Origin of the sequence: Streptomyces sp. NPDC007189, from assembly GCF_040703635.1 — a bacterium.
GTDB lineage: Bacteria > Actinomycetota > Actinomycetes > Streptomycetales > Streptomycetaceae > Streptomyces.
The window spans coordinates 159,877-212,127 of record NZ_JBEYEY010000010.1 but is presented as its reverse complement, the minus strand read 5'-3'; the positions used below and the strand labels follow the sequence as shown (position 1 = coordinate 212,127).

Genomic DNA, 52,251 nt, shown 5'->3' with positions numbered 1-52,251 from the left:
GACCCGAAGTGTCACAGCAGGCGGCGGACGCGACGCCCGTCCGACCCTGAACCCAGGGCCGATAGGGCGACCCGAAGTGTCACAGCAGGCGGCGGACGCGACGCCCGTCCGACCCTGAACCCAGGGCCGATAGGGCGACCCGAAGTGTCACAGCAGGCGGCGGATGTCGCCGCGGACGCGGTAGAAGCCGCCCGCCGCGGGGTGCAGGGCGTCCACGACGTAGCGGGCGCCCGGGTGCCGTATCGTGCGCGGGAACTGGACGTTCCAGGAGGTGTCGTAGCCCTCGGACACCACATGCACCCGGAGCCGGCCGCCCTCCTGCACGCACTCGACCACCACGGCTCCGGCGGGAGCCTGGGCGACCGTGGCCACCTCGGCGACGGCGGTGGCGGGGGCGTACGTGGGCAGGGCGGCGGCCAGCTTGACGTCCCGGGCCACCGGCACCGTGCCCTGCTGGGCGGCGGCGATGGCCGTCTCGCTCGCGTCGACGCACACCAGCGAGCCGTCGGTGGTGACCAGGTACAGCCGCTCGTCGCGGTACTGCATGGACAGCGCCGAGCCGCCGCCCGTGCCGAGCTTCCACAGGCGCGTGCCGTCCTGGTCGAAGCAGTAGACGGAGGAGGCGGCGTCGCCCGCGAACACGAACCTCCCGCGTGGGGACGTGGCACACGAGTACACGGCGCTGTCGCAGGCGTACGTGGCCTCGATGGCGCCCGTCGTCTTCGACAGCCGCTGGACCACGCGGTGCCCGGTGCCCGCGTAGACGGCGTCCTCCTCCTGCCAGCCGAACAGCACGCTGCCCTTGGTGGCGGTGTGCCACAACTCGCCGCCGCCGTCGGGGGCGTAGGCGGTGACGCCCCGTTGGTGGCCGTGGTAGACGGCGCGGTCGTCGGCGCGGACCATCCAGGCGTGCTCGCCCTGGCTGCGGCGGGACCACTGGTGTTCGTCCTCGTGGTCGATGACGGTGAGCCGGCCGGCGCGGTCCGAGACGTGCAGGATGCCCTCGTGGATGTCCAGCCAGAAGATGTCGACGTCGGCGGCGATGTCGTACGCGGCGAACGGGAGCTTGGAGGACAGGTCGTAGACCTTGCCGTCGTCGCAGCCCGCGTAGATCCAGAAGTCGTCGGCGACCAGGCACTTCACGCCGTCCGGCAGGCTGAACCGGGCGAGGACGGCGCCGTCGTGGCCGAGGGTGTAGACATCGCCCGCCTGGTTGCCCACCCAGCAGTGCTCGTCGTCGACATGGATGCCGAAGGCGGCGGAGCCGGTGCGGAAGCGCCACAGCACGGGCGCCACAGCGCGCGCGGTGGAGGGGGCGGAACTGACCTGACGCCGTGTCACCGGGCGTGGGGCGCGCTGCCCCTGGACGGCCGGGGCGTATCCCTTGCGGACCTTCTCGCCCACCTTCCTCGCGGCGGCCGCCCTGGCCTTCTCGGCGGTGGGAAAGGTCGTGGTCTGGGTCTGCCCTGCGGCGCCGATCCTGCCGTACCGCACCGTCACCACCGTGCCGTCGACGGTCACTTCGTAGAACTTGTGGGCGCCCCCACCCTCCTGCGACAGCTCCAGATACGTCGTCGACACCGCGGACGCCGTGGTCATGGCACACCCCTCCCCGGGACGGACCCGCGGCCGTTCCAGCAGGTCCTCACTGATCAAACCGTAGGGGCGAGCACTGACAACGGGCCCTGACCAGCGGCTTCAGCACACCGTGGCATCGACATGCGGGCACGGGAACGGGGCCGTCGTGCGAGCACGCAGCCGGTTTCCCGCACCGGCCGCTGCTCGCACGGTGGTCAGGGCAGCACCTTCACGCCGACCCCCGAGATCCGGCCGAGATCGTCGAAGTCGACCTCGGCCGCGCTGCCGTCGGGCAGTTCGGCGACGATCCGGCTGGGCTCGCTGTGCCAGGGCAGGCCGTGGTGGTCGCAGTAGCCGGCCACGACGTGCCGGGCCGAGCAGCCGATCAGGCCGGCTCCGGTGAGCAGGGTCCGGGGCAGCGTGACGGGGTCGACGCCGGAGCGCGGGACCTGGGCGTCGACGGGGAGGAAGTAGACCCGGGTGTCGCCTCCCGCCGGCACGCCGATGTAGCCCGGGGCACCGGCCACCCCCATGCCGGTGAAGGCGAGCATCTCCGCCGCTCTGCGGGCATCGGGGAAACCGGACAGGTGCAGGACCTCCTCGGTCAGCTCGGCGATGCCGGCGGCCCGTCCGTGGCGCTCGATCGCGCCGGTCGCGGCCACCACCTCGGTGCCTCGCAGACCGGGGTTGGCCCAGCCCCACATCCAGGACTGCTCGGCCGCGTCATAGGTGCCCAGCACCGCCACGCGCAGCGTCAACTCCCCTTGCCGGTAAAGGCAGGACGGCAGATCGGCGTTCCAGGGTCCGTCGGGCAGGAACGCGTTCAGGGCCTCCAACTGCGCGGCGCCCCACGCGGCGTGCCGCTCTGCCTCGAGCAGGAAGGCGTTGCTGAACTCACTCATCATGCGCCGACACTATGGGATGCCGGAGGTGTCCCATGGCCCGGCCCATGGTCCTCGGCACGGCACGACCGGCACACGGGTGCGGTGTCGTACCGCCCTTCACCGACCGAGGAGTTCGGCGAACCTGCGCGCATCGATGTTGCCCCCGGAGGCGATGATGCCGACGCGGGGCGGGAGGGGGTCGACGCGGCCGGCCAGGAGGGCGGCGAGGCCGGTGGCGCCGCTGGGCTCCAGGACGATCTTCAGCCGTTCGAAGGCGAAGCGCATGGCGGTGACGATCTCCGCGTCGCTGACGAGGGCGATGGCGTCGACCAGGCGCCGGTTGATCTCGAAGGTGATCTCACCGGGCGTGGGCACGGCCTGCCCGTCGGCGATGGTCCGGGGCACGGGTACGGTGACGCGGGCACCGCTCTCCAGAGAGCGCTTTGTGTCGTCCCCTTCCTCCGGCTCCACACCGATGACCCGGATACCGGGGTGCAGGGCCTTGGCCGCGGTGGCGCTGCCGGCGATCAGTCCGCCGCCTCCCACGGGGACGATCAGGGCGTCGAGCGGGCCGGTCCCGTCGAGGAGTTCGAGGGTCGCGGTGCCCTGTCCGGCGATGACGTGCGGGTGGTCGTAGGGCGGGATGAGGGCCAGGCCGCGGTCCTCGGCCAGTGCCGTACCGAGCGCGGTACGGTCCTCGGCGTAGCGGTCGTAGGTCACGATCTCGGCGCCGTATCCGGCGGTCGCCTCCCGTTTGAGCCGTGGGGCGTCCTCGGGCATCAGGATGACGGCGCTGGTGCCGAGTTCGCGGGCGGCCAGGGCGGTGGCCTGGGCGTGGTTGCCGGAGGAGTAGGCGGCGATGCCCTTGGCGAGGCGGTCCGGGGGGAGTTGGGCCGCCGCGTTGTAGGCGCCGCGGAACTTGAAGGCGCCGACGCGCTGGAAGTTCTCGCACTTGACGAACACCTCGGCGCCGACGAGGGCGTTCAGGGTGCGCGAGGTGACGACCGGGGTGCGGTGGACGACCCCTTCCAGGCGTGCGGCGGCCGCACGGACGTCGTCGAATGTTACGGGCAGAGCGGCGGCCATGACGGGCTCCTCTTCCCTTCCTGCGGTCCGTGTATCGAGCGTCGCAGACACGGCTTGGACGGATTTTCCAATCCTGGACAGGAACTCTATGAACAGCGGCGCCCGTCTGTCCAGGGAAGGTCACGCCCGTCTGTCCAGGAAAGGACAGACGGGCGCGGTTGATCCTTCGAGAGCGTGCGGCCTGCTCAGTGGCCGCTGATCCCCCTGGCCGTGTACGGCTCCTCGAGTTCCCCGGTCTCCTCCTCGGTGAGGTGGAGGTCGAGCGCGGCGAGCGCGTCCTCGATGTGATGGGGCTTGGTGGCGCCGACGATGGGCGCCGTGACGCCGGAGCGGGAGGCGACCCAGGCCAGGGCCACCTGGGCGCGCGGGACACCGCGGCGCTCGGCGATCGCGGCGACGGCGTCGACGATCCGCTTGTCGTCCGGCTGGTACAGGGTGCGGCCATAGGCGTCCGTCTCGCCGCGGACGCTGGTGGCGTCCCAGTCGCGGGTGAGCCGGCCCCGGGCGAGCGGGCTCCACGGGAGCACACCGACGCCCTGGTCGGCGCAGAGCGGCAGCATCTCCCGCTCCTCCTCGCGGTAGAGCAGGTTGTAGTGGTTCTGCATGGACACGAACTTGGTCCAGCCGTGCCGCTCGGCCGTGTGCTGCAGCTTGGCGAACTGCCAGGCGTACATCGAACTCGCCCCGATGTAGCGGGCCTTGCCGGCCCTGACGACGTCGTGCAGCGCCTCCATCGTCTCCTCGACCGGGGTGTGCGGGTCGAAGCGGTGGATCTGGTAGAGGTCGACGTAGTCGGTGCCGAGGCGGCGCAGGCTGTGGTCGATCTCCGTCATGATCGCCTTGCGGGACAGCCCCGACCGGTTGGGGCGGTCGCTGCGCGCCGCGCCGTCCGCCACCGCGAAGAAGACCTTCGTGGCGATCACGACGTCCTCGCGCCGGGCCATCTCCCCGAGCGCCCTGCCGACGATCTCCTCGCTGGTGCCGGCGGAGTAGCTGTTGGCGGTGTCGAAGAAGGTGATTCCCGCGTCCAGGGCCTGGCGGATGAGCGGGCGGGCGGCCTCCTCGTCCAGGGTCCACGGGTGCGGGCCCCGGTCGGGGACGCCGTAGCTCATGCAGCCCAGCGCCAGCCGGGAGACCTCCAGACCGCTCGTGCCGAGCTTGACGTAGTCCATGGTTCGGTTCCCCTCGTCTCGGTCAACGTGATCTTGATCGTACGGGAGCGGCACGGACGGATGCCCTCGGTCACCGGGCCTTGGCCAGGGCGACGAGGTCGGCGAACAGGCCACCCGCGTGCGCCCACGGCGGCCGAGCGTTCGACGCGGCGGAAGCGCGGGGCCCGGCTTCGTCCAAAAACGCATGCGTTCGAATCGCCCGCGTCTGCGCAGGGCTTCCGTGAGGGACGGCGGTGGCCGAAACGCCGGTGGTCGTGACGGCTGTGACCGGTGGGTTTCGCCTGCCGGCGCGGCCGTGAGCAGGTGAGCGCCCGGCTCGTGATCGGGTACGGCCCGAAGGGTGCCCTAGTCGGCCAGCTGCGGGTACAGGTCCGCCAGGTCTCCCGAGAGCTTTGCCTTCACGTCGCGGGTGAGGTCGTCCGCCAGCACCTCGTGCGCCCCGGCTTCCACCCCGTCCAGTGCCAGCACGGCGACGTCACGGGCGGCCGACTTGGGGGCGTCGATGCCGGAGACCATGTCGGTGTCGATGTAGCCGACGTGCAGTCCGGTGACGTCGATGCCGCGTGAACGCAGTTCGAGGCGCAGGGTGTTGGTCTGCGACCACAGCGCGGCCTTGGTGGCGCTGTAGGAACCGGCGACACCGATCCAGGAGAGCACGGAGTGGACGTTGAGGAGGTGTCCGCCGCCGTTGCGCGCCACGACCGGGGCGAAGGCACGGGTGACCAGCAGCGGGCCGAAGAAGTTGACCTCGAACTCACGCCGTACGTCGTCGAGGGGGGCTTCGAGGAACGAGTGCGCGCCGACGGAGACGCCGGCGTTGTTGATCACGATGGTGACGTCCTGGGCCTGCGCGGCCACGGCCTCGACCGACGCGGGATCGGTGACCTCCAGGGCGAGCGGCACCGCGTCGGGGTGGGTCACGGTGCGCGGATCACGGGCCGTGGCGTACACCTTCGCGGCGCCGCGCGCGTACAACTCCTCCACCAGCGCCTTGCCGAGGCCGCGGCTGCCGCCGGTGACCAGTGCGACGGAGTCCTTGATCGAGGTCATGTGCATCTCCAGACAGGCGGGAAACCGATCGGTTTCCAACGACTCCTCCGTACGGTAAACCGATCGGTTTCGCAGCGCAAGCTCGCTGGGAGCGCGGGCGCGAGATCCACCTGGGGGGGAGGGCCGGTCACCGTCGATCATCCGGCGCATGCCCAGTGAGAAGGCCGGGCCCGGCCTCACCGGGCGGGAAGGGCGGGAAGGGCGGGGAACGACCCGAGCGCATGGATTCACCGTTCCCCGCCCCCGGCGCGTCGGCCCGCCTCGTCACGGACACGGAGGGACGACCCGGCGACCGGTCGGACGAAGCATCGACTCACCGATCTTGTTCCGACCATCCGACGCCGACGGCGCGCAGTCCACCGGAGCCGGTCCGGCCGGGTGACGGAACGACGCCAGGCATGCCAGAACGGGCCGTTCGGGTGGCGCCCGGCCGGGCGTCGTCGCCCTCGCAAGGGCCCGGAACTCGTGACGCACACCCGGTAGTTGATATGGGAAGCTTTGGCCAACCGTCTGCGGGACCGAGGCCGTGACGGTCGTGGAGAGGAGTTCAGCGTGACTCAGGACGGCGGCCAGGCCGTGCACATCGACACCAGCAAGCCGCATCCCGCACGGATCTACGACTACCTCCTGGGCGGCAAGGACAACTACGAGGTGGACCAGGTGGCGGCCGACCAACTGGCCGCGGCGGCGCCCGAGGTGTGGATCTCCGTGCGGGCCAACCGCGCGTTCCTGCAGCGTGCGGTCCGGTACGTGATCGGCAGCGGTGTCCGTCAGGTCCTGGACGTCGGTACCGGGCTGCCCACCTCCCCGAACGTGCACGAGGTCGCCCAGGAGCTGGCGCCGGATGTGCGCGTCGCCTACGTCGACAACGACCCGATCGTGAAGGCGCACGGCGACGCGCTGCTCAACCGGGCCGGCACGACCAGCATCGTCCTGGCGGACCTGCGCGAGCCGCAGTCCATCGTCGACCACCCCGAGGTGCGCCGGGTCATCGACTTCGGCCGGCCGGTCGCCCTGTTCCTCGTCGCCGTCCTCCACTTCCTCCGCGACGCGGACGAGCCCGGGCGCGTCGTGGCCACCCTGCGCGACGCGCTTCCGCCCGGCAGCTTCCTGGTGCTCTCCCACGCCACCGGTGACTTCGCCGACGACCGCAGCGAGGCCGAGGCCGTCTACGACAACGCGTCCGCCAGCATGAACCTGCGCTCCCGCGACCAGGTCGAACGCTTCTTCGACGGCTTCGAGCTGGTGGAGCCGGGGCTGGTCCAGGTTCCGTTCTGGCGCCCGGACACCACGCCCCCGGCGGGTTCCGAGGAGATCGGCTTCTACGGCGCAGTGGGCCGCAAGACGGGCTGATCCGGCTCTCCGGCACAGGCCTCGGCGCGCGGGTTTTCACCGGCCCTCCACTCAATGTGCTCGGCGCTGCCGCCCCCGAGCCGGAGGGGCGCGCGGCCCGCGCCGACGCGGGCCGCGCCTGGTGGGGGTCGCGGGTTGGTGCGACGCTGGTGGGGAGGGCTGTGCCGAGGGGCATCCTGGAGGGCCCATGGGACGCGACGTCCCGGCGCTCGTCTTCACCCGCGAGGACCGCCGCCGGTACCGGATCAAGATGCAGGCGTGCCTGGACGCGCTGGCGCAGATGCTGCGCGAGTCACGGTTCGAGTCCGAGCGGCCGCAGGTCGGTCTGGAGATCGAGCTGAACCTGGTCGGCGCCGACGCCGAGCCGGCGATGCGCAACACCGAGGCGCTGAAGGCGATCTCCGACCCCGCCTGGTCCACGGAACTGGGCCGGTTCAACCTGGAGATCAACGTGCCGCCCAGGCGGCTGACGGCGGGCGGACCCGACGCGTGGGAGTCGGAGATCCGCGCCGCGCTCAACCACGCCGACGAGCGGGCCAGGTCGATCGGCACCCGGCTGATCATGATCGGTATCCTGCCCACCCTGCGCCAGGCGGACATCGGCGGGGAGACCCTGTCGGAGAACCCGCGCTACCAGCTCCTCAACGACCAGATCTTCGCGGCCCGCGGCGAGGACCTGCGCATCGAGGTGGACGGCGTGGACCGGCTGCGCACCTACGCGGACACCATCACCCCGGAGGCGGCCTGCACCAGCACCCAGTTCCATCTCCAGGTGTCCCCGGAGGAGTTCGCGCCCTACTGGAACGCGGCACAGGCCATCGCCGGCGTCCAGGTGGCGCTGGCGGCCAACGCGCCGTTCCTGTTCGGCAAGGAGCTGTGGCACGAGACCCGTATCCCGCTGTTCGAACAGGCCACGGACACCCGCCCCGAGGAGATCAAGGTGCAGGGCGTACGGCCCCGGGTGTGGTTCGGCGAGCGGTGGATCACCAGCGTCTTCGACCTGTTCGAGGAGAACCTGCGGTATTTCCCCGCCCTCCTGCCGCTGTGCGACGAGCAGGACCCGAGGGAGACGCTGGACCGCGGCGACATCCCCGAACTCGGTGAGCTGACGCTGCACAACGGCACGATCTACCGCTGGAACCGCCCGGTGTACGCCGTCTCGCACGACGTCCCGCACATCCGGGTGGAGAACCGGGTGCTGCCCGCCGGCCCGACCGTCGCCGACACCCTCGCCAACGGCGCGTTCTACTACGGCCTGACCCGGGCGCTGGTGGAGGAGGACCGGCCGGTGTGGTCGCGGATGTCGTTCGCGGCCGCCGAGGACAATCTGCACACCGCCGCCCGGCACGGCATCGACGCCCTGCTGTACTGGCCGGGGACGGGCGAGGTGCCCGCGTCCGAACTGGTCCTGCGCAGGCTGCTGCCGCTCGCGCACCGGGGTCTTGAGCGCTCCGGCATGGACGACGCGTGGCGGGAGCCGCTGCTCGGCATCATCGAGCAGCGCTGTGTGGCGGCACGCAACGGCGCCCTGTGGCAGAAGGAGATGTTCCACCGCCTCGACGCCACCACGCACGCCGGGCGCCACGAATCCCTGCGGCAGATGACCCAGTTGTACATCGACTACATGCACCTCAACGCGCCGGTCCACACCTGGCCGGTGGACTGACCCGGCTCGCCCGCGCCCGACTGGCGGTTCCCACGCGCGGCCGAAGACTCGCGGTTCCCGCCGAACTCTCCTCGCCCGGGTCCTACCCCTAAGACCCCGCCGCCCGCTCGCGCTCCGCGCCGGGACACGGCGGAGCGTCCGGAAGGTGGGCCTTCGCCCATGAGGCCAGTTCCCGCAGCGCCGGCTCCAGGGCTGCCCCCGCCTCGGTCAGCCGGTAGGACACGCGCAGCGGCGGCCCCTCGTCGACCTCGCGGAGCACGAGTCCGGCCGCGCCGAGTTCCGCGAGCCGGTCGGACAGCATGCGCTCACTGATGCCCGGAATGGCCCGGCGCAGGTCGGCGAAGTGTGCGGGCTGCTCCACCAGGACGGCCACGATCGGCCCGCTCCAGCGCTTCCCGAGCAGCTGGAAGACCCGGGTGATGCCCTCGTCCACCCGTTTGCACGCCGCCCCGTCGTGGGTCACGTCCGCCGTCATGTGAGCAGGGTACTACTTCGCCGTAGGGGGATGAAAAAAAGTAAGTCCCTGTGTTAAAGATAGTCGGGTACCAAACCTCAGCCATCCTTGGAGTCTCCATGGCAACCCTGCTGCACATCGACTCGTCCGTGTTCCCGGCCGAGGCCTCGGCCTCGCGTGCCGTGACGGAGGCCTTCCGCACGCACTGGCAGGAGCAGCACCCCGCGGGGACGGTCGTCTACCGCGATCTCGCGGCGCAGCCCGTCCCGCACATCACGGCCGCCGCACACACCGCCGGCTTCGCCGACCCCGCCTCGCACACGCCGGAGCAGGCCACGGCCTTCGCCGAGCGCGTCAAGCTGATAGAAGAGCTGGAGCAGGCCGACGCCGTGCTGATCGGCGCCCCGATGTACAACTTCTCGATCCCCTCGACCCTCAAGGCCTGGCTGGACAACGTGGTCCTCATCGGCCGCACCGCGGGCGAGACCCAGTCCGCCAAGGGCACCCCGGTGACCGTCGTCGCCAGCCGGGGCGGGGCGTACGGGCCGGGCACCCCGCGCGAGGGGTACGAGTACGTACAGACCTACCTCAAGGCCGTACTCGGCGACGCCCTCGCCCTGGACGTCGACTTCATCGTCCCGGAGCTGACCATGGCCCCGCAGAACCCGGCGATGGCCGAGCTGGTCCCGCTGTACCAGGCCTCCCGTGACCGCGCGTTCGAGGAGGCCGCCGAGAAGGCCAAGCAGCTCGCCGCGCGCCTCGCGGCCTGAGTCGACCCGTTCCGGCCCGGGCGCCGCCTCGGCGCGGTGCCCGGGCAGCGGCACGTCTGCGGGTGCCGGCCACGCCGGTCGGCGGGCATCCCGCGACGGTGCGCCTCAATACCGGTGTAGCACCGCCGAAGCCCTGCCCCGATGACCCGATGACCCGTCCATCGTTTGCGGATGTACCGTACAACGACCTGCGCGTCACCCCGAGCGCTCGGACACCGTGAGGAGAGGCACCCGTTGGCCGCCAGCTACTTCGAGCGCATAGACCGGCATCGCTACAAGCCCACCCCGCACGCGAGCGGCGCGTGGGACACCGACGAGATGCACTTCAGCCCGCTCGGCGGACTCGTGGTCCACGCGATCGACCAGTACCGCGCCGAGCGCCCGCCGAGCGGACTGCTGCTGTCCAGGATCAGCTTCGACATCCTCGGGCGGATCGCCCTGGACGAGTGCGAGATCCAGGTGGAGTCGATCCGGCCCGGCCGCACCATCGAGCTGCTCGAAGCGGTCGTACGCATCGCGGACCGGCCGGTGGTCCGGGCCCGGGCCTGGCTGCTCACCGCGGTGGACACCGGCGCCGTGGCCGGCGGCGCCGACGCGCGCCTCGCGCCGCCGGACGGGCTCGCCGGTCAGTCGCTGGGCGCCGTCTGGCCCGGCGGTCACTGCGCGTCCGTCGAGGTACGCCCGGTCACCCCCTCCCAGCCGGGCCGGGCCACGGTCTGGATCTCCACGGACCTCGACCTCGTCGCCGGCGAACCGAGCAGCTCCCTCGCCTCCTACGTCGCCCTCGTCGACACCGCCAACGGCATCGCCGTGCGCCGGTCGCCGACCGAGTGGATGTTCCCCAACGTCGACCTCACGATCCATCTGCACCGGCAGCCGCAGGGCCGCTGGCTCGGCCTGGACACCGCGGTCACCTTCGGCCCGACCGGGCAGGGCCTCACCAGCAGCGTGCTCCACGACGTCCACGGCCCGGTCGGCCAGGCCGAACAGCTCCTCACGGTGCGCCCACTGCCCGGCCGGTGACCTTCGCCGCGCATCGCCGGACGCCTGTCAGGGATCGATGTTCCATCGCTCGGGAAGGTCGGCGTCGCAGAACACGCAGACGAAATGGCCGTCCCGGACGATGTTGTGCTGCCCGCACGTGAGACACCGTCGGAAGATCACCTCATGGGTGAAGCGTCCGGGATGGCCGAGCCCGGCGCGGTCCAGGGCCCCGGCCACCGGCGGCCATGACCGACGTCCGGGCAGTAGCCCGTCGACTGGTTGCTCACCTCCCGCACTACCCAGCGCCCGGCGTCCTCGCGAAAGCTGATCTCTCCCGCACTCAGCACCGGCTCCCCGCCCGCGCAGGCGACGTGTTCGGACCGGCGCGGCGCCAGCCGCAGGACGCCGTCCACGCGGACGACGAAGGTGAACGGTTCGGCCAGCTCTTCGCGGGACCTGCCCGCGGCCCAGTCCGCGAACTCGCCCGCCGTACGGACGTCGGCGCCGCTGCCTCCCGGCCGGATCCCGGCCTTCACGTCCTCGGGACCGACATACCGATAACTCCGCCCGCTCCGCCCCGACGCGTTCATGCGAGTCACCGTGCGCCCCGCACTCGGTGATCACCGGCGTCCTGCGCCCCGGCGGCACCCTCACCGCGCGTCGCCCCGACCGAGGCCAGCCCCACCGCCGCAATCCCCGCCCACTGGGGCACCGCGAGGTGCTGGCCGAGGAAGAGCAGGCCTATGAGCGCGCCGATCGCCGGTTCCAGGCTCGTCAGCACGCCGAACACGCGCGGGGTGAGGCGGCGCAGTGCCTCCAGTTGGCAGGTGTACGGCACGACACTGGAGAGCACGGCGACCGCCGCGGCCACGGCAAGCGTGGCGGGATCCAGAAGTCGGGTGCCCGCCTGGGCGATGCCGTACGGAAGGCTGAGCAGCGCTCCCCAGGTCACGGCCAGCGCGAGGCCGCCGCCGTCCGGGCCGCGTTCGGCCAGTCGCTTGCCGGTCAGGATGTAGCCGCCCCAGCAGCATCCGGCGCCGGCGGCGCAGACGACGCCGGCCGCGTCCAGGGCCGTACCGGTGCCGCCGAGCAGGAGGACGCCGGTGGCGGCGAGGCCTGCCCACACCAGGTCGGGGGCGCGGCGGGAGCCGCACAGGGCGATGGCGAAGGGGCCGAGCAACTCCAGGGTGGTGGCGGCGCCCAAGGGCAGCCGGGCGACCGCCTCGTAGTACGCCAGATGGTGCGCGGCGAGCAGGGTTCCGGCGGCCGCGGCGATCCCGAGCGTGGTCCGGTCGCCGCGGATCCGGGGCCGCCACAGCGCGGTGAGGACGAGCGCGGCGACGGCCAGCCGCAGGGTCACCACGCCGGCCGGTCCCACCACAGGGTAGAGGCCGGTCGCCAGCGCGGCGCCGCCCTGCAGGCCGAGGATCCCGCCGAGGACGAGCCCGGGGGCCGGTACGGCGCCGAGTCCCCGGCCGACGGCGAGTGCGGCGCGGGCACGAGGGGTCAGGCACTGGCTGATGGTCATCGGCTCCCGGTACGACGTTCCTCGCACCCTAGGGCGACGGCCCGTCGGTGATCAACGGTGGGCGCATGGCCGGGCGCTCGGCGCCGCCCTGCACTGCGCCGGCCGCCTTGGAGGACTCGCGTTCAGGCGAGGACCAGCACCAGCGGCACCCCCCGGCACGGCACCAGGCGCATGCCGTCGTGTGTGCCGGGGCGGGCGGTGCTGAGGAGTTCGCCGAAGTCCGGGCCCCTGGTGAGGGAGCCGGCCAGGTGGGCGGGGTCGGCGGAGGCGGCGACCCGGCCGCGGGCGTTGACGAGGCGGGCGGGGCGGGGCAGGCGCCGCAGGAGAGGCAGGACGGCGGTCTCGAAGTGCCGCAGGTAGACGTCGGCGGCGGCCACTCCGGCGAACCGGCCCTGGATCAGGACGGGTTCGGACAGCGTGAGGCTGTACTCGTCGGAGCAGAGGTAGTCGACGTACGGTCCGGCCACCGCCCGGCGCCCGGTGTCGCGGGGCAGCGCGAACCAGTCCCAGTGCGTGTAGTCGGAGTACGCCGACTGGCCGGGATCGAGGTCGAGGAGGAGCGGGCGCACATCGCCGTCGGCGCCGGACTGCCACCACTCCAGCCAGGCGGGTACGTCGGTCAGCAGGCCGGGGGCCGCGACGAAGCCGACACCGGAGACGAGTTCCTCGCGGGTCAGGTGAACGTGCAGTCCGGGGCGGAGCGCGGCGAGGTCGGCGCTGGCCGGCCGCCGGCCCTCGGCGGACACCCGGCCGAGCAGGGCCTCGGTCCGGGCGCGGGTGGCGGCGACCGTGTCGAAGACGGCCTCCAGCGCACCGCCGACCTGTGCGGCCACCCACATCTCCGTGTCCGGGTCGACAGTGGCGAGCCCGGGGCTCCAGCCCATCGTGTCCTCCAGCGGACGGGGCACCTGACGCGGCGCGTTCAGAGGGTGAGCCGTACGGCGACGAGCCGCGCCGTCGACTCCCTGACGCACCGCTCGGCCAGCGTGCCGGCCGTTTCGTGGGCCCCATCTTGCACGGCGGAGATTACGGAGCGGTGACGCTCCGCAACTTCTTCACGATATGCGTCGTCGGCCAGGACCAGGCACAGCAGAGCGCCGATCTCGCTCTGCAGGGCGACCTGTTCGCGGGTGAGCCGGGCGGACTGGGCGGCCGCCGCGAGTTCCACGTGGAAGCGGCCGTACAGCCGGCTGCGTGTCGCCGCGTCCTCGGCCCGGCTCAACTCCCCTGCCGTCCGGCGGAGTTGGGAAAGGTCCTCGGGTTCGGTGCGCTGTGCGGCGAGCCGCGCGGCGGCGCCGGACAGGGCGGCCCAGTGATCGCCGAGGTCGCGCAGCTCCTCGGTGCTCCAGCCGCGCAGCCGTGCCTTGAGCCGGTCGTCGGCGGGGACTTCGGGCAGGGAGACGAAGCTGCCGCCGCCGCGGCCCCGGCGGGTGGTGACCAGGCCCTGTTGCCGCAGGGCCATGAGCGCCTCGCGCAGGGTGACGGTGGAGACGCCGAGCTGTCCGGCCAGCTCGGTCTCGCCGGGCAGCTGCTCGCCGTCGGCGAGGAGGCCCAGCTCGATGGCGTCGCCGATGCGGCGGACGACCGCGTCCACGCGGGCCCGGTTGTCCACCGGGCTGAAGACGGCCCGGCGGGCGCCGCCCTCGATCTCGTGCTGCCTCACGGCCATCACCTCGTGCATTGACTCAAGCTTTACCCTGGGGGCCCCTTGAGCTTAGAACTATGACTTCATATTTTTACCGTCAAGCGTTTCAACGCACAGCGCGCCAGAAAGGTTCCCCTATGCAGGGAATTGCGATCCGGCTGCAGGACCTGCGGAAGTCCTTCGGTGAGACGACCGCCGTGGCCGGAGTCGACCTGGAGATCCGGGACGGGGAGTTCTTCTCCATGCTCGGCCCGTCCGGGTCCGGCAAGACGACGGTCCTCCGGCTGGTCGCCGGGTTCGAGACACCGGACCAGGGCCGGATAGAACTCGCCGGCCAGGAGGTCACCGGCCTCGCCCCGTTCGAGCGGGACGTGCACACGGTGTTCCAGGACTACGCCCTGTTCCCGCACATGACGGTCGAGCAGAACGTCGCCTACGGGCTGAAGGTCCGCAGGGTGCCGAAGGCCGAGCGGCTCGTGCGCGCCCGCAAGGCCCTCGCCGAGGTCCGCCTCGAGGGCTACGGTCAGCGGCGCCCGGCCCAGCTCTCCGGCGGGCAGCGCCAGCGCGTCGCCCTCGCCCGCGCGCTCGTCGGCCGGCCCCGGGTGCTGCTGCTGGACGAGCCCCTCGGCGCCCTCGACCTGAAACTGCGTCAGCAGATGCAGGTAGAACTGAAGGCGATCCAGCGGGAGGTGGGCATCACCTTCGTCTTCGTCACCCACGACCAGGAGGAGGCCCTGACGATGAGCGACCGCATCGCCGTCTTCGACCAGGGCCGCATCGCCCAGGTCGGCACGCCCGCCGAGATCTACGAGCGTCCCGCGACGCCCTTCGTCGCCTCCTTCGTCGGCACCTCGAACCTGCTCGACGGCGAGGCGGCCCACCGGATCGTCGGTACCCCGGGCACCTACAACATCCGGCCGGAGAAGATCCGCGTCCTGAAGGAGTCCGCCGACGCGGACGAGCCGGAGCACACCAGCGCCGTCGGCACCGTCGCCGAAGTCGTCTACCTGGGCGACGCGACGCGCTTCCTGGTCGACCTCGACGGCGGCGGCCGGCTCACCGCGCTGCAGCAGAACCTGGAGACCTCCTCCGAGGACGTCGCCGCGCTGCGCGGCACCCGGGTGCGCCTGACCTGGCACCGCCGGCACGCCGTCCGGCTGCCCTCCTGACCTCTTTCCCGCCCCTACATCCCCTGGAGAACGCCGTGCGTCCCACCCGTACCCTGCGCGCCGCCGCCTGTGCCGCCGCGCTGCTGCTCGCCGCCGCCTGCGACTCCTCCGGGTCGGGCGGTTCGTCCGCCACCGGGCTCAACCCGCCCCACCTCAAGGCCCCCACGAAGCTGGGCAAGACGGAGGGCCAGGTCAATCTGATCGCCTGGGCCGGCTATGTGGAGGACGGCTCCAACGACCCCAAGACCGACTGGGTCCACCCCTTCGAGAAGCAGACCGGCTGCCAGGTCCACTCCAAGGTCGCCGCCAGCTCGGACGAGATGGTCAAGCTGATGAAGACCGGCGAGTACGACGCCGTCTCGGCCTCCGGCGACGCCTCCCTGCGCCTGATCGCCTCCGGCGACGCGGCCCCCGTCAACACCTCCCTGGTGCCCAACTACAAGGACATCTTCGCCGGGCTCAAGAACGGCCCCTGGAACTCCGTGAAGGGGCAGATGTACGGCATCCCGCACGGCCGGGGCGCCAACCTGCTGATGTACAACACCGAGAAGGTCAACCCCGCGCCCACCTCCTGGTCCGCCGTCTTCGGCGACGCCGCGCGGTACAAGGGGCACGTCACCGCGTACGACTCGCCGATCTACATCGCCGACGCGGCGCTCTACCTCAAGGCCACCAAGCCGGAGTTGAAGATCAAGGACCCGTACGCGCTCGACCAGAAGCAGTTCGACGCGGCGGTGGCGCTGCTCAAGCAGCAGAACAAGAACGTGGGCGAGTACTGGAGCGACTACCTGAAGGAGGTCTCCGCCTTCAAGAGCGGCGACTCGGTGGTCGGCACCACCTGGCAGGTCATCGCGAACCTCGCCTCCTCCGAGGGCGCGAAGGTGAAGGCGCTGGTGCCGAAGGAGGGCTCGACCGGCTGGTCCGACACGTGGATGGTGTACAGCAAGGCCAAGCACCCCAACTGCGCGTACCAGTGGCTGAACTGGATCGTCTCGCCCAAGGTCAACGCCCAGGTCGCCGAGTACTTCGGCGAGGCGCCGGCCAACTCCAAGGCCTGCGCCGAGACCAGCGACAAGAACTTCTGCACGGTCTACCACGCGGCCGACGAGAACTACTGGAAGAGGATCGCCTTCTGGAACACGCCCATCGAGCAGTGCCTGGACGGCCGCAAGGACGTGAAGTGCGTGCCGTACGCCAAGTGGGTGCAGGCCTGGACCGAGATCAAGGGCTGAACCGTGACGACCCACGCGACGACCGCCGCCGGCCGGGGAACCGTCCGGCGGCTCGCCGGAAGCCTGCACCGCAGGCCCCGGCTGCGGCTGACGCTGCTGCTCACCGCCCCGCTGCTGTGGCTGGCCGTGCTCTACCTCGGCTCTCTGACGGTCCTGTTCGTCTCCGCGTTCTGGACCACGAACTCCTTCACCTCCGAGGTGGTGAAGGTCTGGTCGACGGACAACTTCCGCGAGCTGTTCACCACGCCCGTCTTCCGCCAGGTGATCCTGCGCAGTGTCGGGGTGGCGCTCGCGGTGACCGTGCTGTGCGCGGTGATCGCCTTCCCGGTGGCCTTCTACACCGCGCGGGTGGCCCGGCCGCGGTGGCGCCCGCTGCTGGTGGTGGCCATCCTGACCCCGCTGTGGGCGAGTTACCTGGTCAAGGTGTACGCCTGGCGGCTGATCCTGTCCGAGGGCGGCCTCGCCGACTGGATGCTGGCGCCGTTCGGGCTGAGCGGCCCCGGCTTCGGCCTGCCGGCCACCGTGCTCACCCTGACGTACCTGTGGCTGCCGTACATGATCCTGCCGATCCACACGGCCCTGGAGCAGCTGCCGGCGAACCTGCTCGATGCCTCGGCCGATCTCGGGGCGCGGGCCGGGCGGACGTTCCGCTCGGTGGTCCTGCCGATGGTGCTGCCCTCGGTCGCGGCCGGCTCGGTGTTCACCTTCTCGCTGAGCCTCGGCGACTACATCACCGTGCAGATCGTCGGCGGCAAGACGCAGCTGATCGGCAATCTCGTGTACTCCAACATCGAGCTCAACCTGCCCATGGCCGCCGCGCTGGGCACCGTGCCCGTCGTCGTGATCGTCCTGTATCTGCTGGCGATCCGCCGCACCGGCGCCCTGAACAGCCTGTAGGACCTGGAGGAGAACAGCGCCATGCATCTCAGCCGCACCGCGCGCATCGCCCTGCGCATCGGCGCCGGGCTCGGCTTCGCGGTGATCTACGTCCCGCTGCTGCTGGTCCTCGTGAACTCGCTGAACCCCGACCGCAGCGCGAGCTGGCCGCCGCCCGGGCTGACCTGGCACTGGTGGTCGGTGGCCGCACACAACGCGGGGGCCCGGCAGGCGCTGTGGGTGTCGGTGAAGGCGGGGCTGGGGGCGACCGCGATCGCGCTGGTCCTCGGCACGCTCATCGCGTTCGCGGTGGCCCGGCACCGCTTCTTCGGCCGTGACACGGTGTCGTTCATCGTGGTCCTGCCGATCGCGCTGCCCGGCATCGTCACCGGCATCGCCCTCAACTCCGCCTTCGGCACCGTGCTGGAGCCGCTCGGCGTCGGGCTCGGGCTGTTCACGGTGATCGTCGGCCATGCCACGTTCTGCATCGTGATCGTCTTCAACAACGTGGTGGCCCGGCTGCGCCGTACGGCGGCCTCGTACGAGGAGGCGGCCATGGATCTCGGCGCGAGCACCTTCCGGGCCTTCGCGGACGTCACCTTCCCGCTGGTCCGCTCCGCACTGCTGGCCGGCGGCCTGCTCGCCTTCGCCCTGTCCTTCGACGAGATCGTGGTCACCACGTTCACCGCGGGTCCCGGCATCGAGACCCTCCCGATCTGGATCTTCGACAACATGACACGGCCCCAGCAGGCGCCAGTGGTGAACGTGGTGGCCGCGGTGCTGGTCCTGCTGTCGGTGATCCCGATCTACGTCGCCCAGCGGCTGTCCGCCGACACGGCGACCTCGAGCCGGGTCTGACACCCTGAACGGCGGAGGAAAGGGGGACGCGTGAACACAGGGGATGCCGCCTGCCCGGCGCGGGCGGTGCGCGCGGCGTACGAGGCGGCCTCGGCGGTCGTCGCCGCTCTGGGTGAGGAGGAGTCGTGGCTGCCGACCGGCTGCACCGGCTGGGCGGTGCGTGACCTCGTCTTCCACTGCGTGGCCGACGCCCAGCGCGCGCTGGTGGCCCTGCACACGCCCTCGCCGGAGCCGGTGGACCGGGACGCGGTGACCTACTGGCAGGACTGGGAGCCGAACACCACCGGGGCGGCGAACGGCCGGCGCTGGGTGCGGGTGAACGGGAGCATGTTCCTCGACTTCCGTCAGCTCCAGGGCCTGTACCTGGAGACGGTGGCGGCGGCCGCGCACGCGGCGCAGACGGCCGATCCCGCGCAGCACGTCGGCACGCAGGGGCACGTACTGACGGCCGGGGACCTGATGACGACCCTCGCGGTGGAGGCGACGGTCCACCATCTGGACCTGACCGTCCGGCTGCCGCACGCCCCGGGACCGGCTCCCGAGGGGCTGGCCGCCGTCCGCGCCACCCTGGACGGTCTGCTCGGCCGGCCGGCGCTTCCGGAGTGGAGCGACGAGCACTACGCGCGCGTGGGCACCGGCAGGGCGCGGCTCACCGACGCCGAACGCGCGGCGCTGGGCCCGGCGGCGGACCGCTTCCCGCTGTTCGGCTGAGCCCCGCCCGGCGCCGCTCGACACACCCAACACGGGGACACGGGCGGGCGACTCCTGCGCGGTGCGGGGCCCGGCGCCCGGGTTTTTGCGACCCTGCGCCCCATGCACACCCCACCGAGCATCAACAGTTACGTCGACCGCGTCACAGCCGGGCCCGGCGGAGCGATGACCGACGAGGTCGGCGTCATCACCGGCGACCTGACCGTCGCGACCATCCTGCTGTCCGACGGCCACAGCGTGCGCGTCGCCATCCAGCACACCGGTGGCGACACCTGGTACACCCTCGCCGGCAGCCCCGCGCCCGTGCCCGCCGGGCAACTCGCCGCCTACCACCGGGACCTGCTGGGCCGTATCCGCCGGGGAGGCGGCACCCGCGCCACCTGAGCGGCCACTTCGGAGGGCAGGGCCGACCAGGAGGCGGCCTGGTCACGACCCGGACCGCCTCCGGACCCTGCCCTCAACTCCCTTACCGCGTGCGCCGCTTGGCTCCCCATGAACGGGCAAAAGGCTGCTCCCGCACCTTGACCCCGGTTTGGTCCAGACCAATCATGGCCTAGCCCCATCGCCCCGGCCGGGCCGCCCTGCGTCGTTCGCAACCCGGGAGTACCCGATGACACGTCCGAGACCCGTACGCGCCCTGCTCGCGGGCATGGCCACCCTGGCCGCCTCCGCGGGGCTCGCCCTCGGAGCAGGGGGCACCGCGCACGCGGCGACCCCGCTGCCCGCGCACGTCTTCGCGCCCTACTTCGAGGCCTACAACGGCGACAGCCCCGCCGCGCTCTCCCAGGCCTCCGGCGCCAAGTACCTGACCATGGCCTTCCTCCAGGCCGACAAGAAGGGCTCCTGCACCCCGTACTGGAACGGCGACACCGGCACCCCCGTCAGCTCCTCCGTCTTCGGCGCCGACTTCGGCACCATCCGCTCGCGCGGCGGTGACGTCATCCCCTCCCTCGGCGGCTACGCGGCCGACAACGGCGGCACCGAGATCGCCGACAGCTGCACGAACGTCGACTCCATCGCCGCCGCCTACGAGAAGATCATCACCACCTACGACGTCTCCCGGCTCGACATGGACGTCGAGGACAACTCCCTCACGAACACCGCCGGCATCGACCGCCGCAACCAGGCCATCAAGAAGGTCGAGGACTGGGCCGCCGCCAACGGCCGCTCGGTGCAGTTCTCCTACACCCTGCCGACCACGACGACCGGGCTCGCCGACAGCGGCCTCGCCGTGCTGCGCAGCGCGAAGAACGCGGGCGCGAGGATCGACGTCGTCAACATCATGACGTTCGACTACTACGACGGCGCCACCCACCACATGGCAACGGACACCGAGACCGCCGCCAGTGGACTGCACGACCAACTGGCGGGTCTTTACCCCAACCTGTCGGACAGTCAGCTGTGGAACACGATCGGCGTGACCGAGATGCCCGGCGTGGACGACTACGGCCCGGCGGAGACCTTCACCACCGCCGACGCCACAAGCGTGTACGACTGGGCGGTCGCCAAGGGCATCAACACCCTCTCCTTCTGGGCCCTGCAGCGCGACAACGGCGGCTGCCCCGGCGGCAGCGCCTCCGACACCTGCTCCGGCATCGCCCAGGACACCTGGTACTTCACGCACACCTTCGCGCCGTTCAGCGGCGGTACGACGACCCCGCCCGCGAACGACTTCTCCGTGTCCCTCTCTCCCGCCACCGCCTCGGTCGACCCCGGCGGCAGCGCGTCCGCGACGGTGAAGACCTCGGTGACCTCCGGCAGCGCCCAGACGGTCGCGCTGACGGTGAGCGGCGCGCCGAGCGGGGTCACAGCCTCCCTCAGCCCGGCCTCGGTGACCGCGGGCGGCACCTCCACGCTCACCGTGAAGACGGCCGCCGGCACCGCACCCGGCACCTACACCCTCACCGTGACCGGCACGGCGGGCTCCGCCCGGCACAGCGCCGCGCTCACCCTGACCGTCAAGGGGTCCGGCGGTACGGCCGTCCTCACCAACGGCGACTTCGAGACGGGCTCGCTCACCGGGTGGACCTGTGACAGCGGGGCCACGGTGGTCTCCTCCTCCGTGCACGGCGGCTCCCACGCGCTGAAGACCGCGCCCTCCGCCGCGCAGACGGGCCAGTGCGCGCAGACCCTGACCCTGAAGGCCAACACCTCGTACACCCTGAGCGGCTGGGTGCAGGGGCCGTACGCCTATCTCGGCGTGAGCGGAGGCGCGACGGCCAGCACCTGGACCTCGTCCTCGTCGTGGTCGAAGCTGACGGTCCCCTTCACGACCGGCGCCTCGGGCACGGTCACGGTGTACGTCCACGGCTGGTACGGCCAGGGCGCGGTCTACGCCGACGACCTGACCCTGAGCTGATCCACCGGCCGGCACCGGCGCCCCGCTCGATGATCAACGGGCGGGGCGCCGCTGCCGTCCGAAAACACGTCGTCCCCCACGGCGCCGCCGGCTCTTCTTCGCCCGCACGACGGAATGATCAGCGCCCGGCCGGTCTCCTGCCCCGGGCCGCACCCGGCACACGGGCGTCCCCTTCCGTAGGCTGAGAAGTCCCGAACCTCCTCCTGGAGGCCTCCGGCGCAGGCAGGAGACGGTCGTGATCGAACTGGCCGCGGTGTTCGCCGTCGCGGGCGCGGCGAGCAACGCCGTGGGTACCGCCTTTCAGCGCAGGGCCGCCTCGACGAGCAGCCGCAGCGGGTTCCGGCTGCTCGCGGAGCTGGCGCGCCGGCCCTTCTGGATGATCGGTATGTGCGGTGTGATCTGCGCGGCGCTGTTCCAGAGCCTGGCCCTGGTCAACGGCCCGCTCGCGCTGGTCCAGCCGCTGTTCATCCTGGAGCTGCCGTTCGCGCTGCTCGTCGCCGCCCCGCTGATGCACAAGCGGTTGCCGCGCTCGGGCTGGTGGGGCGTCGGCGGCTGCGTGGCGGGCCTCGCGGTCCTGCTCATCGCCGCCGCCCCGCACGGCGCCGGCGCTCATGCCCCGCTCACCCGCTGGGTGCCGGCCCTGTGTCTGTGCCTCGGCGCGATGGCCGCGGCCGTACTCCTGGCAGGCCGGGGCGGCGCGCCTGCCCGGCGCGCCGCGCTGCTGGCAGCCGCCTCCGCCACGGGCAACGCACTGACCGCCGCCCTGCTGAAGTCGGCCAGCGGCACCTTCGCCGACCGCGGCTTCACGGCGTTCCTGGGCGCCTGGCAGACGTACGCCTTCGCGCTCACCGGTGTCGCCGCCGTGGTCCTGCTGGAGAACGCCCTCCAGGCCGGTCCGCTGGCCGCCGCGCAGCCGGCGCTGACCATCGGCGACGCGGTGGTGAGCCTGACACTCGGCATCGCCCTGTTCGGGGAGCACATCCGCACCGGCTGGTGGCTCGTACCGGAGGTGTGCGGCGGCCTGCTGATCGTCGTGGGCGTGCTGGTGCTCAGCCGGGCGGTCCAGCACATCGCCGTGGTACCGGCCGCGCCGAAACAGCGGCACGCCGAGACGTGAGCGGACGCGGCGAGCTCCCAGTGACCGTCACCGGGTAAGGGGCGCACGGCGCCTCGGTGGGCCGTACGGGTGGCGAAGCGGTCTTTGACACCCTTTTTGCGCGCCACACCGACCCCGACTAACCAGTTTGTATATTTATCGCCCCTATGGTGCGAGATGTCGGCAGGAACGTTGAGGGGGCGCACAACGCGTCGTGGCAGGGCGCGGGTTGGGATGGCGATGACGGGAATCAGCCGCCGGAGTGTGGCACGCCTCGGTCTCGGCGCGGGCATCGGCGTGGCCGCCGCCTCGCTCGCCGCGTGCGGAGGACAGGACGAGGACAACGGCTCACCCGGAAGCCCGCACCAGCAGGGCGCGCCCCGGGTGATCCGGCTCATCGGGGACGGCTCGACGGCGTACACCGGACGCCAGCCGCGCCAGCCGGCCTCGCCGCTGCCCCTGGAACCGGGTGAGACCCCGCCGCAGTTCGTGGTGTTCTCCTGGGACGGCGCCGGAGAGCTGGGCACCGGCCTGTTCCCGCGCTTCCTGCGACTCGCCCGCGACCACGGCGCGCACATGACCTTCTTCCTGTCGGGCCTGTACCTGCTGCCCGAGGAGAAGAAGCGGATCTACGACCCGCCGAACAACCCGGTCGGCGCCTCCGACATCGGCTACCTCACCGACGGCCACCTCAAGACGACGCTGACCTACGTCCGCCAGGCCTGGCTGGAGGGCCACGAGATCGGCACGCACTTCAACGGGCACTTCTGCAGCGGACCGGGATCGGTGGCCAACTGGACTCCGGCGCAGTGGCGTTCGGAGATCGAGCAGGCACGGGCCTTCGTCAAGACGTGGCGCACCAACACCGGCTGGCACGACGAACCGTCGCTGCCCTTCGACTACGACAAGGAACTCGTGGGCGGCCGCACCCCATGCCTGCTCGGGCAGGCGAACCTGCTGCCGGCCGCGCGGGAACTCGGCTGGCGCTACGACGCCTCGTCGCCGGGCGGACTGCAGCGCTGGCCCCGGAAACGGAACGGCATCTGGGACCTGCCACTGCAGAGCATCCCCTTTCCGGGGCACACCTTCGAGGTGCTGTCCATGGACTACAACATGCTGGCGAACCAGTCCAAGAACTCGACGCGGGCGCCCTCCTACAACTACCCCTACTGGCGGGCCCAGGCGACACAGTCGTATCTGGCCGGGTTCGAGCGGGCGTACCAGACCAACCGGGCTCCGCTGTTCATCGGCAACCACTTCGAGCAGTGGAACGGCGGCATCTACATGGACGCCGCCGAGGAGGCCCTGAAGCAGATCGCCGCCCGGAAGGACGTCCGGCTGGTCTCCTTCCGGCAGTTCGTCGACTGGCTCGACGCCCAGGACCCCGCGATCCTCGCGAAGCTGCGCACCCTCGAGGTCGGCCAGAAGCCGGACGGCGGCTGGAACGAGTTCCTGCGCCCGGCGAGACACGCCACCGCACAGTGATCGCCCGGTTCTCCATGTCCCGTGAGTCCGACCGTGCCGCGCCGGTTCAGCGGGCCTCCCGACGGGCGTCCACCTCGATCTCGATCTTCATGCGCGGGTCGGCGAGACCGCACTCCATCATGGTGGCGGCCGGGCGCACCTCGCCGAAGCAGCGGCGCAGCACCGGCCAGCAGGGCTCGAAGTCCGCGCGATCGGGGAGCAGATAGCGCACCCGCACCACATCGGCGAACGTGCACTTCGCCTCGGCCAGCGCCGCCCCGATGTTGCGCAGGCACTGCTCGGCCTGCTCCACCACGTCGTCCGAGATCGTCATGGTCGAGTAGTCGAACCCGGTGGTGCCGGACACATGCACCCACTCGCCCTGGACCACGGCACGGGCGTAACCGATCTGCTCCTCGAAGGTCGATCCGCTGAGGACCGCACGTCGCTCTGTCATGCGCCGAACGCTAGGTGACCCGTGCGGATACGTCTAACAAATGGACCGCCCCGACATGACCGGTGGCAGACGGTGTGCGCCCTGGTGGAGACAGGCTTGGGGGTGTCGGTGGCACCGGTGAGCATCCGCCGTATCCGGCTGAGGGGCGTGGCGTTCCACCGGATCGTCCCGGGCGGTGCGCGGACGCGGGTCGCGGTGGCATTGGGCAGGAACGACCTTGATCCGCTGGTGGCCCGGCTGCTGGAGACGATCGGCCAGGATCCGCGGCCCGGAGGGCGAGAAGGGCGTCCTTGGGGCCGCGCCGGAGGCGCCGCCGGGTCGGTCAGAGCGACGGCGTGATGAGTTCGTCGGTGACCCACTGCGCGACCTTGGCCGGGTACGGCGCCGGCAGTCCGAGGACGACGTGCCGGAAGCCGGCGTCGACCGCCTCGCGGATCGTGTGCCGGGTGTCGCCGGGCCGGTCGTAGAACACGGGCAGATGGATCGAGCGGGTGATGGCGGCGGGGTCGCGGCCGATCTCGGCGCAGTACCGGTCGAGCAGGGCGCTCCGGCTGACGAGGTCGTCGATGTCACCGCCGCCCGGGATGTTCCAGAGGTCGGCGTGTTCGGCGACGACGCGCAAGGTCGCGGAGGAACGGCCGCCGACGAGGATCGGTGGGTGGGGGCGCTGCACGGGTTTGGGGTTGCCGAAGGCTCCGGTCAGGTGGTGGTGGGTGCCGTGGAAGTCGAAGGGTTCGGTCGCCGTCCACAACCGCCGGATCACCGTGCAGGCTTCGGCGAGGCTCGCCACGGCGTGCGCGGAGTCGTGGAAGGGCAGGCCGTGCGCGTCGTACTCGCGCCGGGCCAGGGGATGGCCGGGGCGCGAGCCGACGCCGATGCCGAAGTCGAGCCGTCCGCCGGAGACGATGTCGACGGTCGCGGCGATCTTCGCGAGCAGGGCGGGCGGCCGGAACCGGTTACTGGTCACGAGCACGCCGAGGCGCAGTCGCCGGGTGTGCGCGGCGAGGGCGGAGAGCAGTGTCCAGCCTTCATACACCGGCCCGTCCGGCTCGCCGAAGATCGGCATGAGGTGGTCGAACAGCCACGCGTGCTCGATCTCCGGGATCGCGTCGGCCTCGCGCCAGACGCGCAGGAGGTCGTGGTAGCCCACCTGCGAGGGGGCGGTCATGATTCCGAACCGGGGCCGAGATGGGTGCGGCATGAGCTGGTGGTCCTTTCGGTGCGCGGACGTTGGTTCAGCCGATGGACTGCCGCTCCTACGGCGTGCGCCGGCGTCGCAGTGACGCGTCGAGCAGCGCGGGCGGGGTGTCGTGCTTCTCCTCGGGGGCCAGATCGACGCCGGGGGCCACGATCGCGTCGACGGCGTCGAGCACGTCGGCGGACAACACGGTGTCCGCGGCGGCGAGTTGGGAGTGCAGGTGGTCCAGTGTGCGCGGGCCGATGAGGGCGCTGGTCACCGCCGGGTGCGCGGTGACGAAGCCGAGCGCGAGCTGGATCATCGTCAGACCGGCCTCGTCGGCGACACGGGCCAGTTGCTCGACGGCTTCGAGTCGGGCCCGGTTGGCGGGGACGGTGAGGTCGAAGCGGTCCGGCAGGAGCGCCGAGCGGTGCGTGGTGATGTCCCGGCCGGCGCGGATCGCGCCGGACAGCCAGCCCGAGGCCAGCGGGCTCCACACGAGCACGCCGAGCCCGTACTCCTCGGTCACGGGCAGCACATGGCTCTCGACGCCGCGCTGGAGGATGGAGTAGCTGGGCTGTTCGGTGACGTACCGGCCCAGGTGGTGCTCGCGGGCGGCCCACTGCGCCTGGACGATGCGGTACGCCGGGAAGGTGGAGGAGCCGAAGTAGCGGATCTTTCCGGCCCGTTGCAGGTCGGTCAGCGCGGAGAGCGTCTCCTCGTCACTGGTGTCCGGGTCCCAGCGGTGGATCTGGTAGAGGTCGACGTGGTCGACGCCGAGGCGGCGCAGGCTGTCGTCCAGCGCGCTGACCAGCCAGCGCCGCGAACTGCCCCGGTGATTGCGCTCGTCGCCCATCGGCATGGCCGCCTTCGTCGCCAGGACGATGTCGTCGCGGCGGCCCGCGATGGCCTTGCCGACCATCTCCTCCGACTCGCCGTCCGCGTACATGTCGGCGGTGTCGATGAGGTTGATCCCGCCTTCGAGAGCGGTGTCGACGAGGGCGGTGGCCTCGTCCTGGGTGGTGCGTCCGATCCTGCCGAAGTTCATCGCGCCGAGCGCGAGAGTGCTGACCTGCACGCCGGTGCGGCCCAAGGTGCGGTACTGCATGACCGCTTCTCCTCACTGGAGACGGAGGGATATGGAGGGAGGTGGAGAGTGGAGGGCGTGGGACATGGGCGTGGCCCGCTTGGCCGCCCGGCCGCCGCTCTGACACCATGAGTAAGCGGAACGTCGTTCCGGTAGTGATTCGATTAACCGGAACATCGTTCCGCTAAAACGATACGGAACCCTGTTCCGTTTAGCAAGAGCGGCAGTGGGAGCATGCGGTGGACCAGCACGGCGATCGAGGAAGCGGCGCGGTGGACGACGGCGGCGAGAGGGCGGGGCGCGCGGCCCGAGCCAGGCGCAGCGATGCCCGGCGCAACAAGGAGACGCTGCTCGACGCGGCCGCAGCGGCCTTCGTCGCGTCGGGCGTGGAGGCACCGGTGCGTGACATCGCGGCCCGGGCCGGGGTCGGGGTCGGCACGATCTACCGCCACTTCCCGACGCGCGCGGACCTCATCATCGCGGTCTACCGGCACCAGGTGGAGAGCCTGGCCGAGGCCGGTCCCGACCTGCTGAAGACCGGCCCCAGCCCCTATGCCGCCCTCGGCCGGTGGATCGACCTGTTCGTCGATTTCCTGGTGACCAAGCACGGCCTGGCCGCCGCACTGAAGGCCGACAGCACCGGCTTCGACACGTTGCACGCCTACTTCCTCGACCGGCTGCTGCCCGTCTGCACCGAGCTGCTCGGCGCCGCTGCCGCCGCCGGCGAAATCCGCTCCGGCCTGGAGGCCGTCGAACTCCTGCACGGCGTCGGCAACCTCTGCATCGGCGCGGAGAGCGATCCCCGGTACGACGCACGACGGCTGGTGAAACTCCTGATCAGAGGACTGAGTGCCGAACACACCTCCGACGACTGACGCAGCGCTTGCCGGGCGAAGAGGGGGGCACGGGTGAGGGGGGCACGGGTGAGGGGGATCCCCTACGGCGACCCCGAGAGGGAAATGGGGGACGTCCCCCGATGTACGGGAGCCGACGACCCGTCAGGCTTGAGCCATGACGAATCACCTCCCGCGCGACGGTCGCAGGGCCAGCCGGCGACGAGCGCTCGCCGCCTGCGCCGTCTCCGCACTGTTAGGGCTGACCGCCGCTCTGCCCGCCGCCGCGGCCCCGAACGCCACCACAGCCTCCGCACCGACACCCTCGTCCGCTCGTCCCCTCTCCCTGCCTGCCCCGAGCGGCCGGTACCGGGTCGGGGAGGTGGACCTCCACCTCGTGGACCACGCACGACCCGATCCTTGGCACTCCGGACAGAGCCCGCGTGAGCTGATGGTCAGCGTGTACTACCCCGCGACACACACGGCCGCCCGGCCGGCGGCCCCGTACATGCTGCCCGCCGCGGCCGCCCACTTCGACGACGTCACAGCGAACGACTACCTCGGCCTGCACGTTCCGCCCGGCCGCGCGGACTGGGCCCGCACCGTCACCCATGTCACGCAGGGCGCCCCCGTGGCCGCCGGGCGCCCCGGGCGGCTTCCGGTGGTGCTCTACTCCCCAGGCCTGGGCGAACCCCGCACCTGGGGCACGACGCCGGCGGCCGACCTGGCCAGCCACGGCTACGCCGTCGTCACCGTCGACCACACCTATGAGTCGCCGGAGGTCCAGTTCCCGGACGGCTCGCTCGCCACCATGGTCTTGCCGTCCGATCCCGACGCCTTCCTGCGCAAGGCGCTGGCCGTCCGGGTCGCCGACACCGGCTTCGTCCTGGACCAGCTCAAGGCACTGAACGGCGGGCGCGACCCCGACGCCGAGAAGCGGCCGCTGCCGGACCGCCTGGCGGGCGCGCTGAATCTCCATGAGGTGGGCATGTTCGGCCATTCCATGGGCGGCACCGCGGCCGCGCTGTCGATGGACGCCGACCACCGGATCGCCGCGGGCCTCGACACGGACGGCAACCTGACCTATCTCGACGGCTCCCTCATGCCGGTGGCCCGGCACGGCCTCGACCGGCCCTTCCTGCTCCTGGGCAAGGACGGCGACACGGACACCGGCCCCGGCTGGCAGGCGTTCCGCGCCCACACGCCGGGGTGGAACCGCCAGCTGACCCTCCTCGGCTCGGAGCACGCCTCCTTCACCGACGCCGAGGCGCTGATACCGCAACTGGGTCTACGGCCCTCCGAACGGACCGACGACATCGGCACCATCGACCCGGCCACCGCGATACGCACGACCGAGGCCTATGTCTGCGCATACTTCGATCACTGGCTGCGAGGCCGCAGCGGGCGGCTGCTGGAGGGGCCGTCCGCGAAGTATCCGGACATGGTGTTCGTGAAGTGATCGCGGCGCCGTCGGGGAGAGCGCCGGAGCACCACACGGCTAACAGGAGGGAGCGGCGAAGCGCGTCAGCTGGTCCTTGACCCACGGATCGAACACGGCCAGGCGGTGCCGGGCCGCGGGGTCGAACGACGCCAGCTGCCCGGCGACCCACGGATCCATGCACGCGAGGCCGTGATGGCGGTGCGGGGTCGCGCCGGCGGGCGCCGTGGCGCCGATCGCGCCGTGTCCGGTCGCCCCGGGAGCTGCCGCCGCCGCGGGGCTGCCGGCGGCGAGAAGAGCACCCGTGACCATCGCGGCGGCGGCTCCGGCCGCACCCACGTTCCTTATCAGCTTCTTCATGGCCTTGTCCTTCCGGTGGAGCCCATGGCGGTTCCTTGGCAGGTACGGGCATCTACCCAGCAACTCACACCTCACTCCTCTCCCGATCCGGGGTCCGGGGAGGCGGTCGGGTCTCGCCGGGTGCCGGCGGAAGGACCAGGTCAACCCGGCTGCGCCGGGGCAGTCGGGACGATCACCGACCGCAGCCCACCGCTCACAGCCGGCGGGCCATCGCCCATGACCCACCGCGCACCCCCAGCGGCTCACGGCCCACCGCTTACAGTTCACCGCCCACCGCCCACCGCCCACCGCTCACCGCTCACCGCCCACCGCCCACCGCCCACCGCCCACCGCCGAATGTGACCGCCCTCCCGACCACCGCCGCGGAGCCGTCCGTATCCCCACGCCACTCCGCGACCTGACGGATCGACAGACTCAATCCCAGCCACATGAGTTGGCCGACTCGCCGTCCGCCCGATACCGCCGTGGCCGCTGTGCCGCCCGCGGTCACGGGCTTAAGGTGAGCCGTCACTTGCGTCCGCTCTGAGGGGAACTCATGGAGCCCGGGACCAGGATCGCGCGATACGCCGCCGTCTGCGCGGCAGCCCTACTGCTCTGCGCCGGCCTCACCACGGGGGCGTCGGCGTCCGCCGGGGACACCCCGGCCGACCCGAACCCGCTCGCCGACCGGCTCGACGACTACTGGACACCGGCCCGCATGGAGGCCGCGCTGCCGGCCGACGTCCTCAAGGGCACCGAGGCCGGGACCATGGCGTCCACCGTGTCTCCTGCGGTGGACGGCCCCCGGCCGGGCGAGTACATCCCGCCCAGCAGGAGCTTCGACGGCATCCCCCAGGCCGGCACGTTCTTCTGGACGGACGCCACGGGCACCGGCCGTACCTGCAGCGGCTCCGTCGTGCACAGCCCCGGTCGTGACCTGGTGCTGAGCGCCGGGCACTGTCTGAGGGGATACGCGGGCACCTCGCCCAAGCGGCACCTCGCCTTCGTCCCGCAGTACCACGACAGCCTCAAGCCGTTCGGGATCTTCCCGATCCGCACCAATGGCGTCTACGTCCCGCAGCAGTACTACGACCTGGGCGAACACGCGGGCGCCGCCTACGACTTCGCGTTCGCGGTCACCGAGCCCAACCAGGACGGAACCCGCCTGGAGGACGCGGTCGGCACAGGGGTGCGGCTGCTCACCGGGACCGGCTATTACCACGCGCCGGTGCGGATGATCGGCTACCCGGCGGGGGCGGAGCGGCCGCTGGAGTGCTGGAGCTGGACCACCAGATGGGAGAGCGACGACCCGGCCGACCCGGGCACGTTCCCGCGTATCGCCTGCGACGGCTTCGTGGGCGGCACCAGCGGCGGCCCCATGCTCCTGCCCCGGCCCGGCGGATGGGCGGTCATCGGTGTGATCGGTGGCTATCACACCGGCGGCGACACCCCGCAGGTCTCCTACAGCGCCTACTTCGGCACCGCTACCCGGGCCCTGTACCGCGCGGCGGTCACGGGCGCCCCGCCGGCCGGACCGCAGCTGGCCTCGGGCTGACCGGACCGCCGGACGCGGCCGTGTCAAAAGGTCGGTAAACGGTGTCTTCACGCCGAGCGCCATGACCGCGTCACCGTGGCACGATTAGTGACGAATATCACTCTACCGAGGGTGATGGGTCCCCTACGAGGGGGTGTGGACCATGGCCGTGTCAGAGGCGCAACCCGGTCGGAAGACCCAGAAACCCGGGCTTCGGCGGGAGATCGGCTTCATCGGCCTCATCTGGGCCTCGGAAGGCTCGATCATCGGGTCCGGGTGGCTCTTCGGCGCCCAGGGCGCCCTGGCGGCCGCCGGGCCGGCAGCCATCATCTCCTGGGCCATCGGCGGCGTCGCGATCCTGATCCTGGCGCTGGTGCACGCGGAACTCGGCGGCATGTACCCGGTCTCGGGCGGCACGGCGCGTTTCCCGCACTACGCCTTCGGCGGTGCGGCCGGCGCGTCGTTCGGCTGGTTCTCCTGGCTGCAGGCGGCCACGGTGGCGCCCATCGAGGTGCTGGCGATGATCACCTACGGCCAGCACTACTCCTGGGCGAGCGGCTGGGAGAAGGTCAAGAGCGGGGAGCACGTCCTGACCCCGCCCGGCATCGCCGTCGCGGTCGGGCTGATGGCCGTCATCACGGCCATCAACTTCCTGAGTATCCGGCTGCTGGCCCGCACCAACAGCGCGGCGACCTGGTGGAAGGTCGGCATCCCGCTGCTCACCATCTTCGTGTTCGCCATCGCCCAGTTCCACACCGCGAACTTCACCGCGGCCGACGGTTTCAACCCGTACGGGGCCAAGGGCATCCTGTCCGCCGTGTCCACCAGCGGCATCATCTTCGCGCTGCTGGGTTTCGAACAGGCCGACCAGCTCGCCGGTGAGAGCGCCAACCCCAAGCGGGACATCCCGCGGGCGGTGATCGGGTCGATCGTCCTCGGCATCCTCATCTACATCCTGCTGCAGGTCGTCTTCCTCGCCGCGCTGCCCGCCTCCCAGATCGGCAGCCACTGGGCCACCTCCGCGTACACCACGCTGAGCGGGCCGTTCGCGCAGGTCGCCACGCTCATCAGTCTCGGCTGGCTGGCCACGGTCCTCTATCTCGACGCCGTGGTGTCCCCGGCCGGCACCGGTCTGATCTACATCACCGGTTCCTCCCGGGTCTCCTACGGCCTGAGCCGCAACGGCTATGTGCCCTCCGTCTTCGAGAACACCAACCGGCGCGGGGTTCCCTGGGTCGGCCTGATCACCGCGTTCGTGATCGGCTGCATCTGCTTCCTGCCGTTCCCCAGCTGGCGTTCCCTGGTCGGCCTGATCACCAGCGCCAGCGTGCTGATGTACGCCGGGGCCCCGCTGTCGTTCGGGGTGTTCCGCAACCGGCTGCCCGACGCGCACCGCCCCTACCGGCTGCCCGGCGGCGGCTGGCTGTCGCCGCTCGCCTTCATCGTCGCCAACCTGCTGATCCTGTGGTCGGGTTGGACCACCGACTGGAAGCTCGGCGTCGCCATCCTGATCGGCTACGTCATCCTCGTGGCCAACCGGGTGTTCAAGATGAACCCCATTACCCCTCAGCTCGACCTGCGCGCCGCCCAATGGCTGCCGGTCTACCTGGTGGGCATGGGGCTCATCGTGTACCTCAGCGACTTCGGGCCGCTCAAGCACCCCTGGTTCCCGCTGTGGTGGGACATCGGTGTCACCTCCGCCTTCAGCCTCGTCATCTACTACTGGGCGATGGCGGTGGCGCTGCCGAGCGAGCAGATCCAGGGGATGATCGACAAGGTCGTCGTCCCGGAGGAAGAGGAGATCGTCTGAGGTCCCCCGGGACGCACCGGCGGCCCGGCCGGTCGGCGCTCAGCCGAGCCGGAACCTCTGGGCCGCCGAGCCGTTGCAGTCCCAAACCTGCAGCCGTGTGCCGTTGGCCGTGGCCCCGCTGGGCGAGTCCAGACACCGCCCGGACTGCGGGTTCAGCAGCGACCCGTCACTCTGCTGCACCCACTTCTGCCCACCCACACCGTTGCAGTCCCACAGCTCCACCTGCGTACCGTTCGCCGTCCCGTTGCCGTTGATGTCCAGGCACCGGCCCAGCGTGCTCAGCGAGCCGTCGGCGCGGTGGTACCAGTGCTGGTCGACCGCCCAGGACTGGCAGTCCCACAGCTGTACGGCCGCCCCGTCGGCGCCGGTGTCGTCGGCCGCCACGTCGACGCACTTTCCGCCGGGGCCCGCGACAGGGGCGCCGCCGTCGACCGAGAACTTCTGGGCGGCCGCGCCGTTGCAGTCCCAGATCTGCAGCCGTGTGCCGTTGGCCGTGGCCCCGCTGGGCGAGTCCAGACACCGCCCGGACTGGGGATTCAGCAGCGACCCGTCACTCTGCTGCACCCACTTCTGCCCACCCACACCGTTGCAGTCCCACAACTCGACCTTCGTGCCGTTCGCGGTCCCGTTTCCGTTGATGTCCAGGCAGCGGCCCAGCGTGCGCAGGCTGCCGTCGGCGAAGTGCGTCCAGTGCTGGTCCTCGGCGTACGACTGGCAGTCCCAGAGCTGTACGGCCGCCCCGTCGGCGCCGGTGTCGTCGGCGGCCACGTCCACGCACTTTCCGCCGGGGCCGGTGACGGTGCCCTGGGGGCCGTTGGGGACGTTCGTCTCACCGGAGTAGCCGACGGAGACGATGTTCGCCTGGACCGCGTTCTCGGCGGCGTCGGTCGGGTAGCCGGCGACCATCACGCCCTCGAAGAACGTGCCCATGTTCCAGTTGCTGTTGTCGCCGCCGGTGCCGAGGATGATGCCGCCCTCCTGGTGCATGGGCTGATAGCCGCCGCGGGTGGGCAGCGCGCCGTCCCACCAGGTGGTCAGCCCGCCCGACTGCGCGTTGCCGCCCTTGAGGGCGTACCGGGTCTGCCCGTTGTTCTTCAGTACGGCCGTGACGAAGGTGCTGTTGTTCCCCCGGTTGGCGGTGTTGGAACCGTTGTCCCCCTGGAACATGCCGTTCTCCAGGTCGGCCTCGACCCAGGGCCCGGAGCCGGTGCACGGCGCGAAGTAGCAGGTGGTCGCGAGGCTGACGGCGTCCATGTGGCCGTTGCCGGTGTCGGCCGGTGTGGACTCGGCGTTGCCGTAGTCGAAGCAGCAGGCGGAGCCCACGTGGGTGCCGCTGGCCACCATGTAGGCGCCCTCGGGCTGCCCGTTGACGGCGACCCCGGAGGCCACGCCCGTGTAGCGGTAGCCGACTCCGGGTGAGATCCACAGGCCGTACGCCTTGTGGCCGCCGGCGGTGACGGCGATCTCGGAAGCGTCGGCGCCGCGGTCGGCGCCCATACCGGAGGTGCCCGCGGGGCCCGGGGTGAGGTCGTTGTGCCGGGAGGTCTGGTCGTAGATCTTCGTGATCACGCAGCTGGTGTCCGCGCAGAACCGGTCCTGCTGGCCGGCGTCGGCGTAACCACCCGGGGACAGCAGGCCGATGTCGGCGCCGGCGCCGTCCGAGGCGCGGGTCACCCGGTACAGCGGGCCGCCGTAGGAGGAGATGAGCGCCCGCACGGTGCTGTGCGCGGCGACGCAGGGGGTCCCGGCGGCGCCGTAGATGTCACAGGGCAGTGAACCCGCGGCGGGTGCGGGCTGGGACAGGCCGAGCAACGCGCCCAGGACGAGGCCGACGACGGCCAGGAGGGACGCGATGGGTCTGGGGCTTCCGCGCATGCTGGCTCCTCAATGGGGGGTCAAGTGCGTTCCGTGACAGTCGAGTTGGAGCGGCGGGCGGCCGTTGCGGAACGTACGCACGCTGATGGTTGTCGTCAAGATTTGTTGCTTTGGCCTTATGAAAAGTTTTGGACGTGGGCCAAGCTGAGGGTTTCTCCGATGAGGTGACGTCACATCAGGCGAACGGCCGGTTCTGCACCGCGCGTCCTTGACAGCAGGTGCTGAAGGGGCGAGCTTCGGGACAACGTTGTCGAAGGGACAGGGTCACGATGGTGCCGTTCCGTCTTCTGTCCGTACTGGCCACCGGCGCCCTGCTCGTGGGCGCCGCCTCCGCCCCCGCGCCCGCCGCTCCCGCCCCACTCGCGCCGGTGGCCGATCCGGCCTCGTACGTCGATCCGTTCATCGGGACCTCGCACGCCGCCGACGACTTCCCCGGCGCCGACACCCCGTTCGGCATGGTCCAGTGGAGTCCCGACACCAGCCCGCACCGACCGGACGGCGGCGGCTACGAGTACGCCGACTCGGCCATCACCGGATTCGGTCTGACCCACATCGCGGGACCGGGCTGCCGGGCCGCCGGCGACATCCCGGTGCTGCCCACCCTGGGCGCGGTCGACACCCGCGCCACCGACGGCTTCTCGCACACCCACGAGTCCGCCGCGCCCGGCTCCTACGCGGTGACCCTGGACAACGGCGTGAAGACGGAGCTGACCGCGACCACCCGCAGCGGCATGGCCCGCTTCACCTTCCCCGCCACCAGCCGGGCGAACCTGCTCTTCAAGCTCACGGACAGCGAGAACGGAGTCACCGCCGCCGAGTTCGACGTGGTGAACGCCACAGAAGTCAGAGGCAAGGTCACCAGCGGCAACTTCTGCGGCGAGGGCAACTCCTACACCGTCTACTACGACATGGTCTTCGACCGGCCGTTCCGGCACAGCGGTACGGCCCTCGCCGCCGCCACCCCCACCACGCCCCGGGGCAACGCCTCCCCCACCGCGCCCGAGGCGCCGAACAAGCCGACAATGCACGGCACCGTGCCCCGTACGCCGCACGCCTTCGCTCCCCGCGCGAGCGGCTCCGACGGCTACGTCACGTTCGACGCCACGAGCCACCGGGCCGTCCAGGCCAAGGTCGGCATCTCCTATGTGTCGGCCGCGGATGCCGTGGGCAACCGGCAGGCGGAGAACCCCGGTTGGGACCTGGCCAAGGTGCGCGGCGCGGCGTACGGCTCCTGGAAGTCCCTGCTCGGCCGGGTGCGGATCGCCGGCGGCACGCCCGCTCAGCGGACCGTCTTCTACACCGCGCTCTATCACGCGCTGCTGCACCCGAACGTGATCAGTGACAGCAACCGCCGCTATCCCGGTTTCGACGGCAAGGTCCACACGGTGGACAAGGGGCACGCCGCGGCCTACGCCAACTACTCGGGCTGGGACGTCTACCGCTCCCAGGCCCAGCTCGAGGCCCTGCTCGCCCCGCGGACCGCCTCCGACACCGCCCAGTCGATGGTCGACGACTACCGCCAGACCGGCCTGTTCCCCAAGTGGTCGGAGAACAACGGGGAGACGTACGTCATGGTCGGCGATCCGGCGGATGAGATCATCGCCGACTACTACGCCTTCGGTGCCCGTGACTTCGACACGGCCGCCGCGCTCAAGGGCATGATCGCGGAGGCCACCGTCCCCAACGACAACCGTCCCGGGCTGGCCTATCTGGAGCAGCTGGGCCGGCTGCCCAGCAACGGCAAGTACGGCTGCTGCAACTTCTACGGATCGGCCTCCACCACGCTCGAGTACGACTCGGCGGACTTCGCGGTCTCCGCCCTCGCCGGCGCCCTCGGGGACACCGCCGATCAGCGCCGGTTCGCGGACCGGGCGCAGGACTGGCGGAACCTGTTCGACTTCGGCAGCGGATTCATCCGGCCGCGGGACGCCTCGGGCACCTGGACGGCCGGGTTCTCGCCGACCTCGGGCAAGAACTTCGTCGAGGGCGACTCCTGGCAGTACACGCCGATGGTGCCGTTCAACGTGCACGGACTGGCCACCGCCATGGGCGGCGACGCGGCCATGGCCAGGTATCTGGACACGGACCTGTCCTCGCTGACCGGCGCCGGCGGACACACCGACCTCGGCAACGAACCGAGCCTGAACATCCCCTGGGAGTACGACTACATCGGCCGCCCCTACCAGACGCAGAAGGTGGTGCGGCAGGTCCAGGATCAGATCTGGACCGACAGCCCGTCCGGTCTCGCGGGCAACGACGACCTGGGCGAGATGAGTTCGTGGTACGTCTGGTCCGCCCTCGGCATGTATCCGGAGACCCCGGGCACCGCCGACCTGGCCCTGGGCAGCCCGCTCTTCCCGCAGGCGGTGATCACCCTGCCGTCCGGGCGCACCCTCACGGTCAACGGCACCGGCGCGGCGGACGACGCCCCGTACGTCCAGTCGGCCACCTGGAACGGCACGGCCTGGAACGCGGCGCACGCGCCCGCCGGCGCCCTCACCGGCGGCGGCACCCTCACCTACGTACTCGGCACCTCCCCCGACACGTCCTGGGCGTCGGATCCCTCCGCCGCCCCGCGGTCCTATCCGGGTGCGCCCGGCTACACCGACGTGGGAACGTCCCCTGACACCGCCGCGGCCTCGGCGAACTTCGACGGCGCGGGCTACAGCTACTCGGCGCACGCCCTGGCCGCCGCCGGGGTCACGCCGGGCTCGAAGGTCACCGCGAACGGGGTCGCGTTCACCTGGCCCGACGTGGCGTCCGGCGCACCGGACAACTACGAGGCGAACGGCCAGACGGTACGGGTGTCCGGCTCCGGCAGCATCGCCTTCCTGGGGGCGGCCAACAACGGCCCGGTGTCCGGCACCGCGACCGTCACCTACACGGACGGCACCAGCCAGTCCGTTCCCCTGGGCCTGTCCGACTGGACGCTGAGCGCGGGCGCCGCCTCACCGCTCCCCGGCAACACGGTCGCGGTGACGATGCCCTACCGCAACCACGCGGGCACCGCGTCCGACTCCACCGCGACGTATGTGTTCGCCACGGCGCCGGTGGCCCTGAGTCCGGGCAAGACGGTCGGCAGCGTGCGCCTGCCGTCCGACGTCGCCTCCGGGGGCCTGCATGTGTTCGCGATCGGCTTCGGCGCCGGGATTCCAGGGGCGGCACGGCACAAGTGAACGGTCTCGCCGGCCCGGCGAGCGTCAGCAGCCCGACGCCGGACGGTCGGCGTTCCGCGCGGAGCCGGCCAGCTCCCGGGCCCGTGCCGCCCGGGCCAGCAGGCGGGCGCGTCTGCCGGGCCACCAGGCGAGGTCGGCCAGGAGCAGGGCGACCGCCAGCCAGGACGTGATGAGCACGCCGGACGGTGCCGTCACGGTGTCGTACCCGGCGAGCGCGAGCGCGACGACGGTGACGAGGAGGATCAGCGGGCGGCGCGGCCGGTCCTCCTCGGCGATCCGGTACAGGCCGTCGGCGTACTCGACGACCGCGGGGGCCAGCGAGGGATCGCCGACGGCCTCGCCTCGCCGGGTGGCCCGCACCACCGCCGCGCGGGCCGCGGGGTCCAGGTCCGCGGCGCCGGGCCAGGCCCGGCCCATGCGCCGCGCCGACCTGATCCCGTGCAACGGGCTCAGGACCAGGAAGACGACGGCGGCGCCCGGCCACGAGCCCGACTCCACCAGCACGAAGGCGGCGAAGAAGACACCGGCGGGCAGCCCGGTGCCCAGCGCCATGCGCACCGGGCTCTGCTGCCACAGCCGGCCAGGAACCAGGATCACCCGCCCAGCGTGATGATCACCGGCCGTGGCCGCAATCACCGAAACGCCGCACATCGCACCGGGAACATGCCGTTGAGTGGAGCAATCCGCGCGGTATGACGGCCCGGGACACCAGGCTGGCCGGGTGACGCACGGACGGACCGGCCGGATGCCGGAGAACGGCAGCACGGCCCTGCACCCCCGGTTGCCGGAGGCTCCCGCATGGCTGCGCTGGCTGCCGGTCCTGTATGTCGCGGCCGTGCTGCTGCTGGAGCCGGTCACGCCCGTGGACTGGCCGGTGAGCTTCGTGCTGGTCGCCGTGCCCCTGGTGGCCGCGTTCGCGCACGGGCCGCTCGTGGTCGCCGCCGCCACGGTGTTCGCCCTGGTCATGGAAGGGGTGCTGGCCGGCACGCCGTGCTGTGCGGGCCGGCCCGTGGCCTATCTGTGGGACCGGCACTACGTCGCCTCCTACGTCTGTACGGCCCTGGTGGGCGCCCTCGGCACGATCCTGGCCGCCCACCGCATCCGGCGGGAGCGGACGCTCGCCGACGTGCGGTACGTGGCCGAGACCGCGCAACGGGTCCTGCTGCGCCCCCTGCCGCACCGGATCGGCAGGCTCCGGCTGGAGAGCCTCTACCTCTCCGCCGCCGCGCAGGCTCGTATCGGCGGCGACCTCTACGAGGCCGTGCCCACCCCTCACGGGGTCCGTCTGCTCATCGGCGACGTCCGCGGCAAGGGACTGCTCGCGGTGGAGACCGCGGCCGCGCTGCTCGGGGCGTTCCGTGAGGTGGCCTACGACGAACCCGGACTGCTCGACGTGGTCGGCCGGGTGGACGCGAGCATGCACCGCAGGGCCGCGTGGCTCGGCGGGGCCGAGACGGCCGAGCGGTTCGTCACCGCCGTGTTCGCCGAGATCCCCGCCGAGGGCCACGTCGTCCGCATCGTCAACTGCGGTCATCCGCCGCCGGTCCGGTTGCGGGACGGCGAGGTGCGGGAACTGGACAGCGGGCGGCCGGCGCCGCCGCTGAATCTCGGCATGCTGGTCGAGGAGCCGTACCACGTCGACACGTACCCGTTCCGGCCCGGCGATCAGCTGCTGCTGTACACCGACGGCGTCACGGAGACGCGGGACGCGTCCGGCGCCTTCTACCCGCTGCTCGACCGCCTCCGCTCCTGGGGCCCCCTTCCGCCCAAGGAGCTGCTCGACCGGATCCACGACGACCTGCTGGCCCACAGCCACCACGGCCTGGAGGACGACACCGCGGCGCTCGCGGTCTGTCTGCTGCCGGAGGAGCCGCCGGACGTGTGAGCAGGGCCCGGATCAGAAGGCGGTGTGGGCGAACCAGTTGTCGAGGACCGCGGTCCGCCCCGCGACCTCGAAGGCGGGGTCCTCGTAGGAGCGCCGTCCGTACAGCAGGAGCAGCAGGTCCGCGGCGGGGCCGCGCACCGACGCCGTGACGGGCCCGGGCTCCTCTGTCTCCTGGTCCAGCAGGCGGAAGCCGTCCGGGTCCAGCCGCATCCGCCACTCCTCACCGGGGCGGCCGTCGGCGCCCGCGCACCGGAACGCGAGGGTCTCGCCGTCGCCGCGCAGCTTCGTCACGCCGGGCGCGAACAGACCGGCGTAGGGGAGGTTGACGAGGAACTCGTCGACGCCGTCCGCCGCGAGCACGGGGTCGACGGCGGAGGCCGAGCCGACGGCGTTTTCCGCGTCCACCCGGTGCACCAGCGTCTCGAACAGCATCCGGCGGGCCCAGAAGCGCGCGTGCCGGTCCGCTCCCCACGCCCACATCGGCGCCTCGGGGTCCACGTCCCGCAGAACGGCCTGCACGGCGGGCACCCCCGCCGCCACCCAGCCGGGCTGCTCGCGCGCATCGTCCGGAAGCCCCAGCTCCACGTCGCGGCCGCGGGGCGGCTCCTGCACCAGACCGGTCAGCAGGGTGCTGAACCAGCGCTGCAGCGCTCCCACGTGCCGGGTGAGGTCGGCCAGGGTCCAGCCGGGGCAGGAGGGCACGGCGGTGTTCGGGTCGGCGCCCTCGGTCACCTCGGCGAAGCGGAGCGTCTCGCGGGCCACGGCCGCGCGGTAGGTGTCGTACGGCAGCGGATGCCCCGCCCGGTCCGTCGCTGTCATGGCTGCCGCCGTCCTGTTCTGTGCTCGGCAGGGATCTTGTCGGGGGCCAGTCTGGGTGCTGGAGTGCGCTCGAAGGCAAGTCAGAGCTCAGCGGATCCCCATCTCGGCCCAGATGATCTTCCCGTCCCCGGTGTACCGGACGCCCCATCGATCGGCGAGCTGGGACACCAGGAAGAGCCCACGACCGCCCTCGTCCGTGCTCCTGGCGTGCCTCAGGCGCGGGGCCGTGCTGCTGCCGTCGGAGACCTCGCAGGTCAGACGGGCGTCACGGAGCAGCCGCAGCCGTATGGGCTGGGCGGCGTAGCGGATGGCGTTGGTGACGAGTTCGCTCACCACGAGTTCCGTGGTCATGGCCGGTCCCGCGCCGAGGCCCCAGTCCTCGACCTGGCGGGTGGCGAGGGCGCGCAAGGTGGCGACGGCGGCCGGGTCGGGGGGTACGTCCCAGGAGGCGACCCGGTCGGCTCCGAGGGCGCGGGCGCGGGCCAGGAGCAGGGCGATGTCGTCGTGCTGCGGCGCGGGCACGAGCCGCCGCACCGCGGAGCCGCACAGGGCGTCCAGGTCCTCGCCGGTGCGGGCGAGCACCTCCCCGAGCCGGCGCATGCCGCGTTCGACGTCGTGGTCGCAGCCCTCGATGAGTCCGTTGGTGTACAGGCCGAAGAGGCTGTTCTCGGCCAGTTCGATCTCGGTGGCCTCGAAGGCCATGCCGCCCAGCCCGAGCGGGGGTCCGGCGGGGATGTCGGGGAAGCCGGCGTGCCCGTCGGGGGTCACGACGACGGGCGGCGGGTGTCCGGCCCGGGCCATCGCGCACCGCCTGGTCACCGGGTCGTAGACGGCGTACAGGCAGGTCGCGCCGATGAAGGTGCTGCGGGCGCCGGTGCCGGCGGCCGCCTCCTCGTCGCTCAGCCGGAACACGAGGTCGTCGAGGTGGGCGAGCAGTTCGTCGGGGGGCATCTCCATCGCGGCGAGGGTCTGCACCGCGGTGCGCAGCCGGCCCATGCTCGCCGCCGCGGTGATGCCGTGGCCCACGACGTCGCCGATGACCAGGCCGACCCGGGCCCCGGACAGCGGGATCAGGTCGAACCAGTCGCCGCCGACGCCTCCGGAGGGGTCGGCCGGCAGATAGGAGGAGGCCACGTCGAGGGCGGTGCCGCCGGTCAGGGCGGGGGGCAGCAGGCTGCGCTGCAGGGTGATGGCCGCCGTGTGCTCCCGGGTGTAGCGGCGGGCGTTGTCGACGCACACCGCCGCGCGGGCCACCAGTTCCCGCGCCACCAGGACGTCGTCGGGGCCGAAGGAGACGGGGTTGAGGGAGCGGGCGAACGTGGTGAGGCCGAGGACGGTGTCCCGGGCCCGCATCGGCACCGCGATGAGTGAGTGCAGGCCATGGGCGCGGATGCGTTCCGCGCGCTCGGGTCCCCGGGTGGCCCACAGCTTCTCGGACGGGTCGAGGACCGGGATGAGCAGCGGATCGCCGTCGATGACCAGCCGTGCGTCCCGGGGCGGCGGGAGGAATTCGACCCGCTCGCCGACCCGGACGACGGCCTCGGGGCTGCCCTGCCGCACCGAGCGCACGGCAGCCCGGCGCATCACGGGCCAGGCGGGCGCGGGCCCCGCGTCGGTCAGCCATGCCCCGTGGCCCTCGGTGCTGAGCACGGGTTCCAGCAGGTCGACGACGACGAAGTCGGCGAAGCGCGGAACGGCGAAGTCGGCGAGTTCCTGGGCAGTCCGCATCACGTCGAGCGTGGTGCCGATGCTGGTGCCGGCCTCGTTGACCATGGTCAGCAGCTGCCGGGCGTTCCAGCGTTCGGTGACGTCCTGGACCATGTAGCAGACGCCGGTGGTGGCGTCACCGGCGCCGGTGAGGGGGAAGAACGAGGTCGAGTAGGCGTGCCGGCGGTGGGGGTCGGCCCAGCTCCAGCCGACGTACTCGTAGTCGGTCACCGGGACGCCCGTGGCGAGCACCTTGCGCATCAGGCTCTCCAGGGCCTCCGCCTGCAGGCCGGGCAGCAGCTCGCTCAGCCGCCGCCCGTACCGCTCGGCTTTGGGGACCCCGCCGAAGCGTTCGAGGGTGTCGTTCACCCACACATAGCGCAACTCGGTGTCCATGACGGCCATGCCGACCGGCGCCCGGGTCAGGAAGCCGTCCAGGACGGACTGGTCCATCGTCCAGCGCTGCCCCTGTTCGCGGGCGGAGACCAGGAAGCACTCGGTGCCGCCGATGCGGAACGGCGCCGAGACCCGCAACTCGACGACGACGCTGTGGCCGTCCCGGTGCCGTACGGAGATCTGCCCGCTCCAGCCGTTTCCGGCACGGCACCGCTGCACGATGCCGGTGAGCCGTACCGGGTCCTCGGCCATGGCGAGCAGACGCGCGGCGGGGACGCCCACGACGTCCTGTGCCGCGTGCCCGAGCAACGCTTCGGCGCCACGGGTCCAGCCGACCACGAGGCCGCGTTCGGATATCACCGCGGCCGCGTCGCCGGACGCGTCGAAGACGTCGTCAGGTCCCCGGGGCGTGGCTGCGCCGGAGTTCTCACGCGCACTGTCCATCAGATCCACCCATACACCACTATGGGCCTGTTTGTTCGTTGATGTGCAAGGATGCGAGGGCGGGGACCGGTGCGCTCGGGCTCCTCGCCCTCCGGTTGGGCCGGGCCAGTGCCGGGGGGACCATGGAAGCACCGGTCGTCAGCGCCCGTGCCCGCCCGCTGGAGGTGAGAACCGGCATGGCTGTGGACTCCTTCGAAGCCGGCAACGAGGAGCAGGGCGAGGGGCTGCCCCGGCCGACCGGGCTGCTGGACGTGCTGAGCGTGGCCGCGGTCGCCCTGGACACCCGCGGCCGCATCGTCTTCTGGACCCCGCAGGCCGAGGAACTCTTCGGCTACTCCGCGCAGGAGGCCCTCGGCAAGCCCGCGGCGCCGCTGCTGGTGCACCCCGAGCATCTGCAGGCCGTGATGAGCCTGTTCGCCGAGGTGCTGGAGACCGGCCGGGGCTGGGCCGGCGCGTTCCCCGTGCGGCACAAGGACGGCAGCTGCCGGCTGACGGAGTTCCGGACCATGCGGCTGCTGGACGACCTCGGGGACGTCTACGCCCTGGGGATCGCGGCCGACCACAGCCTGCTGCAGCGGGTCGAGACCGACCTGGCCCTGTGCGAGCGGCTCATCAACCAGTCCCCCATCGGACTGGCCCTGCTCGATCCCGACCTGCGGTACCTCCTGGTCAACCCGGCGCTGGAGCGGATCGACGGACTGCGCGCCGAGGACCACATCGGCCGTCAGCTCAGGGAGACCCTGCCCTTCCCGGACGTCGACACCGTCGAGGCGGCGCTGCGCCAGGTGATCACCACGGGCACGCCGCTGCTGGACCAGTTCCATGTGGGCCGTCCCCCGGTCGATCCCGGCCATGAGCACGCCTGGTCGCTGTCCTTCTACCGGTTGGAGGATCCCGGCGGCCGGGTCCTGGGCGCGGCCGTCTCGGTCGTCGACGTCACCGAGCGGCACCGGGCGGCCGCCGAGGCCGACCGGGCGCGGCGGCGCCTCGCGCTCATCGCGGACGCCTCCGCGCGGGTGGGCACCGCGCTGGACGTGGAGCAGACCGCCCGTGAACTGGCGGAGATCGCGGCGCCCGCGCTGGCCGACGTGGTCGCCGTGGACATCCTCGACTCCGCCCTGTCCTGCCGCCGTATGCGCCGCCCGGACAACGGCCCCGAGATCTTCCGCGCCCTCGCCCTGAAGGCGGCCCATCCCACGGTCGCCGTGCGCGCCGCCGACTCGCCCGGCGACGTCGCCCGCTACGACGGCGACCGGCTGGTGACGCTGTGCGTCCACACCGGGCGGCCGGTTCTGCTCCGGCATGTCGGGCCGCACGATCTGCCGCGCATCGCCCGGGACGCCGAGGCCGGCGCCCTGCTCGCCGAGGCCGGCGTCCACTCGTACCTCGCCGTGCCGCTCATCGCCCACGGCGAGGTGCTGGGCGCGCTGGACCTGAAGCGGACCCGCACTCCGGAGCCGTTCGACGAGGACGACGTGGTCCTCGCCACCGAACTCGCCGGCCGGGCCGCGGTGGCCATCGACAACGCCCGCTGGTTCCAGAGCGTGCGCAACACCGCCCTCACCCTGCAGCGCAGTCTGCTGCCCGACCACCCCCCGCACCACACGGGCCTGGAGCTCGCCTCCCGCTACCAGCCCGCGCAGGCCACGAGCGAGGTCGGCGGGGACTGGTACGACGTCATCCCGCTGGACCAGGAGAAGACGGCCCTGGTGGTGGGCGACGTCATGGGCAACGGCATCGACGCGGCCGCCACCATGGGCCGGCTGCGCACCGCGACCTGCGCCTACGCCGACCTCGACCTCGACCCCGGCGCGGTGCTCCAGCACCTGGACCGGATCACCTGCGATCTGGAGCACTACATCGTCACCTGCCTGTACGCGGTGTACGACCCCGCCACGGGGCAGGCCTGCGTCGCCAACGCCGGACACATGCCCCCGGCCCTCGCCCGGCCCGGTGACGCACCGAGGCTGCTGGAGCTGCCGGCCGCGGCGCCGCTCGGCGTCGGCGGCGTCCGGTTCGGGACCACGACGGTCGAACTGCGCCCCGGTGACGTGCTGGTCCTCTACACCGACGGCCTCGTGGAGACCCGTCAGCACGCCATCGACGACCGGCTGAACACGCTGCTGGACCTTCTCGACGAGCCGCAGCGGCCGTTGGAGGAGACCTGTGACGTGCTGCTGTACGGCCTGCGCCATCCCGACGACCACGACGACGTGGCACTGCTCGTCGCCCGGGCTCTGTAGCCGGCGCCGGGTCGGCCGCGCCGCCGAGCCCGCCCTCTGCGTTGGTCAGCGCTGGCTCGCGGGACTGCCCGGCAAGGGGGGCCGGCTGCCCTCGCACGAGTAGACGATCTCCACGGCTCCGCCGGGCAGGGCGCGCTCGCCGGCGAAGGCGAGTCCGAGGGACGGGTCGACCGTGGGCGTCAGCCGCATGCCGCCGCCGAACAGCAGCGGCACGACGACCAGTTCCAGCGTGTCCAGGGCGCCGAGGGCGTGGAAGGCCTGGATGGTGCGCGGTCCTCCGACGAGGTGGACGTCGCCTCCCCGGTTGGCGGCACGGATCTTCCCCAGCAGCCGCTCCGGGTCGCTGTCGCTGACGACGTGGTCGGGGGTGCCGGCCGGGCGGCGCGAGGCGAGCACGAACACGTCGAGGTCCGGCCAGGGCCAGCGGTCGTTGGTCAGCGCGGGTTCGAAGGTGGTCCGGCCCATGACCGCCGCCTCGCATCCGGCGAGGAACTCCCGGATGCCGTGGCTCTCGCCGGAGACGAAGGCGGGGTCGGCCGTGTGGGCGGGCCACCCGGCCGGCGTGGTGACATAGCCGTCGGCGCTGATGGCCTGGCGGGCTCGGATCTTCATGGTCGGCTCCCGTTCGTGTTCGTCCTCGCGGCACCGGTCGTGCCTCCATCCAAGCGTCGAACGGGACGCGCGCGCTTCGACACGACGCCGGGAAATATCTCCGCGCCGTCGGTGAGGGGCTCGGCTGCTTGTCATGTCCTCCCCCGCCGTGGCAGGATCCGGCGAGTCCGGCAAGCGCGTCCGATCACTCGTCACGAAGGACTGAGGTCCATGGTTCCGGCGTCCCCCAGCGGCCGCCGTCGGTACTGAGCCGTCTGCCCAACGGCGGCTTTGCCCAGTACCGTTCGCGTCTCCTCACGGCGGCCCGACGACGCGGTGTCCCGCACACCGCCCGCCTCCTCCCGGAGGCCGTTCCCGTATGCCCGGCCGTGCCCGGCTCCCCGCAGCCCATGGCCGCTGTCACCGTGAGGTCTTCGTCGTGCGCACCGATGTCCAGCGTTTCACCGTCGCCCACCTCCTGCGCCGCCCGGCGGCGTGTGAAGTCGGCGGCTTCGTCGTGGGGTTCGACCCCTCGACGACCAGCCCGTACGTCAACTACGCCACCCCCTTCCCCGGCGCCGAGCCCACCGACCGCGACATCGCCGGCCTGATCGCCGCGTTCCGTGAGCGCGGGCTGAGGCCCCGGCTGGAGTTCGCCCCGGACGCCGCCCCGGCCGTGGAACCCGCGCTGCGCCGGGCCGGTTTCGGCACCGAGGCGGTCCATGAGTACCTGGTCTGTACGCCCGCCACGCTGGTCGCGCCGGGCGCCGGCCCCGGCTCGGCGGACCCGGTGGACGTGGCGGCCCCGGCCACGGACGCGGACTACACCGCGATCGACACCGCGCTGGCCGAGGCGTTCGGCGGCCAGTGGGCGCCCTCACCGGAGGGCGCGGCACGGTTGCGGCGCACCGAGGAGGGCGGCGGGGCCGTCCGTTTCGTCCGCGCCGGGGACGGAGGCTGCGCCGGCGGCGCGCTCTGCTCCGCGCTCGCCGAGGGCACGGCCGAACTGGCGGGCGTGGGCACGCTCCCCGCGTACCGGGGGCGTGGCATCGCCGCGGCGGTCACCGCCGCTTTGGCCGGCACCCTGTTCGGCCGGGGCGCGGCGTCCGTGTGGCTGGAGTACTCGGGCGAGGGCTCCCGCCGGGTGTACGAGCGGGTCGGCTTCCGGCCCGGCGGCACGCGCCTGTACGTCTCGCTCGACGGGTGACGCCCCATGGCCTCCGGTGTCCTGGCCGGCGTGGGGTCAGTCCCGGTCCTGCACCCGCCGGCCGGCGTGACGCACCGGTGTTCTGGCCCGCGTGGGTTCAGTCCTCTGCGGGCAGGGGATGCGGCGATCGTGCGGGCGGCGCCGGCCGGGGCGTGAGCCGGAGCGGCCGTCAGGCCCGCCGCCGCGCCCGGTACAGGTCGCGGAGGAGGGCGATCTCCGCGCCGTGGTGCAGCACTTCCTGGTTCACCCACCACACGATGTCGAGGAAGGGCTCCTCCGCGTCGCTGCCGTAGGGGTAGGAGCAGTGTCCGACCGTGTCGAGCGCCGCGTCGTCGGCGCTCAGCAGTGCCCGCCGCCAGGCGGCGGCGCCGTGCTCGAAGGCGGCGATCGCGGCGGCGGCGTCCCCGCTGACGGGGTGGTTCTCCCGGGTCGCCGAGCGGCTCCCGGCGGTGTGGTCGGCGCGCAGGGCGAGCATCTCGGTGAGGTGGCTCAGCCGCCAGGCGAGGGTCGTGACGGGCGGTGGCCACGGGTGCGGATACGGCGCCGCGTCCCGCCCCCACGGGCCGGCGCCGGCGAGGAAGGCCGCCCGCGGCCCCGGCCCGTCGGCGCGGGGCCTGACCGTCCAGCAGCCGGGCACCGGTTGCCAGAGGTACTCGTCGTCGGTCAGGGGCTCCACCTTGGTGTCCGCGCCGTCGCCGCTGTCCATGAAGGGTCCGGCCAGCCGGCGAAGGAGCCGCTCGGAGGCGAAGTCGAACTGGTCCAGCAGGGGGCGGAGCCGGGGCGGTGTCGTCGTCATCGGGGACTCCTGGCTGGAGGTACCGGCCGCCCGGCGGGGGCGGACTGCTGCCGGCGCGCAGCCTGCCACAGCCGCCCCGCGAGGCGCGCTCTGTTTTTTCACCGTGCGGCCCGGCGCCGCAGGTTCCCTTCGGCGGTCAGCGGCGTGCCGCGTACCGATCGGTGGCGGCCACCAGCGCCTGCGCCATCCCCGGCGCCCCGGCGGTGTGGCCGGTGTCGTCCACGATCACCAACTCGCTGTCCGGCCAGGCGTGGTGGAGCCGCCAGACGATGCCGAGCAGGTTGCCGAAGTCGAGGGCGCCCTGGACGAGGGTGCCCGGGATGCCGTTGAGCAGGTGGGCGTCGCGCAGCACCACGCCTTCGTCGTTGCCGTCGCCGAGGAAGTGGTCGTTGCCCCAGTAGTGCGTGACGGTGCGGGCGAAGCCCACGCGGAAGACCGGATCCTCGTAGCGGGCGACGGAGCGCGGCGGCGCGGGAATCGTGGCGGTCTCCCAGTCGGTCCAGGCGCGCGCGGCCCGTTCCCGCACCTCGGGGTCGGGGGATTCGAGCAGCCGGTTGTAGGCGGCGGCGAGGTTGCCGTCGCGCTCGTCGGCGGGCAGCTGGGACGTGAACCGCTCGAAGGCGTCCGGGAAGATCCGGCCGAGCCCCCGGGTCAGCAGCTCGACCTCGGCGTTCGATCCGGTGGCGACACCGGTGAGCACCAGCTCGGTGACGAGGCCCGGGTGGGTCTGCGCGTAGCGCAGTGCGAGCACCGCCCCCCAGGACACGCCCCACACCAGCCACCGTTCGATGCCCAGGTGCCGGCGCAGCAGTTCCAGGTCGGCCATGAGCCGGTCCGTGGTGTTGACGCTCATGTCGGTGTCGGGGCGGCTCGCGTGCGGGGTGGAGCGGCCGCAGCCGCGCTGGTCGAGCAGGACGATCCGGTAGGCGGCCGGGTCGAACAGGCGCCGGGGGTACGGCGTACAGCCCGATCCCGGTCCGCCGTGCAGGACGACGGCGGGCTTGCCGTCGGGGTTGCCGCAGGTCTCCCAGTAGACATGGTTGCCGTCGCCCACGTCGAGCATGCCGTGCGCGTAGGGTTCGATCTCCGGATACAGGGACATTTGGGCACTTTAGGCTTCGCGGGGCCCCTTCGGCGAGCGGTCCGCGTGCCGCGCGCTCACAGCTGGCGTCGTACGCCGGCCTCCCGTTCGGTCCGGTCCAGTTGGTGGCCGAGGTCGCCCTGCAGGGACGTGCGCGCGCGGCCCCGGCGGCCCAGCGGGAGGACGGTGCGCTGGGCGGAGTCCTCCAGCAGCAGGGCGAAGCCGCCGTACAGGGCGAACGCGGCCAGGACCACGCCGGTCCAGCCGGCCGCGGTGCGCAGGACGGCCCCGCCGCCGGCGTCGTACACGCCGGTCAGGGCGAAGCGGCAGGCGCCGATGAGCAGCAGCACCGCGAACAGCGGCTTGCCGGGCAGCGCGGCGGCGCTCAGCAGGAGCATGAGCGGGGCGACGCTCAGCAGGAACACGGCCAGGGCGGGGCTGGGCTGTCCCGGCGGCCCGGACAGGGAGACCAGCGCGTTGCCGGCCCACGCGCAGCCCAGCACCGACAGGCCGCACGCGGCGCCGCCGTCGCGGGCCAGGAACGCCAGCAGGCCGGAGACCAGCTCCAGGGGCACGACGAACACCAGGACGAGCAGCATCACCGGCCGGCTCTGCGCCGGCGGCACCCACTGCAGCTGCACGGCGGTGAGCAGGATGCTGCCGGTGCCGAAGGCGAAGAAGCCCAGCGGCAGGCTGCTGGCCAGCGGCCTGAGCATGATCCTCGTCAGGGCCTCGGGCCGCGGCGGTTCCGTGGCCGTGTCGTACGTCCGCGCTGCTGGTGGCGGCATCCGGATCACCCCGTCCTCGGGCCTGGGCCGGTCCATCGGTCGTACGACACGGGGTACCCCGTTCGCCACGGTGTCCTCCGCCCCCTGCGCGCCGTTGACCTCGACGGCATCTGTCGCGAAGACGCCCCGGAATTGTCCGTGATCGGTAACAGCCGGATCCCGCGATCAACCCCGGCCGTCCTGACAGGTGCACGGAACGCGGGTGCACAACAGCACACGGACACGGCAGGAAACGGGGCGGGGCATGGCGCGGCACACGGGACGGGGCTGGTACGGCAGGATGCTCGCGGCGGCGGTCGGGGTCACGGCGGTGGCGGCCGCCACCTCGGTGTGGACGGCGCAGGCGGGCCAGCCGGGCGGCGGCCCGTCCCGGCCGGGCGTCGCGGCCCGGCACGCCGCGCCGGCGGCGGCCCCGGTGTCCGCCGAGATCGTCCACGCCTCGGACGGCGGCGCGCACGCGGTCAACATCACCATCGACGACGGCCCGGACCCGGTGTGGACCCCGCAGGTGCTTCAAGTGCTGCGGGAGAACGGCGTGAAGGCGACGTTCTGCATGATCGGACCGCAGGCCGCGGCGCACCCGGAACTGGTCCGGCAGGTGGTGGCCGCCGGGCACCGGCTGTGCGACCACACGGTGTCGCACGACACCACGATGGACAAGAAGCCCGAGGCCTACCAGTCGCAGGAGATCCTGCAGGCCGAGCGGCAGATCACCCAGGCGTCCGGCGGCGTACGGCCGATGTACTACCGGGCGCCGGGCGGCGCGTTCACCCCGTACAGCCGGCACCTGGCGGCCTCTCACGGGATGCGTCCGCTCGGCTGGAACGTGGACTCCAAGGACTTCGAGCGGCCGGGCACCACCGCCATCGTCAGCACCGTCGAGGGCGAGCTGGCCAACGGGCCGACCGTCCTGTTCCACGACGCGGGCGGTGACCGCTCGCAGACCGTCGCCGCGCTGCGCACCCTGCTGCCGTGGCTGAAGCAGCAGGGGTACGCGTTCGGCTTCCCGGTGCGCTGAACGGCCCGCCGGCAAGGGGGTCTTCGGCCGCCAGGGCCCGCACCGGCACACCGGTCCGCGAGCCGCCTTCTTCGCCGTGGCCCCGGCGGTGTCCGGCCACGAGCCGGTGAACCCCGGGGGAAATCTTGGTCACCGAAGTCCCGGGACGCCTGTTCGTATCCGGAGGAATGCCTACCATGAGGCCGCTGCGTACGACGTCGTCCCGGAAAGGCTCGCCATGCCGTTGCCTCGCCTCGGCACGCGGTCCGTTCGTCTCCGGACGGCCCCCGCCGTGTTCGTCGTCCTCGCCGTGACCCTCGCGGGCACGCTGCTGGCGTTCTCCCTCGGCGGGGCACGGCCCGGACGGGCCGCCGGCCAATCCTCCGGGCACATCGTCATCGACGTGTCGGAGAGCCGCTGCGGCCGCGGCTGGACCCGGCCCGAGCCCGGGGTGCACACCTTCGACCTGCGCAACACCTCCGACGCCGGCGCCGAGGTCTACCTGGAGGATCCCGCCAGCCAGACGGTGTACGGCGAGGTGGAGGGCATCGGCCCCGGTACGACACGGCAGTTGACGGTACGCCTCGGCAAGGGCGCGTACGCCTTCAAGTGCGTGCCGGACGACGCCGACGCCGCGACCGGGCCCACCGTGCACATCGCCGGCGGGCAGCGCGGGCCGGGCGCCGCGCCGGTCTCGGAGCACGATCTGATCCCGCCCGCCCTCGCCTACCAGAAGTGGGTCGGCGGCGGACTCGACGAGACCGTCCGGCTGGCGACGAGGCTCCGGGACGCGATCGACCGGGGCGATCTCGCCGCCGCCCGCTCGGCCTGGCTGCCGGCGCACCTGGAGTACGAGCGGCTGGGCGCGGCGTACGACGCCTTCGGCGACGCGGACGCGGCGATCAACGGCACCGACGCCGGCCTGCCCGGCGGAGTGCACGACAAGGACTTCGCCGGCTTCCACCGCGTCGAGTACGGGCTGTGGCACGGTGAGTCCGCCGCCGGGCTGCGCGCCCCGGCGGCGGCGCTGGTGAAGGCTCTGACCGGGCTGCGCGACACCTGGTCGCAGGCCCGCATGGACCCCGCCCAGCTGGGGCTGCGCGCGCACGAGATCCTGGAGAACACCGTGCAGTTCGAGCTGACCGGCCGCACCGACTACGGCAGCGGCAGCAACCTGGCCACCGCCCGCGCCAATCTGGACGGCACCCGCGAGGTGCTGTCCCGGATCGAGCCGCTGCTGAAAACGCGGTACGCCGGTCTGCCCGAACTCGACAAGGAGTTGAACCGCGCCCAGCACACCCTCGACGGGTTCCGCCACCAAGGGTCCTGGACCCCGCTGGACCGTCTCGGCCGCGCCCAGCGGGAGGACGTGAACGCGGTGTTCGGCGACCTGGTGGAGCGGCTGGCGTCGGTGGCGACCCTGTGCGACCCGCGGAGGACCGTGTGAGCGGCATCGCGCGAGCCGGGTCAACGGACGGACCCGGCACCGGCCCTCAGGAGGGACCGGAGAGGCCGGGCACCAGCCGTCACGAGGGGCCGGACAGGACCGGCACCAGCAGCCACCAGGCACCGGGCAGGACCGACACCGCCCGTCATCAGACACCTGACAGAACCGGCACCGCCCCGCACGAAGGAC

The 52,251-nt window shown here is 72.1% G+C and carries 44 protein-coding genes and 1 pseudogene; 23 read left to right on the top strand and 22 right to left on the bottom strand.

Annotated features, from left to right (window positions below; translation table 11 throughout):
• Nucleotides 1-147: 147 nt before the first annotated feature.
• The 5 genes from AB0950_RS21915 to AB0950_RS21895 all read right to left on the bottom strand — a co-directional run bounded on the left by AB0950_RS21915 (nucleotide 148) and on the right by AB0950_RS21895 (nucleotide 5,770).
• Nucleotides 148-1,599 carry a WGR domain-containing protein gene (locus AB0950_RS21915; protein WP_366779248.1) on the bottom strand — a complete coding sequence of 484 codons (1,452 nt, stop codon included), beginning with the start codon at nucleotides 1,597-1,599 and terminating at the stop codon, nucleotides 148-150.
• A gap of 194 nt (nucleotides 1,600-1,793) precedes the next feature.
• Nucleotides 1,794-2,483 carry a DUF6882 domain-containing protein gene (locus AB0950_RS21910; RefSeq protein WP_366779247.1) on the bottom strand — a complete coding sequence of 230 codons (690 nt, stop codon included), beginning with the start codon at nucleotides 2,481-2,483 and terminating at the stop codon, nucleotides 1,794-1,796.
• A 96-nt stretch (nucleotides 2,484-2,579) separates the two neighbouring features.
• Nucleotides 2,580-3,548: a threo-3-hydroxy-L-aspartate ammonia-lyase gene (locus tag AB0950_RS21905; protein ID WP_360156117.1), complete on the bottom strand. Its 969-nt coding sequence runs from the start codon at nucleotides 3,546-3,548 to the stop codon at nucleotides 2,580-2,582.
• Between the two features lie 185 nt (nucleotides 3,549-3,733).
• Nucleotides 3,734-4,720, bottom strand: a complete 987-nt coding sequence (locus tag AB0950_RS21900; protein WP_360572930.1) for an aldo/keto reductase — start codon at nucleotides 4,718-4,720, stop codon at nucleotides 3,734-3,736.
• A 345-nt stretch (nucleotides 4,721-5,065) separates the two neighbouring features.
• Nucleotides 5,066-5,770: an SDR family oxidoreductase gene (locus tag AB0950_RS21895; RefSeq protein ID WP_360156123.1), complete on the bottom strand. Its 705-nt coding sequence runs from the start codon at nucleotides 5,768-5,770 to the stop codon at nucleotides 5,066-5,068.
• Between the two features lie 552 nt (nucleotides 5,771-6,322).
• Between AB0950_RS21895 and AB0950_RS21890 the strand changes: the two genes are divergently transcribed.
• A complete protein-coding gene (locus AB0950_RS21890; protein WP_366779246.1) occupies nucleotides 6,323-7,123 on the top strand; it encodes an SAM-dependent methyltransferase in 801 nt (266 codons plus the stop codon).
• A 187-nt stretch (nucleotides 7,124-7,310) separates the two neighbouring features.
• The gene (locus AB0950_RS21885; RefSeq protein WP_360572934.1) at nucleotides 7,311-8,789 is read left to right on the top strand and encodes a glutamate--cysteine ligase; all 1,479 of its coding nucleotides are present in this window, start codon (nucleotides 7,311-7,313) and stop codon (nucleotides 8,787-8,789) included.
• 88 nt (nucleotides 8,790-8,877) lie between these two features.
• Here the strand turns inward: AB0950_RS21885 and AB0950_RS21880 are convergent, their stop codons facing one another.
• The gene (locus tag AB0950_RS21880) at nucleotides 8,878-9,264 is read right to left on the bottom strand and encodes a helix-turn-helix domain-containing protein (RefSeq protein WP_360156131.1); all 387 of its coding nucleotides are present in this window, start codon (nucleotides 9,262-9,264) and stop codon (nucleotides 8,878-8,880) included.
• A gap of 98 nt (nucleotides 9,265-9,362) precedes the next feature.
• Between AB0950_RS21880 and AB0950_RS21875 the strand changes: the two genes are divergently transcribed.
• Both AB0950_RS21875 and AB0950_RS21870 read left to right on the top strand, forming a co-directional pair.
• Nucleotides 9,363-10,013 carry an NAD(P)H-dependent oxidoreductase gene (locus AB0950_RS21875; RefSeq protein WP_360156134.1) on the top strand — a complete coding sequence of 217 codons (651 nt, stop codon included), beginning with the start codon at nucleotides 9,363-9,365 and terminating at the stop codon, nucleotides 10,011-10,013.
• A 234-nt stretch (nucleotides 10,014-10,247) separates the two neighbouring features.
• Nucleotides 10,248-11,036, top strand: a complete 789-nt coding sequence (locus tag AB0950_RS21870) for a thioesterase family protein (RefSeq protein WP_366779245.1) — start codon at nucleotides 10,248-10,250, stop codon at nucleotides 11,034-11,036.
• A 27-nt stretch (nucleotides 11,037-11,063) separates the two neighbouring features.
• Here the strand turns inward: AB0950_RS21870 and AB0950_RS21865 are convergent.
• The 4 genes and pseudogenes from AB0950_RS21865 to AB0950_RS21850 all read right to left on the bottom strand — a co-directional run bounded on the left by AB0950_RS21865 (nucleotide 11,064) and on the right by AB0950_RS21850 (nucleotide 14,188).
• Nucleotides 11,064-11,587, bottom strand: a pseudogene (locus tag AB0950_RS21865) (hypothetical protein).
• Nucleotides 11,588-11,592: 5 nt separating this feature from the next.
• The gene (locus AB0950_RS21860; RefSeq protein WP_360156143.1) at nucleotides 11,593-12,525 is read right to left on the bottom strand and encodes an EamA family transporter; all 933 of its coding nucleotides are present in this window, start codon (nucleotides 12,523-12,525) and stop codon (nucleotides 11,593-11,595) included.
• 122 nt (nucleotides 12,526-12,647) lie between these two features.
• Entirely contained in the window at nucleotides 12,648-13,409 is a 762-nt protein-coding gene (locus AB0950_RS21855; RefSeq protein ID WP_366779244.1) for a cache domain-containing protein, read from the bottom strand.
• Nucleotides 13,410-13,447: 38 nt separating this feature from the next.
• The gene (locus tag AB0950_RS21850) at nucleotides 13,448-14,188 is read right to left on the bottom strand and encodes a GntR family transcriptional regulator (RefSeq protein WP_366779243.1); all 741 of its coding nucleotides are present in this window, start codon (nucleotides 14,186-14,188) and stop codon (nucleotides 13,448-13,450) included.
• Nucleotides 14,189-14,307: 119 nt separating this feature from the next.
• Here AB0950_RS21850 and AB0950_RS21845 point away from each other — a divergent pair, with 119 nt between their 5' ends.
• From AB0950_RS21845 to AB0950_RS21805, 9 genes are all read left to right on the top strand, one after another.
• Entirely contained in the window at nucleotides 14,308-15,339 is a 1,032-nt protein-coding gene (locus tag AB0950_RS21845; protein ID WP_360156152.1) for an ABC transporter ATP-binding protein, read from the top strand.
• 35 nt (nucleotides 15,340-15,374) lie between these two features.
• Nucleotides 15,375-16,571, top strand: coding sequence for an ABC transporter substrate-binding protein (locus AB0950_RS21840; RefSeq protein ID WP_366779242.1), 1,197 nt, complete (start codon nucleotides 15,375-15,377; stop codon nucleotides 16,569-16,571).
• A 3-nt stretch (nucleotides 16,572-16,574) separates the two neighbouring features.
• Nucleotides 16,575-17,468, top strand: a complete 894-nt coding sequence (locus AB0950_RS21835) for an ABC transporter permease (protein ID WP_360156158.1) — start codon at nucleotides 16,575-16,577, stop codon at nucleotides 17,466-17,468.
• Between the two features lie 21 nt (nucleotides 17,469-17,489).
• Nucleotides 17,490-18,305: an ABC transporter permease gene (locus AB0950_RS21830; RefSeq protein ID WP_330336197.1), complete on the top strand. Its 816-nt coding sequence runs from the start codon at nucleotides 17,490-17,492 to the stop codon at nucleotides 18,303-18,305.
• Between the two features lie 30 nt (nucleotides 18,306-18,335).
• Entirely contained in the window at nucleotides 18,336-19,016 is a 681-nt protein-coding gene (locus AB0950_RS21825; protein ID WP_366779241.1) for a maleylpyruvate isomerase N-terminal domain-containing protein, read from the top strand.
• Between the two features lie 102 nt (nucleotides 19,017-19,118).
• Nucleotides 19,119-19,400 carry a hypothetical protein gene (locus AB0950_RS21820; protein ID WP_330336199.1) on the top strand — a complete coding sequence of 94 codons (282 nt, stop codon included), beginning with the start codon at nucleotides 19,119-19,121 and terminating at the stop codon, nucleotides 19,398-19,400.
• A gap of 226 nt (nucleotides 19,401-19,626) precedes the next feature.
• Nucleotides 19,627-21,375 (top strand): carbohydrate binding domain-containing protein, encoded by a 1,749-nt coding sequence (locus AB0950_RS21815; protein ID WP_366779240.1) that lies wholly within the window; start codon nucleotides 19,627-19,629, stop codon nucleotides 21,373-21,375.
• 235 nt (nucleotides 21,376-21,610) lie between these two features.
• Nucleotides 21,611-22,492 carry a DMT family transporter gene (locus tag AB0950_RS21810; RefSeq protein ID WP_366779239.1) on the top strand — a complete coding sequence of 294 codons (882 nt, stop codon included), beginning with the start codon at nucleotides 21,611-21,613 and terminating at the stop codon, nucleotides 22,490-22,492.
• 219 nt (nucleotides 22,493-22,711) lie between these two features.
• Nucleotides 22,712-23,956, top strand: coding sequence for a hypothetical protein (locus AB0950_RS21805; RefSeq protein ID WP_366779238.1), 1,245 nt, complete (start codon nucleotides 22,712-22,714; stop codon nucleotides 23,954-23,956).
• Nucleotides 23,957-24,002: 46 nt separating this feature from the next.
• Here the strand turns inward: AB0950_RS21805 and AB0950_RS21800 are convergent, their stop codons facing one another.
• The 3 genes from AB0950_RS21800 to AB0950_RS21790 form a co-directional block, all read right to left on the bottom strand.
• Entirely contained in the window at nucleotides 24,003-24,392 is a 390-nt protein-coding gene (locus AB0950_RS21800; protein ID WP_366779237.1) for a RidA family protein, read from the bottom strand.
• Between the two features lie 322 nt (nucleotides 24,393-24,714).
• A complete protein-coding gene (locus AB0950_RS21795; RefSeq protein ID WP_360572957.1) occupies nucleotides 24,715-25,593 on the bottom strand; it encodes an LLM class flavin-dependent oxidoreductase in 879 nt (292 codons plus the stop codon).
• A gap of 55 nt (nucleotides 25,594-25,648) precedes the next feature.
• Nucleotides 25,649-26,677, bottom strand: coding sequence for an aldo/keto reductase (locus AB0950_RS21790; RefSeq protein WP_366779235.1), 1,029 nt, complete (start codon nucleotides 26,675-26,677; stop codon nucleotides 25,649-25,651).
• Nucleotides 26,678-26,928: 251 nt separating this feature from the next.
• Between AB0950_RS21790 and AB0950_RS21785 the strand changes: the two genes are divergently transcribed.
• Both AB0950_RS21785 and AB0950_RS21780 read left to right on the top strand, forming a co-directional pair.
• On the top strand, nucleotides 26,929-27,531 hold the full coding sequence (locus AB0950_RS21785; RefSeq protein ID WP_360156598.1) for a TetR/AcrR family transcriptional regulator: 603 nt from the start codon (nucleotides 26,929-26,931) through the stop codon (nucleotides 27,529-27,531).
• Nucleotides 27,532-27,667: 136 nt separating this feature from the next.
• Entirely contained in the window at nucleotides 27,668-28,948 is a 1,281-nt protein-coding gene (locus AB0950_RS21780; protein ID WP_360156180.1) for a Tat pathway signal protein, read from the top strand.
• A gap of 39 nt (nucleotides 28,949-28,987) precedes the next feature.
• Here AB0950_RS21780 and AB0950_RS21775 read toward each other — a convergent pair whose 3' ends face one another.
• A complete protein-coding gene (locus AB0950_RS21775) occupies nucleotides 28,988-29,287 on the bottom strand; it encodes a hypothetical protein (RefSeq protein WP_360156183.1) in 300 nt (99 codons plus the stop codon).
• A gap of 535 nt (nucleotides 29,288-29,822) precedes the next feature.
• Between AB0950_RS21775 and AB0950_RS21770 the strand changes: the two genes are divergently transcribed.
• Nucleotides 29,823-30,821 (top strand): hypothetical protein, encoded by a 999-nt coding sequence (locus tag AB0950_RS21770; RefSeq protein ID WP_360156186.1) that lies wholly within the window; start codon nucleotides 29,823-29,825, stop codon nucleotides 30,819-30,821.
• Between the two features lie 142 nt (nucleotides 30,822-30,963).
• Complete coding sequence (locus AB0950_RS21765; protein ID WP_360572961.1) at nucleotides 30,964-32,610, top strand: APC family permease; 1,647 nt, start codon at nucleotides 30,964-30,966, stop codon at nucleotides 32,608-32,610.
• A 39-nt stretch (nucleotides 32,611-32,649) separates the two neighbouring features.
• Here AB0950_RS21765 and AB0950_RS21760 read toward each other — a convergent pair whose 3' ends face one another.
• Nucleotides 32,650-34,485 (bottom strand): arabinofuranosidase catalytic domain-containing protein, encoded by a 1,836-nt coding sequence (locus tag AB0950_RS21760; RefSeq protein WP_366779234.1) that lies wholly within the window; start codon nucleotides 34,483-34,485, stop codon nucleotides 32,650-32,652.
• Between the two features lie 269 nt (nucleotides 34,486-34,754).
• Here AB0950_RS21760 and AB0950_RS21755 point away from each other — a divergent pair, with 269 nt between their 5' ends.
• Entirely contained in the window at nucleotides 34,755-37,661 is a 2,907-nt protein-coding gene (locus AB0950_RS21755; protein ID WP_366779233.1) for a lectin, read from the top strand.
• Nucleotides 37,662-37,685: 24 nt separating this feature from the next.
• On the opposite strand, the gene AB0950_RS21750 is transcribed toward AB0950_RS21755, so the two are convergent.
• Nucleotides 37,686-38,258 carry a hypothetical protein gene (locus AB0950_RS21750; protein WP_366779232.1) on the bottom strand — a complete coding sequence of 191 codons (573 nt, stop codon included), beginning with the start codon at nucleotides 38,256-38,258 and terminating at the stop codon, nucleotides 37,686-37,688.
• Nucleotides 38,259-38,382: 124 nt separating this feature from the next.
• On the opposite strand from AB0950_RS21750, the gene AB0950_RS21745 reads away from it, so the two are divergent.
• Nucleotides 38,383-39,546, top strand: a complete 1,164-nt coding sequence (locus AB0950_RS21745) for a PP2C family protein-serine/threonine phosphatase (protein ID WP_360156200.1) — start codon at nucleotides 38,383-38,385, stop codon at nucleotides 39,544-39,546.
• Nucleotides 39,547-39,558: 12 nt separating this feature from the next.
• Here AB0950_RS21745 and AB0950_RS21740 read toward each other — a convergent pair whose 3' ends face one another.
• Both AB0950_RS21740 and AB0950_RS21735 read right to left on the bottom strand, forming a co-directional pair.
• On the bottom strand, nucleotides 39,559-40,365 hold the full coding sequence (locus tag AB0950_RS21740; RefSeq protein ID WP_360156203.1) for a maleylpyruvate isomerase family mycothiol-dependent enzyme: 807 nt from the start codon (nucleotides 40,363-40,365) through the stop codon (nucleotides 39,559-39,561).
• 87 nt (nucleotides 40,366-40,452) lie between these two features.
• Nucleotides 40,453-42,912, bottom strand: a complete 2,460-nt coding sequence (locus tag AB0950_RS21735) for a SpoIIE family protein phosphatase (protein ID WP_366779231.1) — start codon at nucleotides 42,910-42,912, stop codon at nucleotides 40,453-40,455.
• 176 nt (nucleotides 42,913-43,088) lie between these two features.
• On the opposite strand from AB0950_RS21735, the gene AB0950_RS21730 reads away from it, so the two are divergent.
• Nucleotides 43,089-45,155 carry a SpoIIE family protein phosphatase gene (locus AB0950_RS21730; protein WP_366779230.1) on the top strand — a complete coding sequence of 689 codons (2,067 nt, stop codon included), beginning with the start codon at nucleotides 43,089-43,091 and terminating at the stop codon, nucleotides 45,153-45,155.
• A 45-nt stretch (nucleotides 45,156-45,200) separates the two neighbouring features.
• On the opposite strand, the gene AB0950_RS21725 is transcribed toward AB0950_RS21730, so the two are convergent.
• Entirely contained in the window at nucleotides 45,201-45,767 is a 567-nt protein-coding gene (locus AB0950_RS21725; protein ID WP_360156212.1) for a dihydrofolate reductase family protein, read from the bottom strand.
• A gap of 418 nt (nucleotides 45,768-46,185) precedes the next feature.
• Here AB0950_RS21725 and AB0950_RS21720 point away from each other — a divergent pair, with 418 nt between their 5' ends.
• Nucleotides 46,186-46,953 carry a GNAT family N-acetyltransferase gene (locus AB0950_RS21720; RefSeq protein ID WP_360156215.1) on the top strand — a complete coding sequence of 256 codons (768 nt, stop codon included), beginning with the start codon at nucleotides 46,186-46,188 and terminating at the stop codon, nucleotides 46,951-46,953.
• A 169-nt stretch (nucleotides 46,954-47,122) separates the two neighbouring features.
• On the opposite strand, the gene AB0950_RS21715 is transcribed toward AB0950_RS21720, so the two are convergent.
• The 3 genes from AB0950_RS21715 to AB0950_RS21705 all read right to left on the bottom strand — a co-directional run bounded on the left by AB0950_RS21715 (nucleotide 47,123) and on the right by AB0950_RS21705 (nucleotide 49,654).
• On the bottom strand, nucleotides 47,123-47,749 hold the full coding sequence (locus tag AB0950_RS21715; RefSeq protein ID WP_360156218.1) for a DinB family protein: 627 nt from the start codon (nucleotides 47,747-47,749) through the stop codon (nucleotides 47,123-47,125).
• 136 nt (nucleotides 47,750-47,885) lie between these two features.
• On the bottom strand, nucleotides 47,886-48,851 hold the full coding sequence (gene pip, locus AB0950_RS21710; RefSeq protein ID WP_360156221.1) for a prolyl aminopeptidase: 966 nt from the start codon (nucleotides 48,849-48,851) through the stop codon (nucleotides 47,886-47,888).
• Between the two features lie 56 nt (nucleotides 48,852-48,907).
• Nucleotides 48,908-49,654 carry a GPR1/FUN34/YaaH family transporter gene (locus AB0950_RS21705; protein WP_366779229.1) on the bottom strand — a complete coding sequence of 249 codons (747 nt, stop codon included), beginning with the start codon at nucleotides 49,652-49,654 and terminating at the stop codon, nucleotides 48,908-48,910.
• Nucleotides 49,655-49,862: 208 nt separating this feature from the next.
• Between AB0950_RS21705 and AB0950_RS21700 the strand changes: the two genes are divergently transcribed.
• Nucleotides 49,863-50,636, top strand: coding sequence for a polysaccharide deacetylase family protein (locus AB0950_RS21700; protein ID WP_360156225.1), 774 nt, complete (start codon nucleotides 49,863-49,865; stop codon nucleotides 50,634-50,636).
• 217 nt (nucleotides 50,637-50,853) lie between these two features.
• A complete protein-coding gene (locus tag AB0950_RS21695) occupies nucleotides 50,854-52,062 on the top strand; it encodes an EfeM/EfeO family lipoprotein (RefSeq protein WP_366779228.1) in 1,209 nt (402 codons plus the stop codon).
• Nucleotides 52,063-52,251 lie beyond the last annotated feature (189 nt).

Coding starts and splice junctions, on each gene's coding strand:
- AB0950_RS21705 (WP_366779229.1), bottom strand. CDS start 49,654: ATGGACCGGCCCAGGCCCGAGGACGGGGTGATCCGGATGCCGCCACCA.
- AB0950_RS21875 (WP_360156134.1), top strand. CDS start 9,363: ATGGCAACCCTGCTGCACATCGACTCGTCCGTGTTCCCGGCCGAGGCC.
- AB0950_RS21805 (WP_366779238.1), top strand. CDS start 22,712: ATGACGGGAATCAGCCGCCGGAGTGTGGCACGCCTCGGTCTCGGCGCG.
- AB0950_RS21885 (WP_360572934.1), top strand. CDS start 7,311: ATGGGACGCGACGTCCCGGCGCTCGTCTTCACCCGCGAGGACCGCCGC.
- AB0950_RS21800 (WP_366779237.1), bottom strand. CDS start 24,392: ATGACAGAGCGACGTGCGGTCCTCAGCGGATCGACCTTCGAGGAGCAG.
- pip (WP_360156221.1), bottom strand. CDS start 48,851: ATGTCCCTGTATCCGGAGATCGAACCCTACGCGCACGGCATGCTCGAC.
- AB0950_RS21855 (WP_366779244.1), bottom strand. CDS start 13,409: ATGGGCTGGAGCCCCGGGCTCGCCACTGTCGACCCGGACACGGAGATG.
- AB0950_RS21725 (WP_360156212.1), bottom strand. CDS start 45,767: ATGAAGATCCGAGCCCGCCAGGCCATCAGCGCCGACGGCTATGTCACC.
- AB0950_RS21905 (WP_360156117.1), bottom strand. CDS start 3,548: ATGGCCGCCGCTCTGCCCGTAACATTCGACGACGTCCGTGCGGCCGCC.
- AB0950_RS21760 (WP_366779234.1), bottom strand. CDS start 34,485: ATGCGCGGAAGCCCCAGACCCATCGCGTCCCTCCTGGCCGTCGTCGGC.
- AB0950_RS21695 (WP_366779228.1), top strand. CDS start 50,854: ATGCCGTTGCCTCGCCTCGGCACGCGGTCCGTTCGTCTCCGGACGGCC.
- AB0950_RS21915 (WP_366779248.1), bottom strand. CDS start 1,599: ATGACCACGGCGTCCGCGGTGTCGACGACGTATCTGGAGCTGTCGCAG.
- AB0950_RS21845 (WP_360156152.1), top strand. CDS start 14,308: ATGCAGGGAATTGCGATCCGGCTGCAGGACCTGCGGAAGTCCTTCGGT.
- AB0950_RS21880 (WP_360156131.1), bottom strand. CDS start 9,264: ATGACGGCGGACGTGACCCACGACGGGGCGGCGTGCAAACGGGTGGAC.
- AB0950_RS21765 (WP_360572961.1), top strand. CDS start 30,964: ATGGCCGTGTCAGAGGCGCAACCCGGTCGGAAGACCCAGAAACCCGGG.
- AB0950_RS21815 (WP_366779240.1), top strand. CDS start 19,627: ATGACACGTCCGAGACCCGTACGCGCCCTGCTCGCGGGCATGGCCACC.
- AB0950_RS21900 (WP_360572930.1), bottom strand. CDS start 4,720: ATGGACTACGTCAAGCTCGGCACGAGCGGTCTGGAGGTCTCCCGGCTG.
- AB0950_RS21755 (WP_366779233.1), top strand. CDS start 34,755: ATGGTGCCGTTCCGTCTTCTGTCCGTACTGGCCACCGGCGCCCTGCTC.
- AB0950_RS21700 (WP_360156225.1), top strand. CDS start 49,863: ATGGCGCGGCACACGGGACGGGGCTGGTACGGCAGGATGCTCGCGGCG.
- AB0950_RS21790 (WP_366779235.1), bottom strand. CDS start 26,677: ATGCAGTACCGCACCTTGGGCCGCACCGGCGTGCAGGTCAGCACTCTC.
- AB0950_RS21735 (WP_366779231.1), bottom strand. CDS start 42,912: ATGGACAGTGCGCGTGAGAACTCCGGCGCAGCCACGCCCCGGGGACCT.
- AB0950_RS21780 (WP_360156180.1), top strand. CDS start 27,668: ATGACGAATCACCTCCCGCGCGACGGTCGCAGGGCCAGCCGGCGACGA.
- AB0950_RS21730 (WP_366779230.1), top strand. CDS start 43,089: ATGGCTGTGGACTCCTTCGAAGCCGGCAACGAGGAGCAGGGCGAGGGG.
- AB0950_RS21775 (WP_360156183.1), bottom strand. CDS start 29,287: ATGAAGAAGCTGATAAGGAACGTGGGTGCGGCCGGAGCCGCCGCCGCG.
- AB0950_RS21860 (WP_360156143.1), bottom strand. CDS start 12,525: ATGACCATCAGCCAGTGCCTGACCCCTCGTGCCCGCGCCGCACTCGCC.
- AB0950_RS21910 (WP_366779247.1), bottom strand. CDS start 2,483: ATGATGAGTGAGTTCAGCAACGCCTTCCTGCTCGAGGCAGAGCGGCAC.
- AB0950_RS21740 (WP_360156203.1), bottom strand. CDS start 40,365: ATGACAGCGACGGACCGGGCGGGGCATCCGCTGCCGTACGACACCTAC.
- AB0950_RS21715 (WP_360156218.1), bottom strand. CDS start 47,749: ATGACGACGACACCGCCCCGGCTCCGCCCCCTGCTGGACCAGTTCGAC.
- AB0950_RS21770 (WP_360156186.1), top strand. CDS start 29,823: ATGGAGCCCGGGACCAGGATCGCGCGATACGCCGCCGTCTGCGCGGCA.
- AB0950_RS21895 (WP_360156123.1), bottom strand. CDS start 5,770: ATGACCTCGATCAAGGACTCCGTCGCACTGGTCACCGGCGGCAGCCGC.
- AB0950_RS21820 (WP_330336199.1), top strand. CDS start 19,119: ATGCACACCCCACCGAGCATCAACAGTTACGTCGACCGCGTCACAGCC.
- AB0950_RS21830 (WP_330336197.1), top strand. CDS start 17,490: ATGCATCTCAGCCGCACCGCGCGCATCGCCCTGCGCATCGGCGCCGGG.
- AB0950_RS21795 (WP_360572957.1), bottom strand. CDS start 25,593: ATGCCGCACCCATCTCGGCCCCGGTTCGGAATCATGACCGCCCCCTCG.